General features: G+C 71.3%; 31 protein-coding genes and 1 pseudogene (1 of these 32 cut by a window edge). 17 read left to right on the top strand and 15 right to left on the bottom strand.

The annotated features are described in order from the left end of the window. The 6 genes and pseudogenes from WMF26_RS24725 to WMF26_RS24700 form a co-directional block, all read left to right on the top strand. A pseudogene (locus WMF26_RS24725) lies at window positions 1–13,363 on the top strand (amino acid adenylation domain-containing protein); it begins 2,637 nt to the left of the window's first position. After that, on the top strand, window positions 13,360–14,313 hold the full coding sequence (locus WMF26_RS24720; protein ID WP_438002308.1) for a fatty acid desaturase family protein: 954 nt from the start codon (window positions 13,360–13,362) through the stop codon (window positions 14,311–14,313). The pseudogene WMF26_RS24725 and the gene WMF26_RS24720 overlap by 4 nt, the downstream one beginning before the upstream one ends. Continuing rightward, window positions 14,310–15,464, top strand: a complete 1,155-nt coding sequence (locus WMF26_RS24715) for a methyltransferase (protein ID WP_438002307.1) — start codon at window positions 14,310–14,312, stop codon at window positions 15,462–15,464. Before WMF26_RS24720 ends, WMF26_RS24715 begins: the two co-directional genes overlap by 4 nt. Before the next feature lie 190 nt (window positions 15,465–15,654). After that, entirely contained in the window at window positions 15,655–16,593 is a 939-nt protein-coding gene (locus WMF26_RS24710; RefSeq protein ID WP_438002306.1) for a phytanoyl-CoA dioxygenase family protein, read from the top strand. Between the two features lie 27 nt (window positions 16,594–16,620). Next, window positions 16,621–18,141 (top strand): tryptophan 7-halogenase, encoded by a 1,521-nt coding sequence (locus tag WMF26_RS24705; RefSeq protein ID WP_438002305.1) that lies wholly within the window; start codon window positions 16,621–16,623, stop codon window positions 18,139–18,141. Window positions 18,142–18,173: 32 nt separating this feature from the next. Next, window positions 18,174–19,295 carry a cupin-like domain-containing protein gene (locus WMF26_RS24700; RefSeq protein ID WP_438002304.1) on the top strand — a complete coding sequence of 374 codons (1,122 nt, stop codon included), beginning with the start codon at window positions 18,174–18,176 and terminating at the stop codon, window positions 19,293–19,295. A gap of 176 nt (window positions 19,296–19,471) precedes the next feature. On the opposite strand, the gene WMF26_RS24695 is transcribed toward WMF26_RS24700, so the two are convergent. Then, complete coding sequence (locus WMF26_RS24695) at window positions 19,472–20,971, bottom strand: DUF6896 domain-containing protein (protein ID WP_438002303.1); 1,500 nt, start codon at window positions 20,969–20,971, stop codon at window positions 19,472–19,474. Between the two features lie 135 nt (window positions 20,972–21,106). Next, window positions 21,107–22,372, bottom strand: a complete 1,266-nt coding sequence (locus tag WMF26_RS24690) for a serine hydrolase domain-containing protein (protein WP_438002302.1) — start codon at window positions 22,370–22,372, stop codon at window positions 21,107–21,109. A gap of 241 nt (window positions 22,373–22,613) precedes the next feature. Between WMF26_RS24690 and WMF26_RS24685 the strand changes: the two genes are divergently transcribed. Continuing rightward, the gene (locus tag WMF26_RS24685; RefSeq protein ID WP_438002301.1) at window positions 22,614–24,755 is read left to right on the top strand and encodes a cation:proton antiporter domain-containing protein; all 2,142 of its coding nucleotides are present in this window, start codon (window positions 22,614–22,616) and stop codon (window positions 24,753–24,755) included. Window positions 24,756–24,810: 55 nt separating this feature from the next. Here WMF26_RS24685 and WMF26_RS24680 read toward each other — a convergent pair whose 3' ends face one another. Further along, on the bottom strand, window positions 24,811–25,191 hold the full coding sequence (locus tag WMF26_RS24680) for a sensory rhodopsin transducer (protein ID WP_438002300.1): 381 nt from the start codon (window positions 25,189–25,191) through the stop codon (window positions 24,811–24,813). Between the two features lie 505 nt (window positions 25,192–25,696). On the opposite strand from WMF26_RS24680, the gene WMF26_RS24675 reads away from it, so the two are divergent. Both WMF26_RS24675 and WMF26_RS24670 read left to right on the top strand, forming a co-directional pair. Continuing rightward, a complete protein-coding gene (locus WMF26_RS24675; RefSeq protein ID WP_438002299.1) occupies window positions 25,697–26,077 on the top strand; it encodes a hypothetical protein in 381 nt (126 codons plus the stop codon). Window positions 26,078–26,245: 168 nt separating this feature from the next. Next, complete coding sequence (locus WMF26_RS24670; RefSeq protein WP_438002298.1) at window positions 26,246–26,659, top strand: hypothetical protein; 414 nt, start codon at window positions 26,246–26,248, stop codon at window positions 26,657–26,659. A gap of 75 nt (window positions 26,660–26,734) precedes the next feature. Here the strand turns inward: WMF26_RS24670 and WMF26_RS24665 are convergent, their stop codons facing one another. Then, window positions 26,735–27,049 (bottom strand): hypothetical protein, encoded by a 315-nt coding sequence (locus WMF26_RS24665; protein ID WP_438002297.1) that lies wholly within the window; start codon window positions 27,047–27,049, stop codon window positions 26,735–26,737. A gap of 355 nt (window positions 27,050–27,404) precedes the next feature. Here WMF26_RS24665 and WMF26_RS24660 point away from each other — a divergent pair, with 355 nt between their 5' ends. Continuing rightward, a complete protein-coding gene (locus WMF26_RS24660) occupies window positions 27,405–28,739 on the top strand; it encodes a cation:dicarboxylate symporter family transporter (protein ID WP_438002296.1) in 1,335 nt (444 codons plus the stop codon). 667 nt (window positions 28,740–29,406) lie between these two features. Here the strand turns inward: WMF26_RS24660 and WMF26_RS24655 are convergent. The 3 genes from WMF26_RS24655 to WMF26_RS24645 all read right to left on the bottom strand — a co-directional run bounded on the left by WMF26_RS24655 (window position 29,407) and on the right by WMF26_RS24645 (window position 31,834). Continuing rightward, window positions 29,407–30,132, bottom strand: a complete 726-nt coding sequence (locus tag WMF26_RS24655; protein WP_438002295.1) for a hypothetical protein — start codon at window positions 30,130–30,132, stop codon at window positions 29,407–29,409. 86 nt (window positions 30,133–30,218) lie between these two features. After that, window positions 30,219–31,256 carry an SDR family oxidoreductase gene (locus tag WMF26_RS24650; protein WP_438002294.1) on the bottom strand — a complete coding sequence of 346 codons (1,038 nt, stop codon included), beginning with the start codon at window positions 31,254–31,256 and terminating at the stop codon, window positions 30,219–30,221. 332 nt (window positions 31,257–31,588) lie between these two features. After that, window positions 31,589–31,834: a hypothetical protein gene (locus WMF26_RS24645; protein ID WP_438002293.1), complete on the bottom strand. Its 246-nt coding sequence runs from the start codon at window positions 31,832–31,834 to the stop codon at window positions 31,589–31,591. 559 nt (window positions 31,835–32,393) lie between these two features. Between WMF26_RS24645 and WMF26_RS24640 the strand changes: the two genes are divergently transcribed. From WMF26_RS24640 to WMF26_RS24630, 3 genes are all read left to right on the top strand, one after another. Then, the gene (locus WMF26_RS24640; protein ID WP_438002292.1) at window positions 32,394–33,800 is read left to right on the top strand and encodes an MFS transporter; all 1,407 of its coding nucleotides are present in this window, start codon (window positions 32,394–32,396) and stop codon (window positions 33,798–33,800) included. A gap of 39 nt (window positions 33,801–33,839) precedes the next feature. Continuing rightward, the gene (locus tag WMF26_RS24635; protein WP_438002291.1) at window positions 33,840–35,174 is read left to right on the top strand and encodes a hypothetical protein; all 1,335 of its coding nucleotides are present in this window, start codon (window positions 33,840–33,842) and stop codon (window positions 35,172–35,174) included. 131 nt (window positions 35,175–35,305) lie between these two features. Beyond that, on the top strand, window positions 35,306–37,375 hold the full coding sequence (locus tag WMF26_RS24630) for a DUF7151 family protein (protein WP_438002290.1): 2,070 nt from the start codon (window positions 35,306–35,308) through the stop codon (window positions 37,373–37,375). Window positions 37,376–37,443: 68 nt separating this feature from the next. Here WMF26_RS24630 and WMF26_RS24625 read toward each other — a convergent pair whose 3' ends face one another. Then, entirely contained in the window at window positions 37,444–40,557 is a 3,114-nt protein-coding gene (locus tag WMF26_RS24625) for a multidrug efflux RND transporter permease subunit (protein ID WP_438002289.1), read from the bottom strand. 26 nt (window positions 40,558–40,583) lie between these two features. Then, window positions 40,584–41,762, bottom strand: coding sequence for an efflux RND transporter periplasmic adaptor subunit (locus tag WMF26_RS24620; RefSeq protein WP_438002288.1), 1,179 nt, complete (start codon window positions 41,760–41,762; stop codon window positions 40,584–40,586). A 49-nt stretch (window positions 41,763–41,811) separates the two neighbouring features. Here WMF26_RS24620 and WMF26_RS24615 point away from each other — a divergent pair, with 49 nt between their 5' ends. Continuing rightward, window positions 41,812–41,991 carry a hypothetical protein gene (locus tag WMF26_RS24615; RefSeq protein WP_438002287.1) on the top strand — a complete coding sequence of 60 codons (180 nt, stop codon included), beginning with the start codon at window positions 41,812–41,814 and terminating at the stop codon, window positions 41,989–41,991. Between the two features lie 55 nt (window positions 41,992–42,046). On the opposite strand, the gene WMF26_RS24610 is transcribed toward WMF26_RS24615, so the two are convergent. Genes WMF26_RS24610 through WMF26_RS24595 form a run of 4 tightly spaced genes read right to left on the bottom strand, consistent with a single transcriptional unit; the run spans window position 42,047 to window position 48,276 of the window. Then, on the bottom strand, window positions 42,047–45,205 hold the full coding sequence (locus tag WMF26_RS24610) for a hypothetical protein (RefSeq protein ID WP_438002286.1): 3,159 nt from the start codon (window positions 45,203–45,205) through the stop codon (window positions 42,047–42,049). Continuing rightward, window positions 45,202–46,095, bottom strand: coding sequence for an AAA family ATPase (locus tag WMF26_RS24605; RefSeq protein ID WP_438002285.1), 894 nt, complete (start codon window positions 46,093–46,095; stop codon window positions 45,202–45,204). The genes WMF26_RS24610 and WMF26_RS24605 overlap by 4 nt, the downstream gene beginning before the upstream one ends. Window positions 46,096–46,103: 8 nt before the next feature. After that, complete coding sequence (locus tag WMF26_RS24600; RefSeq protein ID WP_438002284.1) at window positions 46,104–47,171, bottom strand: hypothetical protein; 1,068 nt, start codon at window positions 47,169–47,171, stop codon at window positions 46,104–46,106. Window positions 47,172–47,199: 28 nt separating this feature from the next. Beyond that, window positions 47,200–48,276: a trypsin-like serine peptidase gene (locus WMF26_RS24595; RefSeq protein WP_437339431.1), complete on the bottom strand. Its 1,077-nt coding sequence runs from the start codon at window positions 48,274–48,276 to the stop codon at window positions 47,200–47,202. A 189-nt stretch (window positions 48,277–48,465) separates the two neighbouring features. On the opposite strand from WMF26_RS24595, the gene WMF26_RS24590 reads away from it, so the two are divergent. From WMF26_RS24590 to WMF26_RS24580, 3 genes are all read left to right on the top strand, one after another. After that, the gene (locus WMF26_RS24590) at window positions 48,466–51,192 is read left to right on the top strand and encodes a CHAT domain-containing protein (protein ID WP_438002283.1); all 2,727 of its coding nucleotides are present in this window, start codon (window positions 48,466–48,468) and stop codon (window positions 51,190–51,192) included. 47 nt (window positions 51,193–51,239) lie between these two features. Further along, on the top strand, window positions 51,240–52,031 hold the full coding sequence (locus WMF26_RS24585) for a M12 family metallopeptidase (RefSeq protein ID WP_438002282.1): 792 nt from the start codon (window positions 51,240–51,242) through the stop codon (window positions 52,029–52,031). A 70-nt stretch (window positions 52,032–52,101) separates the two neighbouring features. Next, window positions 52,102–53,754, top strand: coding sequence for a hypothetical protein (locus tag WMF26_RS24580; protein WP_437948546.1), 1,653 nt, complete (start codon window positions 52,102–52,104; stop codon window positions 53,752–53,754). Window positions 53,755–53,883: 129 nt separating this feature from the next. On the opposite strand, the gene WMF26_RS24575 is transcribed toward WMF26_RS24580, so the two are convergent. Beyond that, complete coding sequence (locus WMF26_RS24575) at window positions 53,884–55,575, bottom strand: peptidoglycan-binding domain-containing protein (RefSeq protein WP_438002281.1); 1,692 nt, start codon at window positions 55,573–55,575, stop codon at window positions 53,884–53,886. Window positions 55,576–55,758: 183 nt separating this feature from the next. Beyond that, the gene (locus WMF26_RS24570; RefSeq protein WP_438002280.1) at window positions 55,759–57,426 is read right to left on the bottom strand and encodes a peptidoglycan-binding domain-containing protein; all 1,668 of its coding nucleotides are present in this window, start codon (window positions 57,424–57,426) and stop codon (window positions 55,759–55,761) included. Window positions 57,427–57,671 lie beyond the last annotated feature (245 nt).

The following is a 57,671-nucleotide window of genomic DNA, read 5'->3' as shown; positions in this document are numbered from 1 at the left end:
GCTGGTCCTCGACGAGCGAGACCTTCGCGGCGAAAGCGACCCCGAGGCCGCCACACGCCGGTTGATCGAGTCGAACACGGCCCGCGCGTTCGATCTCACCCGCGAAATCCCGCTGCGTGTGCTGCTCGTGCAGCGCGCCGAGCACGAGCACGTGTTGCACGTGGTCATGCACCACATCGCCTCCGACGGCTGGTCGATCGGCGTGTTCGTGGACGAGCTGAGCCGGCTCTATCGCGCGTTCCTCGCCGGGCAACCCGACCCGCTGCCTCCGCTCGCGATCCAGTACGCCGACTACGCGGCCTGGCAGCGACGCTGGCTCGGCCACGGCGAGCTCGAGGCGCAGACAGCGTACTGGCGCGAGAGCCTGCAGGGCGCGCCGGTCCTCCTGGAGCTGCCCATCGACCGGCAGCGCCCCGCGCGGCAGGATCACGCAGGCGCCGCGGTCGACCTCGCGCTCGACGCCGCGCTGACGGCGCGGATCCAGGCGGCGGCGCAGCGCCACGGCGTGACGCCGTACGTGCTGCTGCTCTCCAGCTGGGCGGCGCTGCTGGGCCGGCTGTCCGGCCAGACCGACGTCGTGATCGGCAGCCCGGTCGCGGGCCGCAATCGGACCGAGGTCGAGCCTCTGATCGGCTTCTTCGTCAACACCCTTCCCCTGCGCATCGACCTGAACGGCGAACCCACGGTACGCGAGCTCGTGGCGCGCACCCGCGACCGGGTGCTGGCTGGGCAGGCTCACCAGGACCTGCCTTTCGACCAGATCGTCGAGGCCGTGAACCCGCCGCGCAGCCTCGCGCACACGCCGCTCTTTCAGGTGATGTTCGCCTGGCAGAACACCGCCGACGCGGCGCTCGAGATGCCGGGCCTCGAGCTCTCGGAGCTGCACGTGGCGCAGCCGACCGCTCAGCTCGACTTGACGCTGACGCTGCACGAGGGCCCCGCGGGCATCACCGGTGATCTGAGCTATGCGACGGCGCTCTTCGATCACGAGACGGCAGAGCGCATCCGCGGCCAGTGGCTCACGCTGCTCGAGGCCATGCTCGCCGATGAAGAGCGGCCGGTCAGCGCACTGCCGCTCCTGTCCGAGCGCGAGCGCCGCGCGCTGCTCGTCGACTGGAACACGATGGCCGAGGTGCCGGCGCTGGACTGCCTCCACGAGCGATTCGAGGCGCAGGTCCGGCAGAGGCCCGACGCCATCGCCCTGACGCACGGCCCGGCGCAGCTCACCTATCGCGCGCTCAACGAACGCGCGAACCGGCTCGCCCATCACCTGAGGGCGCTGGGGATCGGGCCGGACCGCCTGGTCGCGATCTGCGTCGATCGCGGCCTCGACATGGTCACCGCCCTCCTCGCCGCGCTCAAGGCCGGCGGCGCCTACGTGCCGCTCGATCCGGCGTACGCGTCCGAGCGGCTCGGCGCCACGCTCGCCGACTGCGCGCCAGCCGTGCTGCTGGTCGACGCGGTGGGGCGCGAGGCGCTGGGGGCGTTCACGCCGGGCCCCACGCACGTGATCGACCTCGACCGTGACGCCGCAACCTGGGCTGATGCGCCCGACAGCGACCTCGAACGTGGCTCCACCGGCGTGGCGCCGAACCACCTCGCGTACGTCATCTACACGTCGGGATCGACCGGGAGGCCCAAGGGCGTCATGGTCGAGCACGCCCACGTCGTGCGTCTGTTCGACGCCACCGAGGCGTGGTTTCACTTCGACGACCACGACGTGTGGACGCTGTTCCACTCGTTCTCGTTCGACTTCTCGGTGTGGGAGATCTGGGGTGCGCTCCTGTACGGCGGCCGGCTGGTCATCGTGCCGGCGGCGGTCGCCCGCTCGCCCCGCCACATGGTCGAGCTGATCTGCGACGAGGGCGTGACCGTGCTCAACCAGACGCCGAGCGCCTTCCAGCAGCTCATGGCGGCCGAGGCGGAGTGCGGGCGCGCGAACCGGCTGCGCACCATCATCTTCGGCGGCGAGGCGCTCGAGCTGCGCACGCTGCGGCCGTGGTATGCGCGCCACGAGCGCGGCCCGCGGCTCGTCAACATGTACGGGATCACGGAGACCACCGTGCACGTGACGTACCGCCCGCTTGAGGCCGAGGACGCGCTTCGGCCGGGACCGAGCCCGATCGGCGTGCGCATCCCCGATCTGCAGCTGCACATCCTCGACGGACATCGCCAGCCGGTGCCGGTCGGCGTGACCGGCGAGCTCTACGTCGGCGGCGCCGGCGTGGCACGCGGCTACCTGGGCCAGCCCGAGCTCACCGCCGAGCGTTTCCTCGAAAACCCGTTCCCCGGCGGCGGCCGGCTGTACCGCACCGGCGACCTGGCGCGCCGGCTGCCCGACGGCAGCGTCGAGTACCTGGGCCGCAACGACTTCCAGGTCAAGATCCGCGGCTTCCGCGTCGAGCTCGGCGAAATCGAGGCGTGCCTGTCGCGCGCCCCGGGCGTGCGCGACGTGGTCGTCGTCGCGCGCGAGGACGAGCCGGGCGACAAGCGCCTCGTCGCGTATTTCACCGCCAGCGGCGAATCCGCGCCAGACGCCGAGCTGCTCCGGCGGCACGCCGCGCAGTCGCTGCCGCCGTACATGGTCCCGGCCGCCTATCTTCACCTGGAGGCGCTGCCGCTCACGGGCAACGGCAAGCTCGATCGCAAGGCGCTGCCGGCTCCGCAAGCGGGCTCGTACGTGCGGCGTGCGTACGAGGAGCCGCGCGGGCGGATCGAGGTGCTGCTCGCGGACCTGTGGTCGGAGCTGCTCAAGGTCGAGCGCGTGGGACGCCGTGACGACTTCTTCGCGCTCGGCGGTCACTCGCTGCTCGCCGTACAGCTGGTGTCCAGGGTGCGCCGCGCGCTCGACATCGAGATCTCGCTCGCCGTCGTGTTCGAGCACCCCGAGCTCGCCCGGCTCGCGGAGCGCCTGAACGAAGCGGCGACCTCGCGGTTGCCCGCGTTCGTGCCGCTGACCGACGATGAGCGCCGAGAGCCCCAGCCGCTCTCGCTGGCGCAGCAGCGGCTGTGGTTCTTGACCCGGCTCGACGGCGCGAGCGACGCCTATCACATCGGCGGCGCAGTGCGCCTGCGTGGCGCGCTCGACCGCGAGGCGCTGCGCCGGTCGCTGCAGCGGATCGTCGAGCGCCACGAGGCGCTGCGCACCACGTTCGAGCGGATCGACGGGCAGCCGAGGCAGGTGGTGCGGCGCGATGCGGTGCTCCCCTGGCAGGAGCGCGAGCTCGCCGCCGAGGCCTACCCCGACCGCGAGGCTGCGGCCCTCTCGATGTGCAGCGCGCACGAGTCCGCGGCGTTCGATCTCGAGCGCGATCTGCCGGTGCGCGCGCTGCTCGTGCGGCTGTCCGCCGACGACCACGTCCTGCATCTGGTGATGCATCACATCGCCGCCGACGGCTGGTCCATGGGGATCCTGCTCGGCGAGCTGACCGCGCTCTATCGCGCCCTGGCTCGCGGCGAGGCCGACCCGCTCCCGCCGCTGGCGATCCAGTACGTCGACCACGCGGTCTGGCAGCGTCGCTGGCTCGCCGCGGGCGAGCTCGAGGCCCAGGCCGAGTTCTGGCGCCGCAACCTGGCCGGCGCGCCGGCGCTGCTCGAGCTGCCGACCGACCAGCCGCGGGTCGAGCGCAGCCACGCCGGAGCCAACGTCGATGTTCAGCTCGGCGCCGCGCTGAGCCATCGGCTGGTTGCGCTGTGCCGGCGCCACGGCGTGACGCCGTACATGGCGCTGCTCGCCAGCTGGGCCGCGACGCTCGGCCGGCTCGCGAACCAGGAAGACGTGGTGATCGGCAGCCCGGTCGCCGGCCGCAGCCGGACGGAGCTCGAGCCGCTGATCGGCTTCTTCGTCAACACGCTCGCCCTGCGCATCGACCTGCGCGGCGAACCGACGGTGGCCCAGCTGCTCGCGCGCACCCGCGCGCAGGTCCTGGCCGCGCAGGACCACCAGGACCTGCCGTTCGACCAGGTGGTCGAGGCGGTCAAGCCGCCGCGCAGCCTCGCGCATTCGCCCCTGTTCCAGGTCATGTTCGACCACCACGCCGCGCAGCCCGGCGGGCTCGAGCTGCCCGGCTTGCAGCTGTCGAGCGTCGAGCGGCCAGCGGCGACGGCCCGGTTCGACCTGTCGCTGACCCTCGAGGAGGGCGACGCCGGGATCACCGGCTCTCTGGTCTACGCGACGGCGCTGTTCGAGCGCGCCACGGTGGAGCGCATCGTGGCGCACTGGACGACCTTGCTCGAGGCCATGGCGGCTGGCGACGACCGTCGTGTCGCGGAGCTCCCGGTGCTGAGCGAGGCGCAGCGCCGGCAGATCCTGGTCGAATGGAACGACACCGCCGGGGACTATCCGCGCGCGCAGTGCCTGCACGAGCTGTTCGAGGATCAGGCGCGGCGCACGCCGGACGCGACGGCGCTCGTCGCGGGCGAGCAGTCGCTGAGCTTCGCCGAGCTCGACGCGCGGGCCAGCCGGCTCGCGCGATCGCTGCGCGCGCGGGGCGTCGGTCCCGACGTGCTCGTCGCGGTCTGCGCCGAGCGCGGCATCGCGATGGTGGTCGGCTTCCTCGGGGTGCTCAAGGCCGGCGGCGCGTACATCCCGGTGGATCCGCACCACCCCGTCGCGTGGCTCGCGGAGATGCTCGAGGAGGCCGCGCCGCGCGTGGTGCTGACCGAGGCGGCGTGGCAGGCGCGCTTGCCCGCCGCGCAGGCGGACGTCGTCCTGCTCGCTCCGGGCGGCGAGCTCGTCGAGGACGTCGACCGCTCGGCCGACGCTGGCGAGCTCGACCCGCGCGCCCTCGGGCTGACCCCCCGGCACCTGGCGTACGTCATGTTCACGTCCGGATCGACCGGGCGGCCCAAGGGGGTCATGGTCGAGCACCGCGGGATCGTGAACTACACGGCCCACATGATCCGGCAGCAGGATCTGGCGAGCGGCGATGGCTCCCTCATCCTCACCTCGCTCAGCTTCGACCTCGCGCTCACCGGGCTCTACCCGCCGCTCTTGTGCGGCAAGACCGTGCGCCTCGGCACACCGGGCAACGACGTGGAGGCGTGGCGTCGCCAGCTCCTCTCGTGCTCCAACCTCGCGCCGCTCAAGCTGACACCGTCGCACCTGGCGCTGCTGCAGCAGGTGATCCCGGCGGAGGCGCTGGCTGGCCGGATCCGCACGCTCGTGCTGGGCGGCGAACCGCTGCGCGGCGCCGCGCTGCGCTGGTGGCGCGAGCACGCGCCCGACATGCGGATCTTCAACAACTACGGACCGACGGAGATCTCGGTCGCCTGCACCGCCCAGGAGGTCGCCGATCCGCTGCCCGCGTCGGTGCCGCTCGGACGGCCCATCACCAACGCGCGGATCTACATCCTCGATGCCCGCGGCGAGCCCGTACCGGTCGGCGTGGCCGGCGAGCTCCACGTCGGCGGCGTGGGCGTGGCGCGCGGCTACGTCAACCGCCCGGAGCTGACCCGCGAGCGGTTCCTGCCAGATCCGTTCGCCGCCGAGCCCGACGCCCGGATGTACCGCACCGGCGACGTCGCGCGCTGGCGCCCCGACGGCACCATCGAATACCTCGGGCGCAACGATCACCAGGTCAAGATCCGCGGCTACCGCGTCGAGCTCGGCGAGATCGAGACCGCGCTGCGCGCGCAGGACGGCGTCGACGAGGTGGTTGTGGTGGCGCGCGAGGACGCGCCGGGCGACCTCCGCCTCGTCGCCTACCTCACGGGCGCGCCGGTGTCGCCGGAGGCGCTGCGGCAGCACGCGAGCGATCGTCTGCCGTCCTACATGGTGCCGTCGGCGTTCGTGCACCTCGCGGCGCTGCCGCTCACGGCCAACGGCAAGATCGATCGCGCGGCGCTGCCGGCGCCGGACGGGCAGGCCTCGACCCGCGCCTACGAGGCGCCGCGCGGCGAGAAGGAGGAGCGGCTGGCCCGGATCTGGGCCGAGCTGCTCAAGCTCGAGCAGGTCGGGCGCAACGACAACTTCTTCGAGCTCGGCGGACACTCGCTCTTGGCCGTGAGCCTCATCGAGCGCATGCGCGCCGAGCGGCTGCACGCCGACGTGCGCGCGGTGTTCCTGGCATCGAACCTGGCCGAGCTCGCCCAGCGGGCCGGCACCGAGCGCCAGGAGGTCGCGCTGCCGGACAACCTCGTCACCCCCGGGGCGACGCGCATCACCCCGGAGATGCTGACCCTGGTCCGCCTCGATCAGGAGGCGATCGACAGCATCGTCGCGGGCGTCGACGGCGGCGCGGCCAACGTGGCCGACATCTACCCGCTCGCGCCGCTCCAGGAGGGGATGCTGTTCCACCACCTGCTCGACGACAGCAGCGACGCGTACGTCGAATCGCACCTGCTCGCGTTCCCGACCCGAGCCGGGCTCGATCGCTTCGTCGCCGCGCTCGATCGCGTGATCGCTCGCCACGACATCCTGCGCACCGGCATCGCCTGGCGCGGGCTCGATCAGCCCGTCCAGGTCGTGCGCCGGCAGGCGAAGCTGCCGGTCGAGCTCGTCGCGCTCGATCCGCGCGAGGGCGACATCGCGACCCAGCTCGCCGCGCGCTGCGATCCGCGGCGCGTGCGGCTCGACATCAGCCAGGCGCCGCTCCTGCGCTGCCACATCGCGAGCGACGAGGCGAACGGCCGCTGGGTGATGAGCGTGCTGTCGCATCACCTCGTGGTCGATCACACGACCCTCGATCTGCTCGTCCACGAGGCGAAGGCCTTCTTGCGCGGCGAGGGCGACCGCCTGCCGCCGCCGGTGCCGTTCCGCACGTTCGTGGCCCAGGCGCGCCTGGGCGTCAGCCAGGACGAGCACCGTGCGTTCTTCGCGCGGATGCTTGGCGACATCGACGAGCCGACCGCGCCCTTCGGGCTCGTCGACGTGCGCGGCGACGGCCGGGGCATCGGCGAGGCGCACGAGCTTCTGCCGGCCGAGCTCGCCCTGGCCGTCCGACGCCAGGCGCGGCGGCTCCGGGTCAGCCCCGCGAGCCTCATGCACCTGGCGTGGGCCATGGTGCTGGCCCGGACGACCGGCCGCGAGCCGGTGGTGTTCGGCACCGTGCTGTTCGGCCGGATGCAGGGCGGCGCCCACGCCGATCGCGGCCTGGGCCTGTTCATGAACACGCTGCCGGTGCGGCTCGGTGTCGGCGAGCGCGGCGTCGCCGAGAGCGTGGCCGCGACCCACGCGCTGCTCGTCGACCTGCTCCGCCACGAGCACGCCCCGCTCGTGCTGGCGCAGCGGGCGAGCGCCGTGCCGGCGGAGGCGCCGCTCTTCACGTCGCTCCTCAACTACCGCTACACGATCGAGGATGCCGCGCCAGAGGCGCCGACGGCGGGCGATGCGAGCGAAGACCGCATCGAGCTGCTGTCCGCCGAGGAGCGGACCAACTACCCGCTCGTGATGTCGGTGGATGATCTCGGCGAGGGCTTCGCGCTCACCGCTCACGTGCGCGAGCCGATCGAGCCCGCGCGCGTCTGCGCCTTCATGCGCACGGCCGTGGAGGCGGTCGTGCACGCGCTCGAGCGCGGAGGCGACGCGGCCCTGTGCGAGCTCGACGTGCTGCCGGCGGCGGAGCGCGCGCAGGTCGTCACTGCCTGGAACGCGACGGCGCGGGACTACCGACAGGATCTGTGCGTGCACGAGCTGTTCGAGGCCCAGGCGCGGCGAACGCCGGACGCGATCGCGGTGATCGCGGGCGAGGCCCGCGCGACCTACCGCGAGCTCGACGAGCGCGCGAACCGGCTCGCCCACCTGCTCCGCGTCCGCGGCGTGGGCCCGGACGGCCTGGTCGGCGTGGCTGTCGACCGCGGCATCGATCTGCTCGTGGCGGTGCTCGGAACGCTGAAGGCGGGCGGGGCCTACGTCCCGCTCGATCCGAGCTATCCGCGCGAGCGGCTCGCGACCATGCTCGCCGACGCCCGGCCGAGCCAGCTCGTCACCCAGACCGCGATCGCGGCGAGCCTGCCGGCCACCTCCGCGGCGCTCGTGCTGCTCGACGCGCCGGGCGCGCTCGACGGGTATCCCAGCGGTCGCCCGGAGCGCGCGGAGCTGACTTCGCGCCACCTCGCGTACGTCATCTACACGTCCGGATCGACCGGCCAGCCCAAGGGCGTGATGGTCGAGCACCGCAGCGTCGTGAACTTCCTGGCCACCATGCAGGACGCTCCCGGCATCACCGCCGAGGACGTGCTGCTCGGCGTGACCTCGCTGTCGTTCGACATCGCCGGGCTCGAGCTGTACCTGCCGCTGTCGTGCGGCGCGACCGTGGTGGTCGCCACCCGCGAGCAGGCAGGTGACCCGGCGGCGCTGCATGCGCTGATCGAGGCCCACGGCGTATCGATCCTGCAAGCGACGCCCTCGACCTGGCGCATGCTCGCGCAGCACAGCTGGCCTGCGCGGTGCCGCTCGCTCAAGGTGCTGTGCGGCGGTGAGGCGTTGCCGCCGAGCCTGGCCGCGGAGCTCCTCGGCGGCGTGCCAGAGCTGTGGAACCTGTACGGTCCGACCGAGACGACCATCTGGTCGACCCTGAGCCGCCTCACCGAGCCGGTTCCGCACATCGGCCGACCGATCGCCAACACGCAGGTCTACGTGCTCGACGCGCAGCGCCGCCCCGTGCCCATCGGCGTACCCGGTGAGCTCTATATCGGCGGCGATGGCGTGGCGCGCGGCTACCTCCATCGCGAGGAGCTGACCGCAGAGCGCTTCGTGTCCGATCCGTTCGCGCCGGCCGGACGCCTGTACCGCACTGGCGACCTCGTCCGCTGGCTCCCGGACGGCGACCTCGAGTACCTCGGGCGCAACGATTTCCAGGTCAAGCTGCGCGGCTTCCGCATCGAGCTCGGCGAGATCGAGGCGCGGCTGGCCGAGGTCGACGATGTCCGTGAGGTCGTCGTGGTGGCGCGCGAGGACGTGCCGGGCGACGCGCGCCTGGTCGCCTATTACACGGCGCCGGCCTCCCGTACCGACGCGCTCCGGCAGCATGCCGCCGCGAGCCTCCCTGGCTACATGATGCCGGCGGCCTTCGTGCACCTGTCGGCGATGCCGCTCACCGCGAACGGCAAGATCGATCGCAAGGCGCTGCCCGCCCCGGAGACCAGCTCGCCGGTGCGGCGTCACGACGAGGCGCCGCGCGGCCAGATCGAGCAGATGCTCGCGGGGCTCTGGGCCGATCTGCTCCAGGTGCCGGACGTGACCCGCCACGACAACTTCTTCGAGCTCGGCGGCCACTCCCTGCTCGCCGTGCAGATGGTGTCACGGCTTCGCCGGATGCTCGACGTCGAGGTCCCGCTCGCCCACGTCTTCGAGCACCCGCGGCTGAGCGCGCTGGCCGAGCGGCTGAGCGACGCTGCCCGCTCGCAGGTCGACGCGATCACGCCGATCGAGCGTGGCGGACCGCTGCCGCTCTCGCTGGCGCAGAAGCGCCTGTGGATCCTCGACCGGCTGTCCGAAGGCCGCCAGGCGCACCACCTCCACGGCGGCATCCGGCTGCGCGGTCCGCTCGATCGCGAGGCGCTCGCCTGGGCGCTCGCGCGGATCGTCAAGCGTCACGAGGCGCTGCGCACCTGCTTCCGCGTCGTCGACGGGGAGCCCGTGCAGATCGTGCGGCCCGAGGCCGAGGCCGAGCTGGTCGTGGTCGCGCGCGATCTGCGCGGGCGGCGCGACATCGAGGCCACGACGCTGCAGCTCGCGAGCGCTCACATCGCGGCGCGGTTCGACCTCGAGCGCGACCTGCCGATGCGGGCGATGCTCATGCGCGTCGCTGACGACGAGCACGTGCTGCACATCGTGACGCACCACATCGTGTCGGATGGTTGGTCGATGGGCGTGCTGCTCGACGAGCTCAGCGCCCTGTACAACGCGCACCGCAAGGGGGCGCCCGACCCCCTGCCCGCCCTTTCGGTCCAGTACGCCGACTACGCCGCCTGGCAGCGCCGTTGGCTGGAGCGCGGCGAGCTGGAAAACCAGGTCGAGTTCTGGCGCCGCAACCTCGACGGCGCGCCGACGCTGCTCACGCTGCCGACCGATCGACCTCGCCCGGCCCAGCAGGACCACGGTGGCGACACCGTCGCCGTGCGGCTGCCCGTCGAGCTCGCCGATCAGCTCCGGGCGCTCGGCCGGCGCCACGGCGTGACCCTGTACATGACCATCCTGGCGAGCTGGGCCGTGACGCTGGGGCGGCTCGCCGGCCAAGACGACGTGGTGATCGGCACCCCGGTCGCGGGCCGGACCCGGGCCGAGATCGAGCCGCTGATCGGCTTCTTCGTCAACACCCTGGCGATGCGCATCGACCTCGCCGGCGATCCGACGCTCGCCCAGCTGCTCGCGCGGACGCGGGCCCAGGTGCTTGCGACCCAGCGTCACCAGGATCTGTCGTTCGATCAAGTGGTCGAGGTGGTGAAGCCACCGCGCAGCCTCTCGCACTCGCCGATCTTCCAGGTCCTGTTCGCATGGCAGAACACGCCCGCTGGCGCGCTCGCGCTCGACGGCCTCGAGCTGGCGAGCTTCGAGGTGCCCCAGTCGTCGTCGCAGTTCGATCTGCGCCTTTCGCTCTACGAGACCGAGTCCGGGATCGAGGGTACGCTGAGCTACGCGACCGCCTTGTTCGAGCGCGCCACGGCGGAGCGCTTCGCCGCGATGTTCGAGCGGTCGCTGCGCGCGGCGGTGGCCAGCGGCGCCGACACGCGGCCCATCGAACGACTGTCGCTGCTCGACGCCGCGGAGCGCACGCAGGTGGTCACGACCTGGAACGAGACCCGCGCTCCGTACCCGGATGACCGCTGCTTCCACGAGCTGTTCGAGGACCAGGTGGCCCGCACGCCGAACGCGGCGGCGCTGGTCTGGGATTCCGGGCAGCTCTCGTACAAAGAGCTCGACGAGCGCGCCAATCGACTCGCCCGCTACCTGCGCCGCCGCGGCGTGCGTGCCGAGTCGCGCGTGGCGGTCTGCATCGACCGCAGCCCCGACGTGATCGTCGCCCTGCTGGCGACGCTCAAGGCCGGCGGCGCCTACGTGCCGCTCGATCCGTCGTACCCGCCCGAGCGGCTGGCAACCATGCTGGCCGACAGCGCACCCAAGGTCGTGGTGGTCGACGCCATCGGCAAAGCCGCCGTCGGACCTCGGGCGGTGATCGACCTGTCGCGCGGCGACGCCGCATGGGCCAGCGAGCCAGCCGGCCCGCTCGACCGAGCCGAGGTCGGGGTCGGATCGAGGAGCCTCGCCTACCTCATCTACACCTCCGGTTCCACCGGCCAGCCCAAGGGCGTCCTGAACGAGCACCGCGGGCTTTGCAATCTGGTGACCGCCCAGAGCGCGATCTTCGGCGTCGACGAGATGAGCCGCGTGCTGCAATTCGCGGCATTCAGCTTCGACGCCAGCGTGTCGGAGGTCGGCATGGCGCTGGTCCGCGGCGCGAGCCTGCACGTGGTCTCGCGCGACGAGCTCATGCCCGGCACGGCGCTGTCGAGGACGCTCGCGCGCCACGGGATCACCCACGTCACGCTGCCGCCGTCCGCGCTCGCGCAGTGCGACCCCAAGCATTTCACGGCGACCACGCTGATCGTCGCGGGCGAGGCGATCGCGTTGCGCGAGGCGCAGCGCTGGTCGGCGCAGGTCAGGCTCTTCAACGCGTACGGCCCGACCGAGGCGGCGGTATGCGCGACGATCCACCGCTGCTCGCGCCTCGATGGCGCGACCGTGCCGATTGGACGGCCCATCCCCAACGCGCGGATCTACCTCCTCGATCGCTATCGCGAGCCAGTGCCGGTCGGCGTGATCGGCGAGATCTACATCGGCGGTGACGGCGTCGGGCGCGGCTACCTGAATCGCCCGGAGCTCACCGAGGAGCGCTTCCTCGACGATCCGTTGAGCGACCGCGCCGGCGACCGCATGTACCGCACCGGCGACCTCGGGCGCTGGCTGCCCGACGGCAGCGTCGAGTTCCTCGGGCGCAACGATCACCAGGTGAAGATCCGCGGCTTCCGTATCGAACCTGGTGAGATCGAGGCCGTGCTGGCCGAGGAGGAGGGCGTCGGCGAGGTGCTCGTGCTGGCACGCGAGGATCAGCCCGGCGACCTCCGGCTGGTCGCCTACTACACAGCGGAGCACCCGGTGCCGGTCGGCACGCTGCGCAGGCGCCTCGCCGACCGGTTGCCGGAGTACATGATCCCCTCGGCCTACGTGCACCTCGCCGGGTTTCCGCTGAGCGCGAACGGCAAGGTGGATCGCAAGGCGCTGCCGATCCCGGAAGTCGAGGCCTACGTCAGCCGCGCCTACCTACCGCCCCAGGGCGAGATCGAGCAGAGCGTGGCGGCGCTGTGGGCCGAGCTGCTGAATGTCGATCGGATCGGACGTCACGACAGCTTCTTCGATCTCGGGGGCCACTCGCTGCTCGCGGTGCAGATGCTGGCCCGGCTGCGCGAGATCGTCGATGCGGAGGTCGCGCTGCGCGAGCTGTTCGCCGCGCCCACGCTGCTCGAGCTCTGCGCCGTGGCCGCGCGCCGGACGCCGCTGCATCTACGCTCGAACCTCACGCCATTCCGCCGCGCCGGCACCAAAGGACCGGTGTTCTTCATCCACCCCGGCCCGGGCGAGATCGGCTACGTCACCGCGCTCCTTCCGGGCATCGACCCAGAGGTGCCAGTCTATGGGCTGTCGGCCATCGGCTACCTCGCCGGCGAGACGCCGCTCGAGACGATCGAGGCCATGGCGACCGCGTACGTCAGCGCCATCCGCGAGGTTCAGCCCCACGGGCCCTATCGCATCGTCGGCTGGTGCTTGGGCGGCAACGTCGGCTACGAGATGGCGCACCAGCTGCTCTCGGCTGGCGAGCGCGTCGAGTTCCTCGCCTTCCTCGATTCTCCCAGCAGCGGGCCGATCGACCCGTCGTGGCTGGCCACCGTGCTCAATCGGCTCCCCGATGACATCCCGGACGAGCTGCGCGCGAAGCTCGTCGAGCTCGACCGCGCGGGCGACGTGCGCGGCATGCTGCTGACCTCCCAGGCAGCCGGCTTCTTGCCCGTCAACCTGCCGATCGACGTCATCGAGCGCTACGTGACCGTCGCGCATGCCGTCAAGCACGCCAAGCTGCGCTACGTCCCGCCGCGACTCCCGATCACGATCACGCACTATCTCGCCGCGGAGCGTGATCCGGTGTGGACGATGGATGGGTGGGAGAAGGTGGCCCAGCGCGTGGTCTACGAGGAGGTCGGCGGCGACCACATGACGATGGTGCAGCCACCGCACGCCCGCGCCCTGGCCCGACGCATCTCCGAGGACATGGCGCGTGCCAGCGCGGAGCACCTCGCCGTCGAAGCTCGGCCCTCGCGCGTCGAAAAACACTCACGAGCCCACGCGGGCCCAAACATCTCTGAATGATGGAAGCAAGCCTTGACCGCAACCGCATGATCTCGCGGCGACGCCTGGCCGAGCTGTCTCGGCGCGACACCGCCCGGGTCCTCCGCGCGTTCGCGTTCGACTACGCGGTGATCGTGGCGGCGGTCGTGATCAGCGAACGGTTCTGGTCGCTGCCGCTCTACGTGGCGGCGGTGATCACCATCGCCGCGCGTCAGGTCGGGATGTTCTCGGTTGCGCTCCACGACGGCGCGCATGGCCTGCTCACGCGCGATCGGGCTCGCAATGACCGCCTCGCGCGGCGCTTGCTCGTGCCGAGCATCGTCTTCGACTTGCTCGAGTACCGTCCGATGCACTTCGACCATCACCGTCACGTCAACGCGCCGGACGACCCCGATCTCGACGAGTTCTCGAGCTGGTACGCCCTGCCGCCGTGGCGTCGGGCGCTCCAGCTCGCGGGCGCGCTGGTGGGCCTACGCCTGCTGGTGCCGCTGTGCCGGCTGGTGATCCGTGGCAACTGGCGGCAGCGCGCGCTCGCGATCGCGATCCCTGGCGCGCTGGTCGCCGGGGTGCTCCTGCCGGTGTGGCCGCTGCGGATCGTGGCGCTCTACTGGATGGTGCCGCTCGCGACCTGGGGAATGTTCATCAACCTGCTGCGCGCGGTCGCCGAGCACTACCCGCCGGGCACGGCGAACCGGCCGTCGGACGCGCCGCTGGTGATGCTGACCCGCGATGTCGTGCCCTCGCTGTTCGACAGCGCCTTCGTGGTCACGCGCAACGCCAACTACCACCTATCACACCATCTATTTCCCAGCGTTCCCTTCTTCCGGCTCCCCGAGCTGCACCGCGAGCTCGCCCGGAGCGAGCCGTTCCAGCGCCACGCGCATGTCACTCGCGGCTACCATCGAGCCCTGCTGGAAGTGGTGTTCGACCGCGCCCCGGCCGCAGCGTTCCAGAGAGGTGCAGCGCCATGATCCCGCTCGCAATCGGCTCGTTCGTCACCCTGATCGCGCTCGGGCTGTTCCGGCTGACCCGACAGTGGCTCGCCGAGCGCCGGCGGAGGCAGCGCATCGAGCGCGAGTTCTGGGCGCGGCAGAGCCGTGACGCCGTCTCGCGGTTGGTGTCGGGCGCCGCGGCGGCGATCCCCGCGCCGCTCGAGGTGCTGCAACAGCACGCCGCAGTGAGCAGCACGGTGCAGGCGATCGTCATCGCCCGCGAGCTCGGCATGCTGCGCTTCCTCGACGACCGTCCTGGGACGACCGCTGCCGAGCTGGCGGCCCACTTCGGCTTCGTGGAGCGCCCGGTGCGCGCGTGGGTCGAGCTCCTGGCCGCCGCGGGGGTCCTCGAGGGCCGCGACCAGGGTCTGGCGCTGACCGAGGCCGCGCGGTTCTACCTCTATCCCGAGAGCCCGTTCTTCGACAGCTCGCTGCCCGCCGCGTCGATCAGCCGCTCGCTCCTCCACACGCTGCGCTCGGGCAGCGCCGGCGGCTCCAAGGCGAAGTGGTCGGAAGGCAGCGCGCACCACGCCGCGCTATGGGGACCGGCCATGCACCGGTTCTCGTTTCCGCTCGGCTTCGCGCTCGATGCCTCGGGTCTGCTCGCGGGCCGTCGCGCGATCCTCGATGTCGCCGGCGGCATCGGCTCGATGTGCGTCGCGCTCGCGCTCCGCGACCCCACTCGGCAGCTCACGCTGCTCGAGCTGCCGGGCAGCGTGGACCTGGCGCGACAGCTGACCGACCGCTACGGCGTGGCCGATCGCGTGCGCTGCGTCGGCGGCGACATGTTCCAGGTCGCGTGGCCCGACGGCTTCGACGCCGTCCTGTTCACCAACATCTTCCACGACTGGAACGACGAGCGCTGTCTCGAGCTGGCGCGGCGCGCCTACGCCAGCCTGAAGCCGGGTGGTCTCGTGCTCGTGCAAGAGGCGCTGCTCGACGAGGATAGGCCCGGGCCGCTGTGGACCGCCCACTTCTCTCTCATGATGGCGCTCGACATGGAAGCGCGTCAGTTTCGCCCCTCGGAGCTGCGCGACCTGCTCGCCGAGGCCGGCTTCGTCGATCTCCGCGTCACGCCGCTGCTCGGATACAACAGCTCGGTAGTCGGTGCCCGGCCAGTCACCGGCTGAGCCGTTCAGTCACGCGCGCTCTGCGGCAACAGGCTTGACGATCCGGAGTGTTGGCTTTATGATGTCTCACGCAGTCCGCATGCTGGCTGTCTCCAATGTCAGCCCGACGCGTGACTCGTCACATCGCGATCGGCCGATCCTCGGCATGTGCGGTGACGAGTCGCGTGTCGTGCGGACATGGACATGAAGAATGCTCGCCCACGACGTCCCGACCCATTCTCGCCTCGAGGACCTGGACTCCACCGGCTACGTGGTGGTGCGCTCGTTTCTGAACGACGCAGAAATCGCTCGGTTCGAGGCCGACTACGCGGCGAGTTCTGGGGTCGACACGTCGTACGGAGTCCGGCAAGTCTCTGCCGGCGCACGAAGCGCGATCGACGACAAGCTGGCGGCCATGGCGCGCGCCGTCGCGGGCGCCAGCAGCGTGCGGGTCGACATCGCGTCGGTCTGCGCGTTCGGCAGCGCCTACTTCACGACCGAAGGTGAGATCGGGACGGCGTGGCACCAGGACGCGGTGTCGTACTTCGCCTACCAGAACCACCACGACTATCTGAATTTCTACGTGCCCATCGTGAAGCCGGTGCGCGAACGGTCCAACCTTTGCGTGATTCCGTTCGATGCGTTTGCGGCGCGTAGCCCGGAGCTCGCCGCCCGGCTCCGCGGGCGCGGCGCGACGCGCTTCGTCGTGAAGGATGGCGCGACGATCGTCCACGACAACAACACGGGCGGTGTTCACGGCGTCCTGCCTTATGCGCTCGACGAGCTGGCCGTGACCCCGCAGCTCGGCCGCGGCGATCTTCTGCTGCTGCGAGGCGACGTGATCCACCGCACCGAGGACAAGGACACGCACCGAATAGCGGTTTCGATCCGGATGATGAACCGAGGGACCCGGGTCCGCCGCGCCGAGCTCGTCCGCGGCGGCTTCCTGAAGGCGGTCGTGATGACCCATGGACGGCGCGACTTCAGGCGGCTCTTCGACTGCTTCGACGCCGCGGGCAAGGACGAGCTGACGATCGGAGAGATAGCGAGTTTCGAGGCCAGCGCGCGTCCGGCGCGAGCGACCTCGTTCGTCAGCTTCATGGCGTTCCTGATGTGGAACCGGATGCGCGAGCGCCTGGGGCTGTTCTAGCACCGCGTTCGACGAGAGGACTGGGCGATGACACAAGCGACAGCGCAACAAGACGAGCAATTCGACGTGATCGTTCTAGGCGGGGGGCCCGGTGGGTCGTCCGTCGCCTCGTTCGTCGCGATGCAGGGCCACAGCGTGCTCCTGCTCGAAAAGGAGAAGTTCCCGCGCCATCAGATCGGCGAGTCCCTCTTGCCCGCCACCACGTACGGTATCTGCGGCCTGCTCGGGATCAGGGACCGTATCGAGCGGGCCGGTTTCACGCGCAAGCAGGGCGGCACGTTTCGCTGGGGCAAGAGCCCCGAGCCGTGGACCTTCCGGTTCGCCGAGAATCCCCGCGTCCCTGGCGGCTATGCCTTCCAGGTCGAGCGCAGCGTGTTCGACAAGATGCTGCTCGACGCCGCGCGCGAGAAGGGCGTCGACGTCCGCGAGGAGCACCCCGTGGTGCGCGTGGAACAGGAAGACGGTCGGTTCTCTCGTGTGCGGTTCCGCGACGACCGTGGCAGCGAGCGAACCGCGACCGCGAAGTACATCGTCGACTCGGAGGGGCACCGCGGCCAGACCTACGCGCTGGTCGGCGAGCGAGTGTTCTCGCAGTTCTTCCAGAACGTGGCGCTCTACGGCTACTACCTCGATGGCAAGCGTTTGCCCGCGCCGAGCTCGGGCAACATCCTGTGCGCCGCGTTTCGCGACGGCTGGTTCTGGTACATCCCGCTGTCCGACCGGCTCACCAGCGTCGGCGCGGTCGTGTCCCGCGAGGCCGCGCAGCGGATCCAGGATGGGCCCGAGCAGGCGTTCCAGAGCTTCGTGGACTCCTGCCCGATCATCGCAGAGTACCTCGCGTCCGCCACGCGCGTGACCGAGGGCGTGTACGGCGAATTTCGTGTCCGCAAGGATTACTCGTACTGCAACACGCGATTCTGGAAGCCCGGCCTGGTTCTGATCGGAGATGCCGCCTGCTTCATCGATCCGGTGTTCTCGTCAGGCGTTCACCTGGCGACCTACTCGGCGCTCCTGGCGGCGCGATCGATCAACAGCTGCCTCGCGGGTGACATCGACGAGGAAGAGGCGTTCGACGAGTTCGAGTTCCGCTACCGGCGCGAGTTCGGAAACTTCTACCAGTTTTTGCTGTCGTTCTACGACATGCATCAGGAAGCGGACTCGTACTTCTGGAAGGCGCGCAAGGTGCTCAACACCGACGAGAAGGCCAACGACGCCTTCATCCGGTTGGTCGCGGGAGCATCGAGCGTCGACGAGCCGGTGTTCAACCACGCCGAGGACTTCTTTCGCTCCCGGCAGGGCATGGGCCAGTGGTTGGAAGGCATGCTGAGCAACCAGCTTGCGATGCAGGTCGACGGCCTGCCCGGCCAGAGCGCGCCAGCGACGCTCGAGGGCGGTCCGAACGCGGAGCAGTTCATGGAAGGCTTCACGGCGGAGGTGCGCCAGATCCAGACGCAAGCGATGTTCGGCCACCGCCGAGCACGCGAGAGCTCGGTGCGACCCCAGGGCCTGATCCCTTCGACCGATGGCTTCGCCTGGCAACGCGGATAGCCGAGGCCCGCTGGTTCGACACGAGGCCACGCATGCAATCTGAGCTACACACGAACCTGCACGACATCGTCCGTACGCTGCTGCCGTCGGTCGCCGACGGAAAGCCGCAGACCGTCGTCCAGTTCACCGTGCGAGACAAGCGGCTGAGCGCTTATGTGGTCGTCGACCGGACCGAGCACGGCGAGGCGCTTCGTGTCGAGGACGGTAAGCACGGTCGTCCCGATGCGAGCATCTTCCTGTCCACGGCGGACCTCGCCGATATTGCGAGCCTGGGCTGCGTTCGCGGCCCGGTCTCGATGACCGGCAGTCCGCCGCTGCTCAGCTCGTTCCGCGATCGGTTCATGTCGATCTCGCCCGCGGGCAAGGCACAGATCGAGGAGATCACCCGGGGCCAGGTCGGCGCGGAGGTCGACCGCATCAGCATCGCAGCGATCTCGCCGGCGGACTTCATCCAGCGCTACGCGATGGCGAGCCGCCCTGCCGTGATCGTCGACGCCATGCCCAAGCGGAACGCCTCTCCCTGGACGATCGAACGGATCCGCTCCGAGCTCGGCGAGGCGTCGGTCGAGGTGCGCACCGGCAATTATGCCGCGGACATCTACAAGGAGACGATGCAGACCAAGGAGCTGCGCCTCGCCGAGTATCTGGCGTCCCACGGTGATGGCCCGGCTGACTCCGCACAGGCCGACCCTCGTCCTTATGCCGCGAGCAATGGGGTTCCCTGGGACTGGCACCTCTGGCTCGATTATCCACCGTTCGTTCCCGAGGGCCTGTGCCAGTATGCAAAGTTCTGGATCGGCCCCGCCGGGACCAAGACGCCCCTGCATCGCGATTGGCTCGACAACTTCCTGTCACAGCTGGTCGGCACCAAGCGGATCGCGCTCGTCTCGCCCCACCACGCCCCTCTGCTGTCACCGAGGGTCATTCATGCCGGGCTCGACTCGTGCAACACGGTCGATCCCTTCGAGCCGCAGCATCAGGTCACCTCCAAGTGTGATCCTGTGTTCGTCACGTTGAACGCCGGTGAGATGCTGTTCTTGCCTGCGGGGTGGTTCCACGACGTCCGGTCGACGTCGTTTTCGTTCTCGGTGAATTTCTTTCTGATGCGAATCCCCTACGCCGTTTGCCCGCCGGACTTGACGACCTTGCTGTAGCGACGCGCGCAAGGACGTCGCGGCGGCTGCGAGCGCCTCGCGACGCTCGTCGTCCGAAAGCTCTGCAAATAGCCCTCAATGGCGCCGCGAGGCGCGGGCGGCGATTGGATGAGCTTGAGGCGAGCGCGCACGGAGGGGTCCTGCGCGTGAAGACTCCGGAGGGCCGGGCCCACGGCTCACGGGGAGCGACGAATCTTCGAACGCAGCAGGCCCGTCGGGAGGGACGCGTACCGCCGGCGCAGCCTCTCCAGGCATGACGCCATCCACGAGGGCAGGCTCGCCTCGAGGATCTCCTCCATGGTGTAGACGCGCCGCCGCTCACCCCGCCACTCGATCCACGTCTCGCGCCACGCTTCGGGCGGCTCCGCATGCGGCTCCGGCGCCTCGCCCTCCACGGCGCGCAGGAGGATCCGGGCCTCTCGGGATGAGGATTCCCCGAGGATCTCCAGGGCATCCTCGGTCCCCAGGAGCGCGAGGCCTGCCGCGGCCTCCTGGCGGGCCAAGGGAATGTCCGAGCTCAGGACTTCGGCGAGGCGCTGCAGCCCTCGGCCGGGATCGAGCAGCGCCAGCATGTACGCGCTCTCGCCGGCCGCATGGCCGGCCGTCGTCGCGAGGAGCGTTACCAGACGGCCGCGCAGGATGCTGGACAGGGCGACATCGACGGCGCTCTGGAGGGCCAGCCGGCAGGCCGTGGCGCGCACGTGAGGCGCAGGGGGGACCTCGCCGGTCGCGCGTTCGGCGACGTCGAGCAGAGGTTCGACGAAGCGAGGATCGCTCCAGTCCTCGATGATGTCGAGCGCGACACTCGTGACGCCGTCCAGGGGAGAGCGATGGAGCTGCGCGAGGACCGCTTTCTCTGCGTGCTGTCGACCCAGCCGGGCGAGGGCTCGCAGATCTGCCGCGTCGCCGGGCTCATAGGGGCCGGAGAGCCGTGATATGCGCTCGGAGACCTGCGCCTGCGCGGCTGCCTGGATGCTCGCCGGCACCGCCAGCGACGCTAGCTCGTCGGATGCCCGGACGAAGTCTCCGAGGAGGACCGCCAGCCACGCGCGCCGGAGCGGCGACTCGGACCGTGCGAGCTCTTCGAGGAGCGGCGCGAGCGCGCCCGCGAGCGTCTGGCCGGAAGCGGTGAGCACGACGCGGTGCTCGCCCGTGATGAGCTTCAGCGCCTTGAGCGTGCGAAGATCAGCCATCCACCAGGCCGCCGTACCTCCGGCGCCCTTCAACGAAGCCTCGATCCCCTCGGGCTCCGGGAGCGAATCGAGGTAGCTCTCGTAGAACCAGGGGTCGATCGAGTCCGCGCCGTTTTCATCGATGTCGACGTCGATCTCGGTGCCGTCGTCGTGCGTCAGGCGACAGCCGATCCCATGGAAGAAGTAGCTCCAGCCCTCCAGACCAGGGACCGGCCCCGCTTGGGGTCGGTCCACCGGAGCTCCGAGCGCGCCGTCCGTCGCGAGCCTCGCGAGGTCTCCATTCAGGTGCTGCTCCACGATCCGACCGACCCAGCGCTGGCGCGGGACGTGGCGATGGAGGGCGACGAGGAGCCACCTCGCCCACGGGTCCCCGGGAAGCTCGACGCCGAGATCGAGAGCAGCCCGCGCGACGCGCTCCGCGCTCTCCGGCTGCGTCTGCGCGGCCTGCGCGAGCCTCTGGCCGAGGGTATGCAGGTGGAACATGGTGCGCGCAATCCTATCGAGCTCCGCTGGATGGCGGCAAGCGCCGGCGTCCAGGCGTGCCTCATCGCGGTGTCAATCAGCATCGATCCCATCGTAGACGAGGCCTGCTGGCGAGAGGGGGCCGAAAGCCCAGGGTCATTCGGTGGCGAGATAGACGCTGCGCCAGAAACGCTCGAGAGCCCCCGAGAACAGGAAGCCGGCGGATTGTGTCATCACGATCCCGATCAGCTCGCGGCCCGGATCATTGATCCAGGACGTCCCGAACCCGCCGTCCCAGCCATAGCGCCCGGGCACCTCCGAGACGACGTCCGGCGCCGTGATGACGGCCAGCCCGTAACCCCAGCCGTGCGTCTCGAAGAAGCCCGGGAAAAACGAGGACGCCGCCTTCTGGGCCGGCGTGAGGTGATCGGCCGTCATCTCGCGCACCGAGGCGGCGCTCAAGAGCCGCCGGCCCTCGTGCACACCGCCGTTCATGAGCATGCGCGCGAACAGGAGGTAGTCGTCCACCGTCGACACGAGCCCGGCGGCGCCCGAAGGGAACGCCGGCGGGCTGGCATAGGCGCTCTCGGCCCCGTCGCGATCCATGCGCGTCTTCTCCCCCGTCTGCTCGTCGATGAAGTAACCGCAGCCCGCGAACCGAGCGAGCTTGTCCGCCGGGACGTGAAAGTCGGTGTCCCGCATCCCGAGCGGCGCGAGGATGCGCTCGCGCACGAACGCATCGAAGCCCTGGTCGGCCACGCGCCCCACGAGCACCCCCTGCACCAGGCTCCCCGTGTTGTACATCCACTGCGCCCCCGGCTGATGCATGAGCGGCAGCGTCCCGAGCCGCCGGATCCACTCGTCTGGCCCGTGCGGCGTCATCGGCACCGGCTGCGCGTTGACGAGCCCGAGCTCGTCGATGGCCCGCTGGATCGGCGACGACGCGTCGAACGAGATCCCGAAGCCCATCGTGAACGTCATCAGGTCGCGCACCGTGATCGGCCGCTCCGCGGGCACCGTCTCGTCGATCGGACCATCGATGCGCGCCAGCACCTTCCGGTTCGCGAGCTCCGGCAACCATCGGTCGACGGGGGCGTCGAGGTCGAGCTTGCCTTCCTCGACGAGCATCATCACCGCCGTCGCCGTGACCGCCTTCGTCATCGAGGCGATCCGGAAGATCGTGTCCCGCCGCATGGGCGCGCTGCCGCCGAGCTCGGTCACGCCCACCGCGTCCACGCGCACGTCGTCGCCGCGCGCGACCAGCCAGACCGCTCCCGGCATCTGCCCCGCCGCCACCTCCGCCGCCATCACCTCGCGCGCGGGCGCCAGCGCGCCGGCCCCCGCGTCCTGCCCAGGCTGCCCCTCCTCCTCGGCCCCGCCCAACGCGCACCCCGGCGCCGCCACGCTGATCAAAGCTCCCATAAACTCCCGCCTTCTCATGACCGTCGATGCCTCTCCGAGCGGGGGCGCCTGCCCCTGCCGAGAGCACTGACTGCCCGCGCCCGAAAAAATCATCGGTGCCCCGTCGCGATCGCCGCCGGGCGCTGCTCCGCCTGGCCGTCCGCTCGGGCGCCGCCCTGGACGAGCAAAGCTCGCTCGCCCGCGCTCAGCACGCCGCTTGCCATGTCCGGCCTGCACCCACACCGAGGAGCCACCCACCCTGATGCACGGCCTCACCGAGCGGCAGGTCCTGCTCTCGCTCGTCACCCTCGCGCTCATCCTCGTGACCGCGCGCGCCTCCGGCGAGCTCGCGCGGCGGCTGCGCCAGCCCGAGGTGCTCGGGGAGCTCTTCGGCGGCGTCGTGCTGGGCCCCTCCGTCGTCGGCGCGCTCGCGCCCGGGTTCCATCGAGCCCTCTTCCAGGATCCGGCGGTCGGGGTCGTGCTCTCGGGCATCTCCTGGATAGGCGCGCTCCTCCTGCTGCTGATGGCGGGCATCGAGGTCGACGTGGGCATCCTGCGCAAGGAGGCGCGCCCCGGGGCGCTCTCGGCGCTCGGCGCGATCGCGCCCCCGCTCGCGGCGGGCGCCGCCTTCTCGGCGCTCGTGCTCGATCGGCCCCTCCCGAGCGGCCTCTTCCTCGGCATCGTGCTCTCGGTGACGGCGGTCAGCGTGATCGCGAAGGTGCTGATCGAGCGCGAGTCGATGCGCCGCAGCTATGCGCAGGTGACGCTCGCGGCGGGGGTGGTCAGCGAGGTCGCTGCCTGGGTGCTCGTCGCGATGACGTCGTCGAGCTACGGCGCGTCGCCCGCGCTGGCGGTCGCCCGGAGCGCGCTCCTGGCGAGCGGATTCTTGCTGTTCATGGTGCTCGTCGGGCGGCGGCTCACCCACCTCGCGATGCGCTGGGTGGCCGACGCGACGCGCGTCTCCAAGGGACAGGTGTCGCTCGTCCTCGTCCTCACGTTCCTGGCCGCGGCGCTGACGCAGCGGCTCGGCCTGCACCCGCTGCTCGGCGCGTTCGCGCTCGGCGTGCTGCTCAACAACGCTCCTCGCACCAACCGCCCTCTCCTCGACGGCGTGCAGACGCTCGTGGCGGGCCTCTTCGCGCCTGTGTTCTTCGTCCTCGCGGGCATGCGCGTCGACGTGTCGCAGCTGCGCACGCCGGCGGCGTGGGGGACGGTCGCGTTGCTGCTGGCGATCGCGACGGCGGCGAAGGTCGTCCCCGCCGCGCTCGGCGCGCGGCTCGGCGGGCTCAGGAGCAGCGAGGCGGCGCTCGTGGCGGTGGGCCTGAACATGAAGGGCGGCACGGACCTCATCGTCGCGATCGTCGGCGTCGAGCTCGGGCTCCTCTCCGACGAGGCTTATACGATGTACGCCGTCGTCGCGCTGGTCACGGTGACCGTCTCACCCGCGCTCCTCATCTGGCTCGAGAAAAGGGCGCCTCCGACGCAGGAGGAGTCGGCTCGCCTCGAGCGCGAGGAGGCCGCGCGGCGCGCGTACATCCCCGGGGTCGAGCGGATCCTCGTCCCGATCGTGGCGCACGCCCTGCCCGGGTTCGCCACGGACATCGTGGAGAGCATCGTCGCCGCCAAGCGAAAGCTCGGCGAGACGGTCGACATCACGGAGCTCTCCGTGGAGCAGCAGGCGCCCGGCCCATCGCGCGCCGCGGGGGAGGCGAGCCGGGGGCTCGCGAGGCTCGGCGCGCGCCTCCGCGTCGGCGTCTGGCGGCAAAAGCGCGAGCTGCGCGGCTCGCTCCAGGCGATCCTGCGCGCCTCGGGGGATCACGATCTGCTCGTGATCGGCGCGCGATCGCCGGCGCGCGCGCGGGGAATGTCGTTTGGCCGCCTGCAGGACGCGATCGTCCAGCGGGCCGAGTCCAACGTCCTCGTCGTGGTGGGCGACCCTCCGGCGGCGGAGCGCGCCTCCGCGCGGCGGATCCTCGTCCCGATCATTGGCCTCGAGTACTCCTTCGCCGCCGCCGATCTCGCGGCCCACGTGGCGCTGGCGTGGGACGCCGAGCTCGTGCTGCTCAGCAGCGCGCAGACCGATCCGGGCGCGGTCGTCTGGCGCGATCGCGAGCCATCCCGGGTGCGCGCGGTGGCGCGGAGCGTCGTCGACGAGGCGGTCTTCCGGGGGCGCCGGCTCGGCGTGCGCGTCTCGTCGCGCGTGCACGTGGGCGCGCGCCCGAGCGACGAGATAGCGCGGGAGCTCGCGCGCGCTACCTACGATCTGCTCGTGCTCGGATGCTACGACCATGGGCCGCTCGGCCGGCTCTACCTCGGGAGCACGGTCGAGTCGGTGGTGGTCCGGAGCCGGGTGCCGGTCGCGTTGCTCGTCGCGCACGGAGGGACTCGAGAGCAGGTGAGGTGAGGCTTCCACTGCGCTCGCCCGTGAGGGAGCGAGCGCCCGGCTCTGCCGACGATCGTCACTCCCGGTCCGTGTAGGCGATCGTGCTGAGCAGCGCGTTCTCCGCCTGACGCGAGTCGAGCCGGGTGTGCTGCACGACGATGGGGACGTCCGATTCGATCACGCTGGCATAGTCCGTATCGCGCGGGATCGGCTCGGGGTGGGTCAGATCGTTGAACCGGACGTGCCGGGTGCGCCTCGCTGGAACGGTCACCCGGTAAGGCCCGGCGGGGTCGCGGTCGCTGAAGTAGACGGTGATGGCGACTTGCGCGTCCCGGTCCGATGCATTCAACAGGCAGGCCGTCTCATGGCTCGTCATCTGCGGCTCGGGTCCGTTGCTCCGGCCTGGGATGTAGCCCTCTGCGATTGCCCAGCGCGTCCGCCCGATCGACTTGTCCATGTGTCCTCCCTCCTGGCTCCTCTTTGGCAGCCTCCCTCTGCTGTCCAGGAGCGATGGCCTCTTCGCTCGACGCGCTCGGGGATCCATGGCTGAGGATCCTCGCCGAGCGCTCCCTGCCGACCGGCGCGCCGAGCGCCGACGGGCTTTGAAAGCGCGCGACCGGACACGTGATGCCGGCGCGACGAGGCCGCCCCGCGCCTGATCCCGATCGTGACATCGCGACGTCCGCCGGCGCCTCGGCACGCCGGCGGGAGCGCTGCGCGGTCATGGTTGTCCTCACGTCACCGCCACCCGCCGATTCACATCCCACCGCGGCACGACGCTTGCTCAAACCGCGACGACACGGCCGGGCGGCTGTGGTGCCGGCCAGCCCGGACGCGGGCCCGAGAGGGACAGTGGGTCCGCCGTGAAGCAGAGAGGCGATCGAGGTGGCGAGATGAAACACGTTGAGACGGGCCGACGATTCGGCCGCCGGATAGGGCTCACGCTCGGTCTTCTCGCGAGCATGGCGCTCGCCGGCTGCGGCGGTCCGAGCGAGAAAACCGTGCAGGGCACGCGGCTCGCGCCCGGCGCCGATGCGCGCGTCACCGCCGACGTCGACCCTGACGCCGCGACCACGCGGCTGGCGGTGGACGTCGTTCACCTCTCGCCGCCCGAGCGGATCGAGGCCGGCAGCGAGCGGTTCGTCGTCTGGCAGCGTCCGAGCTCCGAGTCCCCGTGGCGACGGGTCGGAGTGCTCGACTACAATGCTGACAGCCGAAGAGGCAAGCTGGCCGAGACGACCGTGCCGTATGCCAACTTCGAGCTGCTCATCACCGCCGAGAAGCAGAGCAGCCCTCAGTCGCCATCGTCTGCCGCCGTCATCGGGCCGACGTCGGTCGGGTGACATCGCGCTATCCGCAGCGCTGAGCCCGCCAGCAGGCCCCAGCTCGGGCCGCGCGGGCGCGCGGCGCTCAGCGCGAAGCTGGAGACGCGGGACATCGCTCCCTCGCCTCGGACCAGACGAGCGGCGCGAGCCACTTCTCGACGGCCGAGCGTGCATTAAGCTTCCTCCATGAGGCTCGGCGCACGGCTCACCACACAGGCGTTTTCGGCCGGCGCCGCCGGCGTCAGCTTCGTCGTCCAGCCGGTCCCGGGCTCGGACCAGCTGTTCGTCATTCCGATCCAGTACCTGCTCGCGGCGTCGCTCGCGAAGGAGCGAGGCGCGCCTCTCTCGAAGGCGGCGTGGTCCCAGGTGCACCAGCTCATCTGGGGCGGCGGCGCCCTTCGCCTCATGCTCGGCTTGACCCTGGGGCTGATCCCGCTGGCCGGCGCGGTCACGAACGCGCTCACGGCGTTCCTCACGACAGAATATCTCGGGGACTACGTGGAGAGAGCCCTCGACGACCCGGACAATCCGCCTCCGGCCCTGTCGATCCAGGATGTCCTGGACGCCATCTCCTCCCGCTTCACCGGGCGAGCGCGGTAGGCAAGCGGTCCCTGGGTCGAGCCCACCCCGCGGCTCTCGGAGCCGAACGACGAGCTCCTCGGGAGCGACGCGGCGTCACCACCAGATTCGCCGGCGCTTGCGGCTGGAGCGTATCGCCGCCGCCGCCACGGCCCCCGCGGCGAGCACGGTGACCGCGGCGGCCGCCGCGATCGCGATGCTCCGGGCCGTGTGCTCTGCCTCGCCCTCGATGCCGCCCCACCTCGCCTTGGCCGCGACCAGGTCGCGCGCGAGCGGCTCCTTGCTGTGCTCGATCTGCTCGGCAGCCCCCGCGGGCGTCGCGGCGCCTGCGCCGGCGCTGACCTGACCTCGCTCGCTGAGGGGACGGGCGACCCTCTCCGTATCGAACCGGATTGCGCTGGATGGATCCATATGTCCCGCGCTGCAATCGCTGTTCCCCGCCGGCGCATCGGCGTGCTCGCCGGCTCGCGCGGCGGCGGCGACGCTGTACTTCCATCGGATAGCCCACCCCATCGGGGAGGCCGCCTCCTGACCGAGGGCGCCGTCGGCTCGCCGCACGGGCACGAGGCGCGCGCCGCGGACGGCCCAGCCGCGCGGGCGCTCCGGTGCGCTCGGCTGCTGGCGTCGGATGTGCAATGAGGCGCCCGCACGAAGCGCATGTCCCGATACGCAAGAATCCATCGATCGGCGTGTTCGTCTGGGGCGTCGTCCGAGCGTCCGCCGATCTCCGAGGCGACGCGCGCGCGGCATTCCCTGGGAGGGAGACGTGACGATCCTCGCTCCGTCGGCTGACCCGCCCCGCGCACATCGATTGCGGGAGCGGCTCAGGGCCTTGCTGCCGGTCGCGACGCTCCTCGCTCTCGCGCTCGGCCTGCTCGTGTCCGGACGAGATACCAGCGTCACGCGGTGGTCGACCCGCGCCATGGACGGTCTCCTGCGTTGGTACACCACGCTGGCGCCGGTCGTCATCTTCGTCGTCCTCGTGCCGACGTTCGTGAGCCTGCACCGGCAAGGGCGCCCGGGGCGGCTGCTCGCGTACATCATGGGCTGGCTCGCCCTCAAGCGTCTGGCCGCGTGCCTGTTCGGGGTCGTCGTCACCTGGCTCGTGTTCGGGCTCCCGCTGCTCCCCAGCCACGGCACGGGCGCGCCGCTCGAGGCCGCGCGCACCCTCTATAGCGCCTCGGGCCTGGTCATCTCGAGCCCGTGCTTCCTCGCCCTCTGCGCCGGCATCGCGACGTCGTTCGCGGCTGTACGCGCGCCGCGGGTCGCCCGTGCGCTGGAGCGCGCCGCGGACGCCCTGGAGCGCGCGGGAGGCGCCGTGCAGTGCCTGGTCCCGCTCTTCATGTTCGGGCTCGGCGCCTATCTCCGTGGGCTGCCCGCGCAGCTCGTCGCGCAGGCGCACGGGGGTCCCCTCGCGCGCGCCTCGGCGGGGGCGCCCCCCCTCGGCGCCGGAGACCTGATGCTCTCCTATCTGCTCGTGTCCGCGGTCGTCGGCGCTGCCTGCCTCGTCTTCCATGCGGCGGACCTGCTGAGGATGAAGGCCGCCGTCCCGGAGTTCTCGCTGCGCGACTATTTCGTCAACTACTGGCTCAAGGTCTACCCGCTGCTGTGGGCCTCGTGCAGCGAGGCGCTGGCGACGCCGCTCAACCTGCACCTCGTCCGCAAATGTTATCCGGCGGTGCCGCAGGAGCTCAGGCTCTTCGTGGTGGGTCTCGGCGGTTGGCTCAACGTCAACGGCACGTTGATCTGCGTGTTCGTCATGGCGGGCGCTGCCGCCCGCGCGGTCGGTCATGAGCTCTCGCTGCTCGAGCTCACGCTCGTGGTGCCGATCGTGTTTCTGCTCGGGTATGTCGTGCCCGGCATTCCGGGCGAGCTCGTCGTGTTCGCGACGCCGATGGGCGCCGCGCTGCACATCCCCGCGCGCCTGCTCCCGTCGTTCATCGCGCTCTACATCGGGTTCAACTTCGGCCTCCCGGACTCCTTCCGGTCGGGCCAGAACTCGACCGACAGCTGCGTGAGCGCCCTCCAGCTGCTCCGCAGGCTGACGCGCCGCCGCGCGCGGGGCGCAGGATCGAGCGGCGCCCGCCCGGCATTGTCGTGAAGGCAGCCGCGGGGCGCTGACCCCGGAGCGCGCGCCGGCGTTGCCGGTGCCGTGGGATGCCGTCGCGGTGCGTCGCCGCCAGCGCGGGCCCGATGCTCGCAGGCGGCCGGGCATGGTGCTGGTCCTGGCCTTCGCGGCCACCCCCGACCGTATCCGGTTGCCGGAGGGCAGCTCGGCTGCCTCTGCCCGACCGTATCCGGTTGCCGGAGGGCAGCTCGGCTGCCTCTGCCTGACCGTGTCCGGTTGCCGGAGGCAGCTCGGCTGCCTCTGCCCGACCGTATCCGGTTGCCGGAGGGCAGCTCGGCTGCCTCTGCCCGACCGTATCCGGTTGCCGGAGGCAGCTCGGCTGCCTCTGCCCGACCGTATCCGGTTGCCGGAGGGCAGCTCGGCTGCCTCCGCCCGACCGTGTCCGGTTGCCGGAGGGCAGCTCGGCTGCCTCCGCCCGACCGTATCCGGTTGCCGGAGGGCAGCTCGGCTGCCTCTGCCCGACCGTGTCCGGTTGCCGATGCGATCCACGAGGCGAAGGAGCTCCTCGCCGCGGAGATCGCGCTCGCCAAGCGCGATCTCCGCCGAGCGGCCCGATCGCCGCGCGCCCGCGTCGGACGTCGAGGATGTCGCCCAGCGCGTGGTGGGGTGAGGGGCCTCGTCGGGGCGAGCGTCGGCCGGCTCAACGCCGGAGCGCCGCCGCCGCCCGCCCCGAGACGGCGGAGCCGCTCACGACGACGATCGACCCCAGCGCGAGGAGGGCGACGAACGTGAGCACCATGGGATAGATGCCGACCAGCGCGAGGATGCCGAGCACGACCGCGCCGGCGCCGACGAGCGACTGCAGGCCGGCGGCGGCCATCGACGCCTGACGGGCGACGTGGGCGAGGTGCTGGTGCGCGCCGTGCGTGTCGAGCGCGCCGAGGTCCGCCGTCGCGCCGCCGCCGAGCAGCAGCGCGCCGCCGAAGACGATCACCGCGATCGAGGTCAGCGTCATGGGGGCGAGGCCGAGGAGCGCGAGGACGCCGAGCACGACGCCGGCCGCGCCGCAGACGAGCTCGGCGCCCATGCCGCTGCCGAGCTCGGCGCGCGTGTCCCACTCGACGGGCGGCGCGGCGCGGCTCAGCGCGCCGAAGCGCGAGGCGATCGCGCCGCCCTGCGCGATCAGCGCGGCGCCGAAGACGATCGTGGCGATCGACGTGAGCTCTCCTGGCATGATCCCCGTCAGCCCGAGGATGGCGAGGACGATCGTCGCCGCGCCGCACAGCACCTCGGCGAGCGAGCCGCCGAGCACGACCTTCGGCGCCGCCTTCTCCTCCTCTGGTATGCGTCGCGCGCCCGACAGCGGCGTTATCTGGCTCTCCGGCTGTGCAAACCGTTCACGTTCTTCCGGTCCTGGTGTCTGCATCTGCGTGATTCCCCTGTCCTGCGTTGATGCCTCGTCGCGCTCACGCGCGCTCACGCGCGCTCGGACGTGCACGTGCTGCGCCGGGCTCACGCGAGGAGGCGCCGCCAGGGGGCGCTGCGCCGGGCCGCTGCGCGCCGCGCGGCGGCCCCGACCAGGGCCGCCGCGCCCAGCGCCGCGGCGCCGAGCGACCAGCGGTGGATGTCGAACCAGAGCTCCAGGCTCGAGGCCTTGGCGCGCCGGTCGAACGGGCCGTGCGCTCCGAAGTCCCAGGGCACGGGCGCCCACAGGTTGTCGAGGCGATCCGGATTTACGGGCTCATCGGTCATCTGCCGCGTGTACCCGACCTTCGCGAGCCAGTGATCGAGCAGCCCCGGGATCACGCGGTTGCCCCAGATCGCCTTGACGGTCGGGGAGCCGACCTTGATGTCGCGGCGGTCGTGGTGCGCGGCCCAGTAGAGCGCGTCGGCCGCCACCTCGGGCTGGAAGATCGGCGGCACCGGCTGCGGCTTGTACGGCAGGCGCGACTTCGACCAGAGGAACTGCGGCGTGTTCATCCCCGGCAGGTGCACCATGCACACGCGCACGCGGCTCCCGTCGTGGATCAGCTCGCTGCGCAGCGACTCGGTGAAGCCCACGATGGCGTGCTTGGACGCGCAGTAGGCGGACTGCAGGGGGATGCTCCGGTAGGCCAGCGCGGAGCTCGCCTGCACGATGATCCCGCGGTCGCGGGGGAGCATCCGCGCGAGCGCCGCGAGCGTTCCGTGCACATACCCGAGGAAGTTGACCTTGAGGACGCGCTCGTACTCTTCGGGCCGCATCTCCTTCACGGGCGAGAAGACCGAGGTCATCGCGACGTTGATCCAGGCGTCGATCGGGCCGAAGCGCTGCTCGACCGCCGCGGCCGCGGCCTCGACCTGCGCGGAATCGGCGACGTCGGTCGGCAGGACGAGCGCGCTCGCCCCGGCGTCCTCCGCCTCGCGCCGCGCCTCCTCGAGCCCGTCGCGCCCGCGCGCGACCAGCCCGATGCGGGCGCCTTCGCGCGCGAAGCGCCGCACCGTCGCGCGCCCCACGCCCGCTGACGCCCCCGTGATCACCACGACCTCCGGCCGCCTGGAATCGCCCATGCCCGTCGTGCCCCCGCCTCGCCCGCGGCATCAAGCAACGCAAATGCCACCTGGGCGTGTCGCTTCCGCGTGGCAGCTCCTCACGCTCCGGCGTGGTCGACGCTCCCGGCGGGCCGTGGGCTGCGTCCGTGTCCGCGCGCTTCATCCGGTCGCGCAGCCGCCGTCGCGGTCAGGTCGAGGTCCTTCGCTACCTGGCCAATGCTCCGGTCGCCCGCCTCGCCGAGTGCAGAGAGCAGGTGAGGTGAGGCGCCGGAGACCGCCCTCCGCGCTCTCCACGATCGCGGCCGTGCTTCGCGCCGAACACCCATGCCCGCGCTCGCTGACAGAAACGGTCACTTGTAGAACGCGACGTCGTCGATCCAGAAACCGAACGCATGGCCCGAGCCGAGGCTGAACTGGATGCGCTGGAGCCTGTCCTGCGCGATCGCCTCGAAGAGGCCAAATCCGGCTTGGACGAGGCACCCGACAGGAACCTTGAAGTGCTTCCAGTCGGACGTCAGGGTGATGCTCGTGTGGAAATGGTCGTAGCAGGGCACCTGACCCTCGTCGTCACCGCAGATCTGACCGCCCGGGCTCATCCCCCTTGGTCAGCAGGCGCGCCTCGCGGCTCATCGGCAGTCCACGGCGGTGTTCAGCGACGCTGTCCGGCAGGCCGGGGCGGGAGCCGGCCGCCTCCCGCCCCGGCCCTCTGCCGGCGAGAGCTCGCGGCGGTCGCGATCGGCGCGCGAAGCTCCGCGCCACCCGTGCGCGCGCCGGGGAGCAGAGACACAAGCAAACTACCTTCATGATGAACGCCGCGAGCGCGCCCCTCACCGCCCCGCGGAGAGGCCGCGCCCGATCGTCTGGTCGGGTACGCACGCGGGGCCCCGCACACGCGAGCTCGCCGAGCTCTCGGCGCGGACGGTGCCGATGAGCCTCGGCCGGGGGATCTCGACGCCGGACGAGAACATTGCGCCGCTGTTCCGGTCTCGTCTCCGCCGGCGCGTAGGCCAGAGAACGAGGTTGGGCGCACTTGTTGGCAGTCAGCAGGATAGGTAGTATGGGTCTCGTCAGCATACGGTCCCGCTGGAAAGTTCTTGATGTGCTGAAGTCGCTCTGCGCGGACCATCCTCTCGGGAGACCCAAATGAGTACCAACATGACAAGTGGCGTCGTCCATGGCGGCGCCGATGCGGCCATCGAGGATGCCGGGACGATCCGTCGCGTGATCACCGCGTCGTCGCTCGGAACGTTGTTCGAGTGGTACGATTTCTACCTCTACGGCAGCCTCGCCGTGTTCTTTGGCGGGCTGTTCTTTCCGGCCGGCAACGAGACTGCGCAGCTGCTCGCGAGCCTCGCGACCTTCGGAGCAGGGTTCGGCGTGCGCCCGCTCGGCGCCGTGGTGTTCGGGCACATCGGCGACCTGATCGGCCGCAAATACACGTTCCTCGTCACCATGGCCACCATGGGCATCTCGACCGCGCTGACGGGCCTCTTGCCCACGTACGAGCAGATCGGCATCGCCTCGACCATCCTGCTCGTGCTCTTGCGCCTCATGCAGGGCCTCGCGCTCGGCGGCGAGTACGGCGGCGCCGCCACCTACGTGGCCGAGCACGTACCGGACCAGAAGCGCGGCTATTACACGAGCTACATCCAGACCACCGCCACGCTCGGCTTCTTCGTGAGCATGGCGGTGATCGGGTCCACCCGCTCGCTGTTCGGCGAGGCGGACTTCAAGGCGTTCGGCTGGCGCGTGCCCTTCCTGCTCTCCTTCCTGCTCCTCGCCATCTCGCTCTACATCCGCGTGAAGATGAAGGAGTCGCCGCTCTTCTCGAAGCTCAAGTCGACCGGCAAGGTCTCGAAGAACCCGATCAAGGAGACCTTCTCCAACCCGCTCAACCGCAAGTACGTGCTCCTCGCCCTCTTCGGCGTGACGGCGGGCCAGGGCGTCGTCTGGTACACGGGCCAGTTCTACGCGCTCACGTTCATGCAGAGCGTGCTGAAGATCCAGTGGCAGACGGCCTACACCATCATGTCGGTCGCGCTCGCGCTCACCACGCCGCTGTTCCTGGTGTTCGGCGGCCTGTCCGATCGCGTCGGCCGCAAGAAGATCATGATGGCCGGCTGCGCGCTCGGCGCGATCACCTACATCCCGATCTACATGGCCATGAAGCACTTCTCGAACCCGAGCGGCCTGCCCGTGGCGAACCCGGACGAGGTCAACGTGCCCATGATGATCCTGCTCATCGGCATCCAGATGGTCTACGTGACCATGGTGTACGGGCCGATCGCGGCGTTCCTCGTCGAGCTCTTCCCCACGAAGATCCGCTACACCTCGATGTCCATCCCTTACCACCTGGGCAACGGCTGGTTCGGCGGCTTCTTGCCGCTGATCGCCACGGCCGTCACCGCGTCGGCCTGGGCCAAGGACACGTTCGGGGCGGGCGCCATCTACACGGGCCTGATTTATCCCATCGCCGTCTGCGCGGTCACGTTGATCGTGGGCGGCCTCTTCATCCACGAGACCAAGGATCACCGCATCGACGCCGACGTCCACGGGGCGTGACCAGGGCCGAGCCCGCGCACCCGATTCAGAGGAGAACTCATGATCACGTGGAAGACACCTAGCGCAGCGCTCGCCGCCTCTCTCGCGCTGGCCGGAGTCGCCGCGCCCGCCACGGGCAGAGCGCAAACGGCGGAGCCGCCTCAGCAACCCGCGCCGGCCGAGGCCGCGGCGGCGCCCGTGGTGGAGCCTCCGCCTGCTCCTCCGCCGCCGGTCGAGCCGAAGAAGCCCGACGACAAGCCGCTCGTGCGCGTCTACGGCATCGTCAAGCCCACCGTCGTCGTCGGGAACGGCCTCGAGTCCTTCGGCAACCCGAACTACTCCGCGCCCACGGCCGCGGTGAACCCGGTGTTCCTCGCCGATCCGGACGCCGTCGGCCTGAGCTTCCAGGCGGCGCAGACGCGCTTCGGCGTGACCGCCGGGGAGGGCACGCCCGTGAAGGGGCAACTCGAGGTCGACTTCATCGATTTCGGCAAGTCGTCGCCGGCTCAGGCGATGACGCTCCGCGTGCGGCAGGCATTCGTGGAGTGGTCTCCCACCGACGGGCACAAGCTCACGCTGGGCCAGCTCTGGGACCTGTTCTCGCCGCTGAACACGCACACGTACAACCTCGTGGGCGCGCTCTTTCAGTCCGGGAACTCGGGCTTCATGCGCCACCAGCTCAGCTACGTCGCCACCCTCGGCAGCGTGGAGGTGGGCGCCGCGCTCGGTCTGGTCAGCCAGAACGTCACGGCGATCCTCAACAACGTCGAGTACTCGCGCACGCCCACCTTCGCGCTGCGCGCGGGCTACCGCGCCGAGAAGGCCGCATGGATCGGCGCGTCGGTGATCGCCACGTCGCTCGCCTTCGACGCGAACCTGCCGACCGAAGAGAGGAAGCTGGCCATCGGCGGCAACCTGTTCGCCGAGGTCACGTCCGGTCCGCTGAACCTGCGGGCCGAGGCGTACGGCGGTCAGAACCTCGCCAACCTGGGGCTCTTGACGCTCGGCCAGGGCCACCGCGCGAAGGACGTCGCCGAGGTGGGCGGCTGGGTGTCGGGGAAGCTCACGTTCGACAAGCACGCCCTGCACCTCATCGCGGGGGCCGCGGCGGTGCCGAGCGCCGACGACATGCTGCTCGGCTATACGCCCGGAACACCGGCGGCAGAGGGCGCGCCGGCCACACCGCCCGCGCGCGTCGGCGGCAACGGCCCCGGCATCGAGCGCAACGTGACGGTGCGCGCGGGCTACGCGTTCTCGCCCATGAAGGGGCTCTCGATCGTGCTCGAGCCCTCTCTGGCGCTCACGCGCCACAAGCTCGATCCGGTCGCCGAGGCGGACAAAGGCGCTGACCGCACGGGCTGGGCCGTCGAGGCCGGTGGTCTCTACCAGTTCTGACGGCCCGCGCGCCGCAGCGCGCCGGAGCTGACCGCGACGGCCCCGCCGCCGCCCGCCAGCGCGCAAAGCGTGCTCCGCGGGGCCGTCGCCGCCGAGTACCGGCTTGCCCGTGCTATGCGTGGTTTCCTACGATGGGAACCCGAACCTATTACCCCCTCTTGCTCGCGCTCATCGCGCCGGCCGCGTGCGGCGGCGAGAGCGACCCCCCGGCGCCGATCGAGCGGCAGCTCGAGGTCGTCGTGCGCACCGACGCGGCGAGCGAAGCGCAGTGTCCTCACGGCGGCTCCGTCGTGCACGCTGGCCTCGATCGCAACGAGAACGGCGCGCTCGACGAGGACGAGATCGCCGAATCGACCCTGCAGTGCCAGGACGAGGACGTCGCGCCGGACGACGACACGCCCGACGATCCGCCGGAGACGCTGGTCCGCGTCGACGACGAGCCGGCCGGCGAGGCGTGCGCCGACGGCGGCGCGGCCGTCCGGTCGGGCCCCGACGAGAACGGCAACGGTGTCCTCGACGAGGAGGAGGTCGCGGCGACGGAGTACATCTGCGACGACGCGCTGCTGACACGGATGGTGGCCGAGCCGCCGGGCGAGCGCTGCGCGTCCGACGGCATCGCCTTCCAGGTCGGGCGCGATACGGACGGCGACGGGGAGCTGGGCGACGCCGAGGTCGAGTGGACCGAGGTCGAGTGCAGCGACGTGATCCAGCGCGACGTCACGGTGGCGTCGGCGGAAGATCTCGCGCTCCTCGCCGACATCCGGGCGATTCACGGCGCGCTGTCGATCCGCGACACCTCGCTCGCCTCGGTCGAGCTGCCGGCGCTCGCGCATGTCGGCGGGCACCTTACGGTGTCGGGCAACTCCGCGCTCGCGAGCCTCTCGCTCCCCGCGCTCGCGGCCGTGGGGGGGAGGCTGGACGTGCACGATAACGCCGAGCTAGCCCGCATGGAGCTGACCGGGCTGGTGCAGACCGGCGGCGAGCTCCACCTGAGCGAGAACCCCGCGCTGGCCGCCATCGGCCTCGCGGCGCTGCGCAAGGTGGACGACGAGATCGTGGTGCGCGGCAACGCGGCCCTCGAGGAGATCGAGCTCCACATGTTCGACAGGCTCGATGACGTGGTCATCGCAGGAAACGCGAGCTTGACCGACGTGGTCGTCCGGGTGTCGCCGCTCCGCGATCTCTCCACGCAAGCGGGCCGGGTGACCCTCCTCGACAACCCGAAGCTCGCGAGCGCGGAGCTCGAGGCCGATAGCTTTCACGGCATCAACGTGGTCCGCAACGCATCGCTGCAGAAGATCACCATCGAGAGCGACCGGATCATCGGGGACGTGAACGTGCAGGAAGCGCCCGCGCTCGACGTTGCGTGGCTCCTCACCACCGCCGATAGCTTCGCAGACCACCTGGAGATCGGCGGCACCCTCTACGTGGCGGCTCCCCTCAGCTCGCTGTGGTTCGGCATCGAGCAGAGCGGGCTCGTCGCGGGGGGGCTCGTGCTCGAGGGGACACGGATCGAGCGGTTCGAGCGCAGCGTGGCCCACGTGCGCGGTAACGTCACGTTCCGTCGCAACTCGAACCTCGGCTATTTCGAGGTGGAGCAGGTGGACGGGGGCCTGACGCTCGACGACAACGACGCGCTGGGGAACTTCTCAGTCCGCGACGACGGGAACTTGGGCGGGGATGTGTACGTCGTCGGCAACGACCGGCTCCAGCACATGGCGGGTCTGCAGCAGACGCACAGCGTGGGAGGCGATCTGACCATCTCCGGCAACGCGTCCCTGATCCGCCCCGCGATGTTCGGGCTCGAGCACGTGGGCGGTAACGTGTCCATCGGCAGTAACCCGGCGCTGGAGCATCTCGACCTGGGGACGCTCCGCAGGATCGAGGGCACGCTCACGGTGTTCGGTACGGCGATGTCTGTCTGGAGCGGGCTCGACGCGCTGCAGTCGATCGGGGGAACGGCGACCATCAGCGGCAACCCCGATCTCGAGACCATCGACCTGCTCGCGCTTCAGAGCGTCCGAGGCTTCTTCGCCATTCGTGAGAACGGCCAGCTCCGGCGGGTGGGCCTGGACGCCCTGAGCCGCGCCGACCTCGACATCACGGCAAACCCGTCGCTGCCGGCGTGCGTGGTCGACGCGCTCTTCGCGAGGGTCACCGGCAGCCACCGCCAGGAGGGGAACGGCGAGCGCTGCCCGTGACGCCGCTCTGTAGTACCAGAGGCGGGCGAGAACCGCTCTACTGCGCCTTTCAGGCGGGTTTAACCCGTTTATCGCTCTAGGGGGTCGCCGGGCGCCCTCTCGCGCCGCAGGCGGCTGACTAGCACGAAGAACAGCGGCGCGAAGAAGATGCTGAACAGCGTCGCGGTGAGCATGCCGCCGAACACGCCCGTCCCGATGGCGTGCTGCGTGGCCGAGCCCGCGTTCCGCGCGAACACGAGCGGCATCACGCCCAGGATGAACGCCAGCGACGTCATCAGGATCGGCCGGAAGCGCAGGCGCGCCGCCTCGATCGCCGCGTCCCGCACGCTCTTGCCCTGCTCGCGCAGGCTCTTCGCGAACTCGATGATCAGGATCGCGTTCTTCGCCGACAGCCCCATGATGGTGATGAGCCCGACCTTGAAGAACACGTCGTTCGGCAGCCCGCGCACCGTCATGGCCAGCACCGCGCCCAGCACCCCGAGCGGCACCACGAGGATCACCGAGAGCGGGATCGCGAAGCTCTCGTAGAGCGCCGCCAGCACCAGGAACACCACGACCAGCGACAGCGCGAGCAGCGCCGGCGCCTCGGCCCCCGACAGCCGCTCCTGGTACGACTGCCCTGTCCACTCCACCCCGAACCCCGGCGGCAGCTGCGCGGCCAGGCGCTCCATCTCCGACATCGCCTCGCCGCTGCTCCGCCCGGGCGCCGGCGCGCCGCTGATCCCGGTGGCCGGAAACCCGTTGAAGCGCGCGAGCTGGAGCGGGCCGCGCTCCCACGCCGCCGTCGCGAACGCGGAGAGCGGCACCATCTGACCGGCGCCGTTGGGCACGGACAGCCGCAGCACGTCCTCGATCTGCATCCGGCTCGCCTCGTTCGCCTGCACGATCACCTGCTGGAGCCGACCCTGGTTGGGGAAATCGTTCACGTAGGTCGGGCTCAACGCGGTCGACAGCACCCCGGCCGCGCTCTCGAAGCTCACGCCGAGCGCGCTCGCCTTCTGGCGGTCGATCCGCAGCCGGATCTGCGCGGCGTCGGGCTGCGCCTCGGCGCGCACCTGCGCGAGGACGGGGCTCCCCGCGGCGAGCTCGATCAGCCGCTGCTGCGCCGCCACGAGCGCCGCGTTCCCGCGCCCGCCCCGGTCCTGCAGCTTCAGGCTGAAGCCGGAGGTGCTGCTGAGCTCCATGATCGGCGGCGGCACCAGGCTGTACACAACGCCGTCGCGGATCTGGCCGAGCTTCTCGTTCGCCAGCGCGGCCTCGGCCTGGGCCGTCGCGCCGTCCGGGCGCTCGCCCCAGTCCTTCATCGTCAGGAAGATCATCGCCACGTTCTGCCCCGAGCCCGAGAAGCCGAAGCCCGGGAAGGACGCCACGCTGCTGATGGCGGGGCGGCCGAGGTAGTGCGCCTCCACCTGCTCGACCGCCCTCAGCGTGCGGTGCTGCGTGGCCTCGGGCGGGAGCTGCACGTCGACGATCACGAGCCCCTGATCCTCCTCCGGCAAGAAGGCGGTCGGCAGCCGGACGTAGAGCAGGCCGAGCGTCGCGACGAGGATCGTGAACCCGAGGAGCAGCCGGCGGCGCCTGTCGAGCGAGCCCGCGACCCAGCGCCGGTACCCGGAGGTGAGCCGCTCGAAGCCGGCGTTGAACCAGCCGAGCGGGCCGCGGCGCCGCGCGTGGCCGGCGGGGACGGGCCTCAGCAAGACCACGCAGAGCGCCGGCGTGAGCGTCAGCGCGAGGAACGCCGAGAACAGGATCGAGACCGCCATCGACATCGAGAACTGCCGGTAGATCGCGCCCACCGAGCCCGACGCGAACGCCATCGGCACGAACACCGCCGAGAGCACGAGCGTGATGCCGACGACGGCGCCCGAGATCTCCGCCATCGCCTTGCGCGTCGCCTCGCGCGGGGACAGCCCCTCCTCGGCCATCAGCCGCTCGACGTTCTCGACCACGACGATCGCGTCGTCGACGATGATGCCGATCGCGAGCACCATGCCGAACAGGCTCAGCATGTTGATCGACGCGCCCGCGAGGAGCATCACCGCGCACGTGCCGAGCAGCGCGAGCGGCACCACGATCGCCGGGATGAGCGTGTAGCGGATGTTCTGCAGGAACAGGAACATCACCACGAACACGAGCACCATGGCCTCGACCAGGGTCTCGAGCACCTTGTGCACCGAGGTCCTGACGAAGGGCGCGGTGTCGTAAGGCACGCTGTAGGTCACGTTGGGCGGCAGGCCCCGCGAGAGCTCCTCCATGCGGGCGCGCACGAGGTCGGAGGTCTTCATCGCGTTCGCGCCGTTCGCGAGCTGGATGCCGATCGCCGCGTCGGGCTTGCCGTTGCTCCGTGACGACGACGCCATGTTCTGCGCGCCGATCTCGATCGTCGCGACGTCGCGGAGGAGCACGCGCGACCCGTCGGGCTTCGCGCGGAGGACGATCGCCCCGAAATCCTCGGGCGTCGTGAGCTGCCCCTCGGCGATGAGCGTGGCGCTGATCTGCTGCGTCGGCGGGCTCGGCAGGTCGCCGATGCGGCCCGACGCGAACTGGACGTTCTGCGCGGCGATGGCGGCCGACACGTCGGCGGGCGAGAGCGCGAGCGCCGCGAGCTTGGTCGGATCGATCCAGATCCGCATGGCGCGCTCGCTGGTCCAGAGCTGCACGCGGCCGACGCCCGGGACGCGCTTGATATCGTCGATGATGGAGCGGGCGAGCATGTCGCCGAGCGCGGTGGGGCTCAGGCTGCCGTCGCGCGACGACAGGCTGACGATCATCAGGAAGCTCGACGTCGAGGCCTCGACGAACAGGCCGGATTGCCGCACGGACGCGGGGAGGCGGGGCTCGACCGCCTTGAGCCGGTTCTGGACGTCGATCTGCGCGAGATCGGGATCGGTGCCGGGCAGGAAGGTGGCGGTGATCTGGGCCCCGCCGGAGGCGTCGCTCGACGACTGGAAGTAGAGCAGGCGCTTGGCGCTGCTCAGCTCGCGCTCGATGAGGCTGACGACGCTCTGGTCGAGCGTCTCCGGCGTCGCGCCGGGGTAGCTCGCATAGATGGAGACGGTCGGCGGCGCGACCGACGGGTACTGCGTCACGGGGAGCCGCGGCAGCGCGATCACCCCGAGGAGCGCGATGAACATCGCGATGACGACCGCGAAGACGGGCCGGTCGATGAAGAAGCGCGACATGCTGGCCTCGATCTGCTCCGCGCGCGTCAGCGCGCCGCCGGCGCCGCGGGCGCGGGCGCGGCGGCCGAGGCCGCGGGCGTGAAGGGGACGGCGCGGACCTCGGCGCCCGGGGCGACCTTCTGGTGGCCCTCGACCACGACCTTGTCGCCGGCGCTCAGGCCGGAGGTGATGATGTAGCGGTCGCGATCGACGCCGCCCGTCTCGACCTGGCGCACGGCCGTCTTGCCGTCGGGCTGGACGACGAGGACCGTCGCGTTGCCGCCGCCGTCGCGGCCGACCGCCTGCTGCGGCACCGTGAGGGCCGCCTGATCGACGCGCTTGGCGAGCTTCACGCGCACGAACATGCCGGGCAAGAGCAGGCGGCTCGGGTTCGGGAAGCGCGCGCGCAGCGTCACCTCGCCGGTGCCGGGGTCGACGCTGATGTCCGAGAAGAGCAGCTCGCCCTTCTCGGGGTACTCGACGCCATCGTCGAGCACGAGGAGCGCGGCGTGCTCGCCGGCCGCGCCCTGGGGCGCGGCGTCCAGCGCGGCGCGGCGCAGGCGCGTGAGCTGCGAGGCGGGCTGCTTGATGTCGACGTAGACCGCGTCGATCTGCTGGATGACGGCGAGCGGCGTCGCCTCGGCCTGGCCGACGAGCGCGCCTTCGGTGACGAGCGCGCCGCCGATCCTGCCGCTGATCGGGGCGGTCACGGTCGCGTAGCCGAGGTTCAGGCGGGCCAGCGAGAGCGCCGAGCGCGCCTGGGCGATCTCGGCGTGGGCCATGGCCTGGGCGGCCAGCGCGTCGTCGTACGCCTCGCGGCTGACGAGCCCCTCCTGCACGAGCGCGGTGGCGCGCTTCGCGCGCGCCTCCGCCTGGCCGAGGCTGGCCTGCCCCTTGGCGAGGGCGGCGGCGGCGCTGTCGACGGCGGCCTTGAGGGGCGCGGGGTCGATCACGAAGAGCGTCTGCCCCTCCTTGACCTCGCTCCCCTCGGTGAAGCTGCGCTTCAGGACGACGCCCGCGACGCGCGCGCGCACCTCCGCCAGGCGGAGGGGGGCGACGCGGCCGGGGAGCTCGTCGCGGAGGGTGACGGGCTCCATCTGGACCTCGATGACGCCGACCTCGGGCGGGGGCGGCGTCGGCGGGGTGTCGGCCGCGGCGCGGCACGCGCCGAGGCCGAGGAGGAGGGCGGCCGGGAGGAGCCCGCCGAGCTTGCGGAGGTCGGTCATACGTCGATTTGGCCTGGATCGAGGGAGGGTCCCCGGAGGAGGCCGTCCGTTGGTTCCGCCTTGGCGTAGTGCATGGGAGGGGGTCTTTCAACCTCCGGGGCCGCGGACGCCGCCCGCGGAGGTGTCGGCGCTTCTGGCCGAGGAGGCCCCGCTTGCGCTGAAGATCGACGCTTGGATGGCGGAGGGGGAGGTCCGCGAGGCGGAGATCGCGACGGTGGAGGAGGTGTAGAGGACGTCGGTCCGGCCTTCGTTGCGGCCCTGTCTTCAATCCTCTTCTCGCCGCTTCAGTCGGCCGCTGGGCCCGCCGACTCCGTCATGAACCCGCAGGACCGCACCAGGCAGCCCTCTTGTTCTCTCTCGCAACCTCTCGTGCAGTCCTGGACAGAGGCGTCCAGTTTGGGCCCGTTCGGCATGCAGCCGCTGAGGCACTTCTCGAACCCATTTTTGCACAAGTGCATGCACATCTCTTCCGAGGGGGCGTTCCGGATGCACTTTCCACGCGCACAGACTTCGCCCCCACCGCAGCGCGTCGCGCAGTCGCCACAGTGGTTGCGGTCCGTCGAGCGGTTCGACTCGCACCCGTCGTTCATGGTCCCGTTGCAGCTCTGGAAGCCGGCGTTGCAGCTGTAGCCGCACTCCCCGCCGTCACAGGTCGCCGTCGCGTTGGCGCGCGGCGAACAGCAGCGCTTGCCGCAGAGAAGCTGACCGTCCGGGCAAGGGGACACGCACGCGCCGCGCACGCACGTCCCCGCGCCGCAATCCCTGCCCGACACTCCGGCGCACCCGCCGCAGTTCCTCGGGTCGGTCGTCACGTCGACGCACTGGTCCCCGCATCTCGTCCTGCCCGCGGCGCACACGAGCCGGCACTCGCGTTCCACACACGAGAGCCCGGCAGGGCAGCCGTTCCCGCAACTGCCGCAGTTCTCCGCGGTCGTGATGTTCGTGCACCCGACGCCGGAGCACCACGCCTCGTCGGCTCTGCACGGCGGCGGGCAGTCCGGGTGGCGCTTCGCGGGGTCGAGCAGGCGCGCGATCGCGTCGTCGCCGGTGCCGGGCAGGACGCCGGAGGAGTGCTGGCACCGGAGGAGATCGCCGTCCTGCAGAGGAACGGGCGAGGCCGGCCCGTCGCTGACCGTGAGCGAGCTCGGATCGAGCTCGCGCCGCTCGCCCGCCTCGGCCTGGGGGAGCTTCGTGACAAGGTCCAGCGTCGTCCCGCTCGTCCGCGCCAGGAAGGCGTCCTCGAGCGCCGCGTCGAGGCGCTGCTCCACCGCCTCGACCGCGCGCACCGGGCCGATCACGGGGCGGATCTTGAACGCCACGAGGGGACGCCCGGGCGCCCGCGCGAGCCCGTACGTCGCCTCGGGCGCGATCACGACGTCGTAGAAGCGGTCGAAGGCGCAGAGGGCCATGCGCAGGTCCTCCGCGTCGACGACGAGGTTCGCCCGGCCATCCATCGAGAGCGGACGCGGGGAGAAGGCGCCGGCCGCCGCTGCAACGGCCGTGAAGAGCCACGCCGCCCCGAGCACGGAGGCCGCCGCGGCGCCCGACAGCGCGAAGCGCGGCGGCCAGAGGCTCCGGAGGCCGCGGCGGGCGATGAGGCGCAGGAGGTCCGCGCGGGGCCCCCCGACCCTCCGCCGCACGTCGCGCTCCCTGTCCAGCCGGCCCTCGAGCTCCGGCCCGATCGGCCCGGCGAGGAGCCTCGCGAGCGCCGCGCGCGCGTCCCTCCGCGCGCGCCGGTCGCCCGCGTCGAGGTCCTGAAGCGCCACGTCCTGCTGCCAGCGCAGGTGAGCCGCCGAATCCTTGTCGCCCGGCTCGGCCCGGAGGAGCGCGTCGCGGAGGAACCGCCGCACCGCTGCCTCGGGGAAGCGGCCGCTCCGGCGGGCCTCTCGCAGCGATCCGGCGAGCGCGCGCCGCTCTGGCGCCGTCTCGCGGCCCTCGACGATCGGCGCGACGGCGAGCAGGATCGACCCCGGCGTGTGCGGCAAGAAGCGCCGGCGCAGCGCCTCCGCGAGCTCGAACGAGGGCCGCGGCGCGAGCGCGAGCATCGCGCGCAGCAGGTGAAGGTCGACGAGGTCGAGGGGCGGGCGCTCGGCGCGCGGCGCGAAGGCCGGCGCGGCGGCGTGGGAGCGCAGCGCCGCGAGCCGCCGCGCGGCGCCGAGCACGCCGTGCTCGTCGAGCGGGAAGGCCGCGACCGCCGCGGCCGGCGACGCGAGCCCGCGAGGCCACAGGTCCGGATCCTCGATCGGCGTGAGGAGCACGCTCGCCGGCCAGGGCTGGAGCGCGACGCGCAGCGCCTCGCGGGGATCGGAGAGCGCCGCGGCCACGGCCTCCCCGGTGCCGAGCAGGATCATCGGCTGCCCGCCGAGCCGCGGCGCGAGCGCGCCGAGGGGGACGGCGCGCGCGCCGGGGCGGACGGCGACGCGCGTGGGGTCGCCCGCGAACCACAGCCGCGTCACGTCGGCGCCCGAGCGCTCGAGCGCCTCGACGAACGCCTCCAGGGCGGCGCGGAAGGGGCGGCTCGCGGCGCTCGTGTCCACGAGCACCACGGCGCGCGTCCGGCCGAGCCGCGTCCGCCGCACGAGGGTGGGGAAGAGCCCGGCGCGCGCGGTCGCGTCGACGGTGCGCGCCACGTCGATCTCCGGCGACAGCAGGGCTTCGCGGAGCGACCGCTCGAGCGTCACGCTCATCCGATCGAGCGCGGCCCGCGCGCCCCGATCGGGGATGGGCGCGAGGTCGTACCAGCGCGGCCCGGAGCGCTCGACGAAGGCCTCGGTGAGGGTGCCTCGCCGCCGCGCGAGCAGGCGCCTCCGCCCGCGCACCACGCCGGCCACGCCGAGCGAGAGCAGCGTGCCCGAGAGGAGCACGAGAGAGGGCAGGTACCAGCGCTGGATGCTCGCCTCTTCCGGCCGGCACGCCGTGACGTCGCCCCCGCCGGCGCCGCTCGCGCTGCTCGTGCTGCTCGCGCTGCTCGCGCTGCCGTCCGCCGTGCTCGCGCCGCTCGCCCCGCCGCTGCCCGTGTCGCCAGGCCCCCGATCAGGTGATCCAGGGGAGATCCAGAGCGCGGCGCTGGTCACGAGCGCGACCGTCGCGAGGAGCGCGCCGAGCTGGCGACGGCGCGGGCGGATCCAGCGCAGGAGCGCAGCCCACGCGCTCGAGCGCGCCTCCGGCGCCATGGGCGGCGTGGGCGGCGGCGTGGGCGGCGGCGCGGGCGGCGGTTCTTCCTCCGGGAAGACGCGGTCGAACGCCTCCTCGACGAGCTCCACCTCGGCGCGGCTGCGGGCGAGCAGGCTGGCCACCGCCGTGCGCAGCTCCTCGCGCGAGGCGCCGTCGTAACGGCTCAAGAACCGCGCGAAGGCGAGCCGCTCCCGGGGCCCGACGGCGACGCCGGAGCGCTTCACCTCGTCGAGCAGGTCGTCGAACGGGAAGCGGTCTTCGCCCGTCATCGGGTCGCCGATCCGGCGCTCTCCGCGTCGCCCGTCGCGCCGAGCACGCGCCTGAAATCCTCGTCCAGCTTGAGGAGCACGCCCGGGTAGAGCTCGGCCAGGCGCCGCGCCAGCACGTCGGCCTCCGTCACCTTCGCGCGGAGGAGCACCTTGACCCACGCGAGCAGCTCGCCGGTCGCCGGCCGCTTCTCGATGTCCGACGCGCGGACCTCGCGGAAGCGCTTCAGCACCGCCGCGAGGAGGCCGTCGGAGATCTGCGCGGCGGCGTATTTCGACCGCACGATCGCGCCGAGCTCCTTGTCGCTCGGGAACTCGATGTGATGAAAGACGCACCGCCGGAGGAACGCGTGCGGCAGCGGCTGCTCGCGGTTGCTCGTGACGATCACGAACGGCCGCGCGCCGTCCTTGCCCTCGATCGTCTCGCCGGTCTCGTGCACCGGGAACCTGAGCCGTCCCTCGAGCACGCCCAGCAGATCGTTGGGGAAGTCGCGCGGCGCCTTGTCGATCTCGTCGATGAGCACGACGCGCGGCGCGAGCGAGCGGATCGCCTCGCCGAGCGCCTCATAACGCACGTAATTCGCCGGGGAGCTGGCGAGCTCGCTCTTGACCTGGGCGTCGTGGAGGCGGCGCAGGCTGTCGAAGGAGTAGAGGCAATCGCGCGCCTGGTGGTCGCTGCGGGCGACGAAGGTGAGGACCTCGCCCAGGCCGAGGCGCCTCGCGACCGACTCGGCGAGCCTGGTCTTGCCGGTGCCCGGCTCGCCGGTGACGAGCAGCGGCTGCTCGGCCGCGAGCGCCGTATTCACCGCGACCGCGAGCTTCTTGCTGGGGATGTAGTCGTCGCCGTCGAACGGCCCGTCGGGGTACTGGCGGAATTCGTAGTGCTCGTCCATGTCACGTCCTAGCGCTGCGCCGCGTCGGCGGCGGACAGGAGCTCTTGAAGCCCGGCGAAGAAGCGCTGCGTGTCCTTGCTGGCCTCGTGGAGCTCGAGGCCGCGCCGCGTGCCGGCGTCGATCGCCCGCGGGTCGCCTGGATACAGCTCGCGGAAGAACATCTCGATATCGCTCCTCTCGATCCGCTTCAGCTCGTGCCGCATCGCCCGGTGCTCGATCGGCGCGAGCGCGCCGTGGGTCACCCGGTGGGCCGAGAGGGCCCCGATCCAGTCCCAGAGGCTCGGCTTCCACACGATCGGCTGCAGGGTGATGAGGGCGCCCCCGCCGGCGCCCCCGCGTCGATCGACCGCTTGCCGGTAGAGCTCGGGGATCGCCTCGGTGTGATGATCCTTGAGCCACCGCGCGTGGGCCGCGTCCAGCGCCTCCGGGTGCATCGGATAGATGAGGATCAGGCTCCTGTCCTGGGTGAGGCGCGCGATGGCGTCGGGCAGCGCGTCCACCTCGACGTCCTCGCCGAGCTCGAGCGCGAGGACGTCCCGGAGGGCGAGGAGCGCCTTGCGGGCGTCACGCACGTTGAACACGGTGGGGCTCATCGTGAGCACCTCGGCGCCGAGATCGTCCTTGAAGGCGCGGACGCGATCCAGGAAGTACTGATGGCCGTCCTCGGGCGCGCCGCAGAGCAAGAGGGCGTGGGCGCGCGGGTCATTGGCGCTGCGGCTCTGGAGGTCGCTCCAGATGTCGTGGCGATCGAGCCGCAGGTACGCGTTGGCCGCGGGGTGCCGCGGGAGGGCCGAGGCCTTGGGCTTGCAGGCGGCCCGGATGGCCGCGTGGTGCCTCGCCTTGCGCGCGTCCTCGAGCGCGCACTCCACGAGCTTCGGGATCTTCGCCGCGTGGACGCGGGTGACCTCGTCGAAGATGCCTTGTACCGACTGATCGTGGTTGATGCTGAAGAGGTCGATCCCCGCCCGCTCGCAGAGGAGGAGGGCCTCGCGCTTCTGCTCCATGCCGTTGTATGCGGCCGAGAGCGCGCGGACGAGCGCGGCGCGATCGTAGGCCATCGGTACGGGGGCCGGCATCTCGGTTCAGCTCTCTCCGGGGGCGCGATCAGGCCGGGAGCAGGCCGGCCTGGACGAGCCCTTCGCGCACCCGCTCGATGCGGATGCCCTGATTGCGGTACGCCGGCGGCCGCCCGTTCTGCTGGGGGATCTCCACCCAGCGGTGGTGCAGCGCGGCGACCTCCCACCGGTCGTTGAACACGGGAGATCCCGACGAGCCGCCGTCGGTGTCCGTCAGGTACTGCACGACGCTGTCATCGACATACTGCACCTGGTTGCGCGTGAGGCCGATGTGCTTCACCAGGCCGCGCGGGTGCTGGATGATGAAGACCGGGTCGTTCTCCGAAAGCGGCCGTGAAGGGCGCAGGGCGAGCCGCGGGTAGCCCTCGGGCAGCGGCGAGGCGAGGCGCACGGCGGCCCAGTCGTGCTCGGCCGAGCCCACGATCGTCGACGGGTCGCCGGGGACCACGCGCGGCTGCCTGGGCGCGCCGTCCGGCCCCGTCTCGTACGAGAACCACGCGTCCACGCGGGACACCGGCCGTCCGCCGGCGCCGAGGTCGAAGAGCACGTGATGGTTGGTGAGCAGGAGAGGCTCGCCCGGCGCGTCCAGGAGGAAGCCTGTGCCGTAAAACCGCTGCCCTCCGGCGTGGACCTCGAGGCGGGCCACCGCCGGAGACACGCGGAAGGCGCCCGCGAGCTGGCCCATGTCGATGAGGCTGCTCGCGCTGCCGAGGATCCGCTCGACGTCGCCCGAATCAGGGTCGGGCCCGGCGAGGCTGGGCACGCCGGGCGCGCCGGCGGCCGGCGCCTCGACGACGGGCGCCGGCTCCATCAGCTCTTTGATGCGGTCGTGGTACTTCTTGCGATCCCTGTCGGCGAGGACGAGATCCAGCAATGGACGGAGCAGCAAAGCGTCGGACGCCTGTCGCAGGGCGTCCTGCCAGACGTAAATGGGCGCCTGCTCCAGATCGATGTAGCTGGGCTCGAGCCCGGCGCGCTCGAGGATCACGGGGATGTCCTGCTTGCGGCTGTAAGCCTTGGCGAGCAGGCTGCGCAGCTCGACGGCTTCGGGGTGGATGTAATTGAAGTCGTCGAGAAAGTGCGCTGCGCTGGCGGGAGGGCTCACGACCGGGCATCGTCGCGCCCGGTCGGGCGCATTTCAAGGCTTAAGTTGCGCGATCCACGGCGCGCTGTGACGCCAGCCGGCCGCCTCCTTGAAAAGCGATATAGATCAATGGCTTATCCGCGCATCGCCTCGCATCGAAGCGGGCGGCTTCACGGCCCAGAGGCAATGACGTAGGATCGTCTCTGTACCATGACATCAAACGAGATCGGTCGGATCTGTGCCACGTGCTTGAAGGGCGACCAGGAGGCCAGCGCCGCCCTCGCGGAGGCGATCGGCTGGGCGGGCGACGGGCAGATCCTGATCGAGCCGAAGGAGGGAGGCGGCCTGGCGCTCCGCAGGCTCGCGGAGATGGACTTCCATTTCGGCCATGCCTCTCCCGCGTTCGCGACCGACGCGGAGCGGATGTCATGCACGCTGGAGGCGTGCTCCGTGCTCGTCATGAAGGTGGAGGGAGACGCCGAGCAGCGCCTGTTCCCCGGGTGGCTCCAGGTCGCCGCGCCGCCGTCGCGGGCCCTGCTCCTCGTCGCCGAGGGGCTCGGCAGCGAAGCGATCGAGGCGCTCGTCCACGAGCACCGTCGCGGCGCCCGCCGCTGCGCCGTGGTGGCGATCCCTGCCGGTCAGGGCGACGCGCTGCTCGAGCGCGTCGCCGCCTTGACCCGGACGAGCGTGCACACGGAGAGGGCGAAGCGCCTGTTCGAACGGGGGGAGCCTGTCGAGCTCGGGAGCGCGTTTCGGGTCCACGTCGAGCGAGGCCGCACGCTCCTCCAGGTCGACGTGGGCTCCGGCGCCGCTCTCGCCGATGTGCCCCCGCAGCGGGCGGCGTTGCTCCAGGTCGGCGGCGCCACGGAGGTCGAGAGCGCGGCGCGCAGGCGGCGCTTGCAGGACGCCTTGAAGGCCGCGCGGGCTGCGATCGCCGGGGGCGTCCTCCCCGGCGGCGGCGTGGCGTTCGTGAGCGCGCAGGCCGCCCCCGCCGCGGCGCACTACTTCGAATCGACCCGGGAGGCGCGGGGCGCCGGCGCGAGCCAGCCCGAGCCGAGGCGCTCCCGGTTCCTGGAGAGCTTCGACGCCGTCGAGCGAGGCGGCTCAGACCTCTTGGACATCCCCTTCGGCGGCGACGGGCTGCTCTCGGCCCGGCGCCAGCCGGCGCCCGGGGCGAATCCGACGAGCGCGCGCGATTTCGGCGCGGCGCCGCCCCTGCCGCTCCCGGCGGTGCGGCCGGCCGGCGCGTCGCGCCCGGCCGAGGCGTCGTCCCCCTTCGAGGGTTGGTCCCCGGCCGAGGCGCCGCCGCCCGCCGAGGCGGCGGTTCCGCTCGACGCGTCGCCCCCGGCCGAGGCGTCGCCGCCGGTCGACGCGCCGACCGTGCTGCGCCATGTCGATGTCGCGTGCCCACGCCGGATGTGGCTCGGCGCGGAGCGCTTCAGCCTGGTCGTGCGCCTCACGGTGGCTCCGTCCAGCCTCAGCGTCGCCAGCCGCACCGGTCCGGTGCCGCTGAGGCCGTCCGAGCCCGTGCGCGTGCGCCTGAGCGCCCCTTCCTTCGATGTGCTCTCGCCGCTGGAGCAGGAGATCCGCATCCCCGCGAGCGGCGACAGCGATCCGGTCGTGTTCTTCCTCAAGCCCACAGCGCTCGGCGAGCGCGCCCTTCTCCTCGACTTCCTCCAGTCGGGCAACCCCGTCGGGTCCGCCGCCGTCCAGGTGGAGGTCACCGCGATGCCCGGGGCCAGCTCGGACACGGCCCATGTGAGCGGCGCGGTCCGCACCTCGAGCGCCTCGCTCGCCGAGGCTCCCGAGCGGATGCTTTATATCGCCTACGAGCGCTCGCCGGCCGGCGGCGCGCTCACCTTCACGCTGATCCGGAAGGGCGAGGTGGGCAGGACGTTCACGCGCGTCCCGCTCTCCTCCTCGCCCGAGGACTTCACGACGTCGCTGTACCGGGAGCTGAACCTGCTCCGCGCCGGGAAGGATCCCACCGTCGACGCACTCGGCAGGCCGCGGCTCGCCATCGACCGTGAGGACGTGGACATGAAGATCCGCGACATGGGCTTCGAGCTGTGGAAGGCGCTGTTCCCGGAGGACTTCCGTCGAATGTACGCCGCGGAGCGCAAGGCGTGGCGCGACAGCAGCATGATCATCCTGTCGGATGAGCCGTTCATCCCGTGGGAGCTGGTCTGGCCGTACGGGACCGAGCCGGAGCGCTGGCAAGATGAGGAGCCCTGGTGCCTCAGCATGTCGCTGACCCGCTGGCTCCGGCGGAACGAGCAAGGGGGCGGCCACGAGGGCCCGGCGGCGGCGCTCCGCGTGGAGGCGTTCGCGCTGCTCGTGCCGACGGACTCCAACCTCCCCAGCGCGCCGAAGGAGAAGGAGTTCCTCGCCAGGCTCCTGGGCCAGGACAGGAAGCTGCAGGACAGGAGCCCCAAATACGCCACGGCGAAGGAGGTCAAGGCGCTGCTGAAGAACGGCGGCTATGGGCTGATCCACGCGGCGACGCACGGCAACTTCTCGACCAGCGCGCCCGACGCGATCACGGCCCTCTGGCTGGAAGGGGGAGAGCCGCTGAGCCCGCGCGCCATCAACGGCCCCGACATCGAATCGCACCTCGGCGCCGCGCGCCCGGCGTTCGTGTTCAACGCGTGCGAGCTGGGTCAGGGCGCGTGGTCGCTCGTGGGCATCGGCGGGTGGGCGAACCGCCTCATCTCCGCCGGCGCCGGCCTGTTCCTGGCGCCCCTCTGGCTGGTGAGCGACGACCGCGCCTACGCCTTCTGCGAGGCGCTGTACCGCGAGCTGGCGAACGGCGCCCCCGTCGGCAAGGCCGTCCGCGAGGCGCGGCGCGCGGCCAAGAAGGACGGCGATCCCACGCACCTCGCGTACTGCGTCTACGCGCACCCGAACGCGAGGTTCGTCTTCGGCGGCGGCGCATGAAGCGCCCTGCCGCCGACGCGGAGACGTCATCAACCAGGGAGGAAGCGATGAGTGAATCGGAAGCGACCGGTGGTCCGGAGATCGACGAGGAGACCCGCGTCTGCGTGGACGTGTTCCCGCCCGTGGACGACGATCTGGCCCGCTCGGGCGCGGCGCAGGGGGAACGGGCGGAGTCGCTCGATTCCGTATACGCCGTGGACCCGGGCAACCCGGCGCGCATCGCCGTGCTGAAAGGCAAGCGGTGGGCCCCCGGGCAGACGCTGCGCATCGCGTTCATGGGCGGCGAGCGCGAGGTGCAGCGGCGGGTCCGCGAGGTCGCCGAGCTCTGGACCCGGCACGCGAACCTCACGTTCGATTTCGACGATGGCCCGAGCGCCCAGATCCGCATCGCGTTCATGCGCGGCGAGGGCTCGTGGTCCTACATCGGCCGAGATTGCCTGAGCATCCGCCGGGACAAGCCGACGATGAACCTGGGCTGGCTCACTCCGTCGACGCCCGACGAGGAGTGCTCGCGGGTCGTGCTGCACGAGTTCGGACACGCGCTCGGGTGCATCCACGAGCACCAGAACCCCGACGCCGGCATCCCGTGGGACACGGAGGCCGTCTACAGGTACTACATGGGGCCGCCGAACCATTGGAAGCGCGCCGACGTCGACAGCAACCTCTTCCAGAGGTACTCGAGGAACGTCACGCAGTTCTCGACGTTCGATCCGCGCTCGATCATGCTGTACGCGATCCCGAAGGAGCACACGCGCGACCGGATGTCGCGTCCGGGCAACAGCACGCTGTCGGAGACCGACATCGAGTTCATCAAGCAGATGTATCCGCGCGCGACGTGAGCGCGGCACCTCGCGGGATCGCCCAGCGCGCGTCGAGACCACCGTCTTTCGAAGGAATGAGGGACACACCGTGAAGCCATCGCTCCTGCGCGCGCTCGGACATCCGACCGCGTCGACACACGCCCACCCCCGCGCGGCCGAGCAGGTGCTCCCGCCAGAGGACGCCCCGAGAGGGCAAGGCAGCCCGAGATCGGACCGACCACCCGCCAAGGACTACGCGTTCGACGCGAGCGCCGACGCGGACATCGGGCTCGTCGAGCCCGAGCACGTCGCGTGGCTCGAGGAGCGCCTCCGGGACGATCCCGACCCGATCCTGGCCGAGGCGAGGAGCCTGTGGGACGCCAGGCTGACCGAGGGGGAGCTCCGGGGCGCGCTCGACCGGGCGCGGGCGCTCCTGGAGCCGTCGACCACGGCGGAGCCGCTGCTCAGGGCGGCCGCGGCGCCGGTGCAGGCCTTCGGCATGTCCGACGGCCTGCTCAGGGCGGCCGCGGCGCCGGTGCAGGCCTTCGGCATGTCCGACGGCCTGCTCAGGGCGGCCGCGGTGCCCATGCAGCCCGACGGCGTGCTCAGGGCGGCCGCCGCGTCCGTGCAGACCGTCGGCATGCCCGACGGTTTCGGTTTTCTTGGGTACGATTCGACCTGGCTGCCCATCCTCCCGATGGAAGAGAAGTTCGAGACGGTCGCGGACGGCGCCATGTACGCGCTCGCCTTCGTCGCGTCGAAGGCCGCGAACAGCCTCAAACCCAAGGCGCCCTTCCGGTACCACGACGCGTCGAAGGAGCGGTCGTTCGTGTACGACATGCCGGTGGCGAAGACCAGCCTCGCCCTGCTCGCCGACTTCGGCAACGGGCTCCCGCACTCGCGTTACATCGCCAAGCACATCCGGAGGCTCGCGCCCGACCACCTCCTCTACCTGGGCGACGTCTATTACGCCGGCACATCGGCGGAGTTCGCGGCCTTCGTCGCGCCCGAGTTCGAGGACATGCTGGCGCGCACGAACGTGATGATGCTGAGCTCCAACCACGAGATGTTCTCCAAGGCGTACCCGTACTTCAGCTACCTCGACTACCGCATGGGCCTGGGCGCGCCCCAGGTCCAGCAGGGGAGCTATTTCTGCCTGCGCTTCGGGGACGCGTTCCAGATCATCGGGATCGAGACCGATTACTTCGGTCACATGACGTACGCCGACGCCCGGCTCCGCTCGTGGCTCTCGCAGATCCTGCAGGACGGACGTCAGCGCGGGTGTATCAACGTGCTGCTGTCAGCGAACGAGCCGTTCCAGTATGGATCGATGGAACTCACCAGGATGTACGAGCACCTGAAGCCGTACCTGCCGGCCGTGGATCTCTGGATGTGGGGCAACACGCATTACTGTGGTCTCTTCGACATGACCCCGGAGCTGCCCGTCTCGAGCTGCATCGGGCACGGCGGCTATCCCTATCGACTCTCCGAGTACGGGCTCGACAAGGATTTGTACGCCGCGCCGTGCCCCGCGACCCCGCTCTTCCTCGAGTCGCAGTCGCGCTATCATGGGTACAAGCTCCGTCCCGAGATCGGCAACAACGGCTTTTGCATGCTTCACCTCGATCCGGGGCAAGGGCCTTCGACGCGGCGCCTTCGCCTCGAGTACATCGATTGGAGAAGCCGGCTGCGGTACCGCGCCGAGCTCGGCCGGCAGCAGGACGGACGGGTGGCCGTGCTCCACGGCGCCGAGGAGGTCTGAGCGAGCGCGCCAGGGGGACTTCGCCGCGCGCGCCGGTCACCTCGAGGCTCGCCCCGTGACCGGCGTCGTCGATGTACACCCCGCCATCGTGTGGTCTCCTCTCGATCGGGTTGGCGCGAGCCGCCCTGATCAGCCCCTCACCGCGCCGAGCCTCGCGTCGAGCGCCTTCAAGGTGGCTTGCCCCGCGACCCCGTCCACGAGGAGCCCGCGCTCGGCCTGGAACGCCCTCACGGCCTCCTCCACGCGATCGCCGAAGACGCCGTCGACGCCGCCTCGGAGCTGGATCCCGACCGCGAGCAGCGCCTCCTGCAGGGCCTTGATCTCGGGCCCGCTGGCCCGCTTGCGGAGCGACCCCTCGCCCCGCGCGACGCGCTCGAGCGCCGGCTCGCCGGCGAGCGGCGCGTTCTTCAGGATCTGCGGCTTGGCCGGCCTGCCGGGCCGCGGCAGCGGGTGCTCGGCGAACGGATCGCTCGACGGCGACGCCGCCGCCCGGAAGAACGGATCGCTCGTGCAATCCAGGCCGTCGGCCTTCATGTGCTCGCAGTACAGCTGGAACTGCCTCCAGTCGGGGCGCCATTTGAAACTCCGGGCCCTGCCGTAGAAATAACGGCCCACGAGCACGGCGAGGCGCTGGTCGCGTTCGACCGACGCGGCGCCGCCGCCTGCCTGAGGCAGCGCCCAGTCGAGGCAGCCGTCGACGTACGCCGGGGCCCAGTGCTTGAGGTGGGCGATCCAGTTGAACAGGGCCTGCGTGGCGATGCCGTCGGCCCCGGCGATGTGCGCCGACGTCTCCATGAACGTGAGGAGCTGTGCCTCGGTGACCGCGTCGCGCGTGCGCGGATCGCGCGCCGCGTGGATGAGCACCCGGAGCAGCGGGACCGAGCTGCGGAGCGTCTCGAGCGCCTCTTTCCCCCCGGTGATCACCCGCTTCGCCCGGAGGTCGACGACATCGTAGACGTTCTTGTCGCGGTAGCGCAGGCCCGCGCGGCCGAGCCGGTCGCGGAGCGCCTCGTTCGCCACCGCGCGCGCCATGACCTTGCCCAGCATCCCGAGGCCGCCCCAGCCGGTCCCCCAGGTGACGATCTGGTTGTCGTAGGTGTTGATGGCCGCGGTGCTGCCCTCGCGCGCCTGGAAGGCGCGGAACGCGATGACCTTGCGGCGGTCGCTGGAGCTCGACGCCGCGGCGCGGGACTCGAGGTAATCGTGGAGGTAGGCGAGGTGCGCCTTGTCGCTGGCCCCGGTGTACATGTGCCCTTGGCGAACCGGCTTGAGGCCCGGCTCCGCGGGCGCCTCGCCGCGGCTCTGCTCGATCTCCGCGAGGAGATCCTCGGGCAGCTCCGCCCCGGCCACGGCCGTGCCCGCGTCCGTCGCGTAGTCTTCCCACCCGAGGAGGGGCGCGCTCGCCTGGGCGAGCCCGGCCGAGGAGCCGGAGGACCGGCTCGCCTCCAGCGGCGCGCGGCAGAAGCCGAGCCCGGGGCCGGGGAACACGAGATCCGTGTAGCCCGCGAAGGTTTCGACTCTCCCGAGGCCCTCGAGGCGCTCGCGCACCTCGCCGAGGAGCGCTTCGCAGAGGCTCTCTCTGGGCGCGTCGTCGTCGGGCGACTCGAGCCCGGTGAGGGCGATCTCCCAGAGGAGGCGGCCGTCCGTGCCGCGCAGGATGCGGTGCGCGAGGAGCGCAGGGTGGATCGTCGGCCGGGATGCGACGCTGAACGCGGCGGCTTCGGCCAGCAGAATCCGCTGGAGCTCCGCCGGATTGACGCTCGTCTCCGGGTCGATGTGGAAGAGAAAGACGTTCGCTGCGTCTGCGGTTATCTCTGTCACAACCAATGAGGAGAGCGAGCAGGATTGCCCCTGTCAACGGAATCCGAGCGCTCGGACGAGGCAGAGCAGCAATCGGGCACGGCTCGACGCGCGGGTGGACATTCCGCGAGCACCAACGCGGAATTCCGCCCCTGAAGCACTCGAGTGTTCGGGAACTCCGCCGAACGGACGCGGCGGCGGCGCTCAGTGGCCCGCCGCGACCGCCGCGCCCGCCGCGGCGAGCGCCCTGTCGAGCGCCTGTACGAGGGCGCGCGTCACGGCGCCGTCGCGCTCGAGGGCGTGGCTCGCCTGGAACGCCTGGATGGCCAGCCTGGTGCCCTCCCCGAAGTCCCCGTCGACGCCGCCTTGGACATGGATCCCGAGCGCGAGCAGGCCTTGCTGGATCGCCGCGACGGCGGGTCCCTTGGCTCCTTCCTCGAGCGCGCCGTCGCCCGCGGCGATCCGCTGGAGCTCGGGGCGACGCGCGAGCAGCGCGCTCGAGAGCGCGCCCGCCGCCGGGGCGGGCGAGTCCACCGGTGGTCTCGAGGGGGAATTGCCGCCCGCGGGGTAGGGCGCGTCCCCGGACCAATCGGCCTTGCCGGGGCGGTCGTGGAGCCCCTGGCTGGGCCGCCAGCTCATCGTGGCGTTGCCCTTCGGGTCGCAGGAGCAATCGAGCAGCGGCCGGTTGTCGCGGGGGCCGTCGCTCGCCGAGTTGACGCAGAAGGTGGGCTCGACGAGCTCGTGGAACGGCGCGCCCCGGAGCGCCCGGAAGAGCCACGAGATGGGGAGGCGCTCCTGCTCCATGGATATCCACGGGGAGCGAAAGAGGAGCTTCCTGTCGCTCCGGCGCCGGAGCAGGAGGCGCGCTCGCCCTCGGGGCGCGAGCTGCGACTTCAGGCTGCCGAGCGAGCCTGGTCGCGCGATGCCGCGGAAGAGCCACGCGCCGCCCGACAGGGCCTTCGGGATCCACGACCACCAGTGCGACTCCCAGAGCATGCGCGACTGCTTGGCGACGGCGGCGTGGGGCCCCGGATCGTTGAAGGATGTGGTCGTGTCCCAGAGCTGCCATTTTCGCTCGGTCGGGTGCTTGCGCAGGACCATGGCGACGTGCCCGCTGCCGCGCCCGCACCCGAGCGCGTGCTTCGCGCCGGAGCACGTGAGGCCGCCTCGGGTCGTCGGACAAGGCGCCGACCAGAACAGGCACGAGCCGACGGTGATCTGCTCCCAGAGCTCGTCCGGCCATTCCTCCAGCGCGAACGGCACCTGCTTCCACCCCTTGCCGAGGCTCTCGCAGTAGGGCTGCGCGTCGAGGCCGGAGCCGATGTCCCCGTAGGTGCCGCCGTCCCAGCCATAGAAGCAGAGCGCCGTGGTCACGGCTTGCTGGCATTGACCCACGAGCGGATAGCGCCCTGCGTCGACGATCGCCTTCGCGACCCGCGCCTGGGGCCCGTAGAAGTAAACGGGTTGCGTGTACGGGATGCCGGTCTGGTGCTCGGCGACGGTGCGCGCGAACGCCTCGGCGGGGTCGTCGATCCGCGCGTAGTCCGGGTGCGCGAAGACGTCGCCGAGGCCCTGCCGCGCGCGGGCGAGCAAGAGCTCGGCGATGCGGTCGACGTGCTCCGGTGAAGGGATGTCGTGCTCGGGGAACGGCAAGAGGTTCACGGTCCGCACGAGCTGCGGCGGGGAGTCGGCGGGGGAGAGGGCGGAGCCCCGCGAGAGGAGCCACCCCTCCGGCGGCTCGGCGGGATCCAGCGCCACGTCTTCCCAGGGGGGCAAGCCCCCTTCGCCGGGCAAGGCATCCGCCGGGATCTCCTGGTCGAGGCGAGCGATGGAATGCAGAGGGTCCCGCTCGTCGGTGAGTCGATCTGTCATGCAAAGCTCCTTGGTCGTGTCCGCGCCAGCGGAGGCACGAGCGTACGACCCGCTCGGCCGCATTGTAAGCGGTCGTCGAGCGGACGGGTCTTCGCGGAGCCTGCGGCAGCGATCGAGGTCGTCGGTCGAAATCCTGCGCCGCGCAGCGCAAGAGCCGGCGTGTGTCCTGGCCAGAATCGAGCGCGAGGGCTCGTGGCCGAGCTCCGGGATGCGGCTCGACGTCCTCGACAGCGTCGCTCGGCGGT

It is taken from the genome of Sorangium sp. So ce185, assembly GCF_051526825.1.
Taxonomy (GTDB): domain Bacteria; phylum Myxococcota_A; class Polyangia; order Polyangiales; family Polyangiaceae; genus Sorangium; species Sorangium cellulosum_D.
Note: the sequence above shows the minus strand (reverse complement) of the source record. Positions and strands in the feature narration are given on the sequence as shown.

Excerpts from the sequence above, each read along its gene's own strand:
- WMF26_RS24645 (WP_438002293.1), bottom strand. The coding sequence starts at position 31,834 with ATGAGCCCGGGCGGTCAGATCTGCGGTGACGACGAGGGTCAGGTGCCC.
- WMF26_RS24680 (WP_438002300.1), bottom strand. The coding sequence starts at position 25,191 with ATGGACAAGTCGATCGGGCGGACGCGCTGGGCAATCGCAGAGGGCTAC.
- WMF26_RS24715 (WP_438002307.1), top strand. The coding sequence starts at position 14,310 with ATGATCCCGCTCGCAATCGGCTCGTTCGTCACCCTGATCGCGCTCGGG.
- WMF26_RS24705 (WP_438002305.1), top strand. The coding sequence starts at position 16,621 with ATGACACAAGCGACAGCGCAACAAGACGAGCAATTCGACGTGATCGTT.
- WMF26_RS24710 (WP_438002306.1), top strand. The coding sequence starts at position 15,655 with ATGCTCGCCCACGACGTCCCGACCCATTCTCGCCTCGAGGACCTGGAC.
- WMF26_RS24605 (WP_438002285.1), bottom strand. The coding sequence starts at position 46,095 with ATGGACGAGCACTACGAATTCCGCCAGTACCCCGACGGGCCGTTCGAC.
- WMF26_RS24655 (WP_438002295.1), bottom strand. The coding sequence starts at position 30,132 with ATGCAGACACCAGGACCGGAAGAACGTGAACGGTTTGCACAGCCGGAG.
- WMF26_RS24695 (WP_438002303.1), bottom strand. The coding sequence starts at position 20,971 with ATGTTCCACCTGCATACCCTCGGCCAGAGGCTCGCGCAGGCCGCGCAG.
- WMF26_RS24640 (WP_438002292.1), top strand. The coding sequence starts at position 32,394 with ATGACAAGTGGCGTCGTCCATGGCGGCGCCGATGCGGCCATCGAGGAT.
- WMF26_RS24585 (WP_438002282.1), top strand. The coding sequence starts at position 51,240 with ATGAGTGAATCGGAAGCGACCGGTGGTCCGGAGATCGACGAGGAGACC.
- WMF26_RS24650 (WP_438002294.1), bottom strand. The coding sequence starts at position 31,256 with ATGGGCGATTCCAGGCGGCCGGAGGTCGTGGTGATCACGGGGGCGTCA.
- WMF26_RS24690 (WP_438002302.1), bottom strand. The coding sequence starts at position 22,372 with ATGGGAGCTTTGATCAGCGTGGCGGCGCCGGGGTGCGCGTTGGGCGGG.
- WMF26_RS24720 (WP_438002308.1), top strand. The coding sequence starts at position 13,360 with ATGATGGAAGCAAGCCTTGACCGCAACCGCATGATCTCGCGGCGACGC.
- WMF26_RS24600 (WP_438002284.1), bottom strand. The coding sequence starts at position 47,171 with ATGCCGGCCCCCGTACCGATGGCCTACGATCGCGCCGCGCTCGTCCGC.
- WMF26_RS24610 (WP_438002286.1), bottom strand. The coding sequence starts at position 45,205 with ATGACGGGCGAAGACCGCTTCCCGTTCGACGACCTGCTCGACGAGGTG.
- WMF26_RS24635 (WP_438002291.1), top strand. The coding sequence starts at position 33,840 with ATGATCACGTGGAAGACACCTAGCGCAGCGCTCGCCGCCTCTCTCGCG.
- WMF26_RS24590 (WP_438002283.1), top strand. The coding sequence starts at position 48,466 with ATGACATCAAACGAGATCGGTCGGATCTGTGCCACGTGCTTGAAGGGC.
- WMF26_RS24570 (WP_438002280.1), bottom strand. The coding sequence starts at position 57,426 with ATGACAGATCGACTCACCGACGAGCGGGACCCTCTGCATTCCATCGCT.
- WMF26_RS24700 (WP_438002304.1), top strand. The coding sequence starts at position 18,174 with ATGCAATCTGAGCTACACACGAACCTGCACGACATCGTCCGTACGCTG.
- WMF26_RS24630 (WP_438002290.1), top strand. The coding sequence starts at position 35,306 with ATGGGAACCCGAACCTATTACCCCCTCTTGCTCGCGCTCATCGCGCCG.
- WMF26_RS24685 (WP_438002301.1), top strand. The coding sequence starts at position 22,614 with ATGCACGGCCTCACCGAGCGGCAGGTCCTGCTCTCGCTCGTCACCCTC.
- WMF26_RS24620 (WP_438002288.1), bottom strand. The coding sequence starts at position 41,762 with ATGACCGACCTCCGCAAGCTCGGCGGGCTCCTCCCGGCCGCCCTCCTC.
- WMF26_RS24625 (WP_438002289.1), bottom strand. The coding sequence starts at position 40,557 with ATGTCGCGCTTCTTCATCGACCGGCCCGTCTTCGCGGTCGTCATCGCG.
- WMF26_RS24670 (WP_438002298.1), top strand. The coding sequence starts at position 26,246 with ATGAGGCTCGGCGCACGGCTCACCACACAGGCGTTTTCGGCCGGCGCC.
- WMF26_RS24675 (WP_438002299.1), top strand. The coding sequence starts at position 25,697 with ATGGCGCTCGCCGGCTGCGGCGGTCCGAGCGAGAAAACCGTGCAGGGC.
- WMF26_RS24665 (WP_438002297.1), bottom strand. The coding sequence starts at position 27,049 with ATGGATCCATCCAGCGCAATCCGGTTCGATACGGAGAGGGTCGCCCGT.